The sequence below is a fragment of the Allobosea sp. 10L417 genome (assembly GCF_056395485.1).
This window is the reverse complement of record NZ_JBFTJP010000010.1, coordinates 55,158-111,242: the sequence shown is the minus strand read 5'-3', so window position 1 is coordinate 111,242 and position 56,085 is coordinate 55,158. Positions and strand designations below refer to the sequence as shown.

52 protein-coding genes, 1 pseudogene and 1 riboswitch (2 of these 54 running past the window's edge) are annotated in these 56,085 nt (G+C 66.5%); of the genes and pseudogenes, 20 read left to right on the top strand and 33 right to left on the bottom strand.

Going from position 1 to position 56,085, the window contains the following annotated elements:
* On the bottom strand, window positions 1–487 hold the 5' portion of the coding sequence (locus AC1DE3_RS22015; RefSeq protein WP_441510895.1) for a protein-disulfide reductase DsbD domain-containing protein. Its footprint begins 377 nt before the window's first position; 487 of the gene's 864 nt are visible here — the first part of the coding sequence; it begins with the start codon at window positions 485–487; its stop codon lies beyond the left edge, outside the window.
* 239 nt (window positions 488–726) lie between these two features.
* Between AC1DE3_RS22015 and AC1DE3_RS22010 the strand changes: the two genes are divergently transcribed.
* Complete coding sequence (locus tag AC1DE3_RS22010; protein WP_441510896.1) at window positions 727–1,338, top strand: YqgE/AlgH family protein; 612 nt, start codon at window positions 727–729, stop codon at window positions 1,336–1,338.
* A 262-nt stretch (window positions 1,339–1,600) separates the two neighbouring features.
* Here the strand turns inward: AC1DE3_RS22010 and AC1DE3_RS22005 are convergent, their stop codons facing one another.
* The 12 genes from AC1DE3_RS22005 to coxB form a co-directional block, all read right to left on the bottom strand.
* Window positions 1,601–4,543: an EAL domain-containing protein gene (locus AC1DE3_RS22005; RefSeq protein ID WP_441510897.1), complete on the bottom strand. Its 2,943-nt coding sequence runs from the start codon at window positions 4,541–4,543 to the stop codon at window positions 1,601–1,603.
* Between the two features lie 77 nt (window positions 4,544–4,620).
* Window positions 4,621–5,220 (bottom strand): GNAT family N-acetyltransferase, encoded by a 600-nt coding sequence (locus tag AC1DE3_RS22000; protein WP_441510898.1) that lies wholly within the window; start codon window positions 5,218–5,220, stop codon window positions 4,621–4,623.
* 6 nt (window positions 5,221–5,226) lie between these two features.
* Window positions 5,227–6,543, bottom strand: a complete 1,317-nt coding sequence (locus AC1DE3_RS21995; RefSeq protein WP_441511188.1) for a M16 family metallopeptidase — start codon at window positions 6,541–6,543, stop codon at window positions 5,227–5,229.
* A 20-nt stretch (window positions 6,544–6,563) separates the two neighbouring features.
* Window positions 6,564–7,979 (bottom strand): threonine synthase, encoded by a 1,416-nt coding sequence (thrC, locus tag AC1DE3_RS21990; protein WP_441510899.1) that lies wholly within the window; start codon window positions 7,977–7,979, stop codon window positions 6,564–6,566.
* 71 nt (window positions 7,980–8,050) lie between these two features.
* Window positions 8,051–8,815, bottom strand: a complete 765-nt coding sequence (locus AC1DE3_RS21985) for an SURF1 family protein (RefSeq protein WP_441510900.1) — start codon at window positions 8,813–8,815, stop codon at window positions 8,051–8,053.
* Window positions 8,812–9,186 (bottom strand): DUF983 domain-containing protein, encoded by a 375-nt coding sequence (locus AC1DE3_RS21980; RefSeq protein ID WP_441510901.1) that lies wholly within the window; start codon window positions 9,184–9,186, stop codon window positions 8,812–8,814. The genes AC1DE3_RS21985 and AC1DE3_RS21980 overlap by 4 nt, the downstream gene beginning before the upstream one ends.
* Window positions 9,187–9,267: 81 nt before the next feature.
* A complete protein-coding gene (locus AC1DE3_RS21975) occupies window positions 9,268–10,131 on the bottom strand; it encodes a cytochrome c oxidase subunit 3 (RefSeq protein WP_441510902.1) in 864 nt (287 codons plus the stop codon).
* A 53-nt stretch (window positions 10,132–10,184) separates the two neighbouring features.
* Complete coding sequence (locus AC1DE3_RS21970) at window positions 10,185–10,796, bottom strand: cytochrome c oxidase assembly protein (protein WP_441510903.1); 612 nt, start codon at window positions 10,794–10,796, stop codon at window positions 10,185–10,187.
* On the bottom strand, window positions 10,796–10,969 hold the full coding sequence (locus AC1DE3_RS21965) for a hypothetical protein (RefSeq protein ID WP_441510904.1): 174 nt from the start codon (window positions 10,967–10,969) through the stop codon (window positions 10,796–10,798). Before AC1DE3_RS21965 ends, AC1DE3_RS21970 begins: the two co-directional genes overlap by 1 nt.
* Window positions 10,966–11,910, bottom strand: coding sequence for a heme o synthase (locus tag AC1DE3_RS21960; protein ID WP_441510905.1), 945 nt, complete (start codon window positions 11,908–11,910; stop codon window positions 10,966–10,968). The genes AC1DE3_RS21965 and AC1DE3_RS21960 overlap by 4 nt, the downstream gene beginning before the upstream one ends.
* Window positions 11,911–12,057: 147 nt before the next feature.
* Window positions 12,058–13,683: a cytochrome c oxidase subunit I gene (gene ctaD, locus AC1DE3_RS21955; protein WP_441510906.1), complete on the bottom strand. Its 1,626-nt coding sequence runs from the start codon at window positions 13,681–13,683 to the stop codon at window positions 12,058–12,060.
* A 20-nt stretch (window positions 13,684–13,703) separates the two neighbouring features.
* On the bottom strand, window positions 13,704–14,582 hold the full coding sequence (gene coxB, locus AC1DE3_RS21950) for a cytochrome c oxidase subunit II (protein WP_441510907.1): 879 nt from the start codon (window positions 14,580–14,582) through the stop codon (window positions 13,704–13,706).
* A 339-nt stretch (window positions 14,583–14,921) separates the two neighbouring features.
* Here coxB and AC1DE3_RS21945 point away from each other — a divergent pair, with 339 nt between their 5' ends.
* From AC1DE3_RS21945 to AC1DE3_RS21915, 7 genes are all read left to right on the top strand, one after another.
* On the top strand, window positions 14,922–15,440 hold the full coding sequence (locus AC1DE3_RS21945; protein ID WP_441510908.1) for an invasion associated locus B family protein: 519 nt from the start codon (window positions 14,922–14,924) through the stop codon (window positions 15,438–15,440).
* Window positions 15,437–16,039, top strand: coding sequence for a hypothetical protein (locus tag AC1DE3_RS21940; RefSeq protein ID WP_441510909.1), 603 nt, complete (start codon window positions 15,437–15,439; stop codon window positions 16,037–16,039). The genes AC1DE3_RS21945 and AC1DE3_RS21940 overlap by 4 nt, the downstream gene beginning before the upstream one ends.
* A gap of 74 nt (window positions 16,040–16,113) precedes the next feature.
* A riboswitch (glycine riboswitch) is annotated at window positions 16,114–16,211 on the top strand.
* A gap of 160 nt (window positions 16,212–16,371) precedes the next feature.
* Window positions 16,372–17,535 carry a glycine cleavage system aminomethyltransferase GcvT gene (gcvT, locus tag AC1DE3_RS21935; protein ID WP_441510910.1) on the top strand — a complete coding sequence of 388 codons (1,164 nt, stop codon included), beginning with the start codon at window positions 16,372–16,374 and terminating at the stop codon, window positions 17,533–17,535.
* A gap of 32 nt (window positions 17,536–17,567) precedes the next feature.
* Window positions 17,568–17,942 (top strand): glycine cleavage system protein GcvH, encoded by a 375-nt coding sequence (gcvH, locus tag AC1DE3_RS21930; RefSeq protein WP_441510911.1) that lies wholly within the window; start codon window positions 17,568–17,570, stop codon window positions 17,940–17,942.
* 156 nt (window positions 17,943–18,098) lie between these two features.
* Window positions 18,099–19,439, top strand: a complete 1,341-nt coding sequence (gene gcvPA / locus AC1DE3_RS21925; protein ID WP_441510912.1) for an aminomethyl-transferring glycine dehydrogenase subunit GcvPA — start codon at window positions 18,099–18,101, stop codon at window positions 19,437–19,439.
* Window positions 19,439–21,013, top strand: coding sequence for an aminomethyl-transferring glycine dehydrogenase subunit GcvPB (gene gcvPB / locus AC1DE3_RS21920; protein ID WP_441510913.1), 1,575 nt, complete (start codon window positions 19,439–19,441; stop codon window positions 21,011–21,013). Before gcvPA ends, gcvPB begins: the two co-directional genes overlap by 1 nt.
* 123 nt (window positions 21,014–21,136) lie before the next feature.
* Entirely contained in the window at window positions 21,137–22,396 is a 1,260-nt protein-coding gene (locus tag AC1DE3_RS21915; RefSeq protein WP_441510914.1) for a L,D-transpeptidase family protein, read from the top strand.
* Window positions 22,397–22,597: 201 nt separating this feature from the next.
* Here AC1DE3_RS21915 and AC1DE3_RS21910 read toward each other — a convergent pair whose 3' ends face one another.
* The 8 genes from AC1DE3_RS21910 to AC1DE3_RS21875 all read right to left on the bottom strand — a co-directional run bounded on the left by AC1DE3_RS21910 (window position 22,598) and on the right by AC1DE3_RS21875 (window position 30,339).
* On the bottom strand, window positions 22,598–23,074 hold the full coding sequence (locus AC1DE3_RS21910) for a F0F1 ATP synthase subunit B family protein (RefSeq protein WP_441510915.1): 477 nt from the start codon (window positions 23,072–23,074) through the stop codon (window positions 22,598–22,600).
* Window positions 23,075–23,085: 11 nt separating this feature from the next.
* Window positions 23,086–23,661: a F0F1 ATP synthase subunit B family protein gene (locus tag AC1DE3_RS21905; RefSeq protein WP_441510916.1), complete on the bottom strand. Its 576-nt coding sequence runs from the start codon at window positions 23,659–23,661 to the stop codon at window positions 23,086–23,088.
* Window positions 23,662–23,795: 134 nt separating this feature from the next.
* The gene (locus AC1DE3_RS21900) at window positions 23,796–24,023 is read right to left on the bottom strand and encodes a F0F1 ATP synthase subunit C (protein ID WP_038360954.1); all 228 of its coding nucleotides are present in this window, start codon (window positions 24,021–24,023) and stop codon (window positions 23,796–23,798) included.
* A 61-nt stretch (window positions 24,024–24,084) separates the two neighbouring features.
* Window positions 24,085–24,849, bottom strand: coding sequence for a F0F1 ATP synthase subunit A (locus tag AC1DE3_RS21895; RefSeq protein ID WP_441510917.1), 765 nt, complete (start codon window positions 24,847–24,849; stop codon window positions 24,085–24,087).
* A gap of 43 nt (window positions 24,850–24,892) precedes the next feature.
* A complete protein-coding gene (locus AC1DE3_RS21890) occupies window positions 24,893–25,243 on the bottom strand; it encodes an AtpZ/AtpI family protein (protein WP_441510918.1) in 351 nt (116 codons plus the stop codon).
* A gap of 244 nt (window positions 25,244–25,487) precedes the next feature.
* Window positions 25,488–28,943 carry a chromosome segregation SMC family protein gene (locus AC1DE3_RS21885; protein WP_476852785.1) on the bottom strand — a complete coding sequence of 1,152 codons (3,456 nt, stop codon included), beginning with the start codon at window positions 28,941–28,943 and terminating at the stop codon, window positions 25,488–25,490.
* A 123-nt stretch (window positions 28,944–29,066) separates the two neighbouring features.
* A complete protein-coding gene (locus AC1DE3_RS21880; RefSeq protein WP_441510920.1) occupies window positions 29,067–29,687 on the bottom strand; it encodes a DsbA family protein in 621 nt (206 codons plus the stop codon).
* Between the two features lie 154 nt (window positions 29,688–29,841).
* Complete coding sequence (locus AC1DE3_RS21875) at window positions 29,842–30,339, bottom strand: DUF721 domain-containing protein (RefSeq protein WP_441510921.1); 498 nt, start codon at window positions 30,337–30,339, stop codon at window positions 29,842–29,844.
* Window positions 30,340–30,574: 235 nt separating this feature from the next.
* Between AC1DE3_RS21875 and AC1DE3_RS21870 the strand changes: the two genes are divergently transcribed.
* Together AC1DE3_RS21870 and mutY are read left to right on the top strand one after the other, a co-directional pair.
* Window positions 30,575–31,294, top strand: a complete 720-nt coding sequence (locus AC1DE3_RS21870) for a nucleoside deaminase (RefSeq protein ID WP_476852784.1) — start codon at window positions 30,575–30,577, stop codon at window positions 31,292–31,294.
* A gap of 171 nt (window positions 31,295–31,465) precedes the next feature.
* Window positions 31,466–32,512, top strand: a pseudogene (mutY, locus tag AC1DE3_RS21865) (A/G-specific adenine glycosylase); the annotation flags it as partial.
* 192 nt (window positions 32,513–32,704) lie between these two features.
* Here the strand turns inward: mutY and AC1DE3_RS21860 are convergent.
* The 3 genes from AC1DE3_RS21860 to AC1DE3_RS21850 form a co-directional block, all read right to left on the bottom strand.
* Window positions 32,705–33,907, bottom strand: coding sequence for a site-specific DNA-methyltransferase (locus AC1DE3_RS21860; protein ID WP_441510923.1), 1,203 nt, complete (start codon window positions 33,905–33,907; stop codon window positions 32,705–32,707).
* Window positions 33,908–34,213: 306 nt separating this feature from the next.
* Complete coding sequence (locus tag AC1DE3_RS21855) at window positions 34,214–34,825, bottom strand: ribonuclease HII (RefSeq protein WP_441510924.1); 612 nt, start codon at window positions 34,823–34,825, stop codon at window positions 34,214–34,216.
* A 207-nt stretch (window positions 34,826–35,032) separates the two neighbouring features.
* A complete protein-coding gene (locus tag AC1DE3_RS21850; RefSeq protein WP_441510925.1) occupies window positions 35,033–36,226 on the bottom strand; it encodes a PA0069 family radical SAM protein in 1,194 nt (397 codons plus the stop codon).
* 117 nt (window positions 36,227–36,343) lie between these two features.
* Here AC1DE3_RS21850 and AC1DE3_RS21845 point away from each other — a divergent pair, with 117 nt between their 5' ends.
* Complete coding sequence (locus tag AC1DE3_RS21845) at window positions 36,344–36,835, top strand: hypothetical protein (RefSeq protein ID WP_441510926.1); 492 nt, start codon at window positions 36,344–36,346, stop codon at window positions 36,833–36,835.
* A 67-nt stretch (window positions 36,836–36,902) separates the two neighbouring features.
* Window positions 36,903–37,715: a universal stress protein gene (locus AC1DE3_RS21840; protein WP_441510927.1), complete on the top strand. Its 813-nt coding sequence runs from the start codon at window positions 36,903–36,905 to the stop codon at window positions 37,713–37,715.
* Between the two features lie 53 nt (window positions 37,716–37,768).
* On the opposite strand, the gene ypfJ is transcribed toward AC1DE3_RS21840, so the two are convergent.
* The 5 genes from ypfJ to AC1DE3_RS21815 form a co-directional block, all read right to left on the bottom strand.
* Window positions 37,769–38,656, bottom strand: a complete 888-nt coding sequence (ypfJ, locus tag AC1DE3_RS21835; protein WP_441510928.1) for a KPN_02809 family neutral zinc metallopeptidase — start codon at window positions 38,654–38,656, stop codon at window positions 37,769–37,771.
* Window positions 38,657–38,762: 106 nt separating this feature from the next.
* Window positions 38,763–39,767, bottom strand: a complete 1,005-nt coding sequence (cydB, locus tag AC1DE3_RS21830; RefSeq protein WP_441510929.1) for a cytochrome d ubiquinol oxidase subunit II — start codon at window positions 39,765–39,767, stop codon at window positions 38,763–38,765.
* Window positions 39,768–39,779: 12 nt separating this feature from the next.
* A complete protein-coding gene (locus AC1DE3_RS21825) occupies window positions 39,780–41,210 on the bottom strand; it encodes a cytochrome ubiquinol oxidase subunit I (RefSeq protein ID WP_441510930.1) in 1,431 nt (476 codons plus the stop codon).
* 245 nt (window positions 41,211–41,455) lie between these two features.
* Window positions 41,456–42,781 carry an MFS transporter gene (locus tag AC1DE3_RS21820; RefSeq protein WP_441510931.1) on the bottom strand — a complete coding sequence of 442 codons (1,326 nt, stop codon included), beginning with the start codon at window positions 42,779–42,781 and terminating at the stop codon, window positions 41,456–41,458.
* Window positions 42,782–43,043: 262 nt separating this feature from the next.
* On the bottom strand, window positions 43,044–43,859 hold the full coding sequence (locus tag AC1DE3_RS21815; RefSeq protein ID WP_476852783.1) for a uracil-DNA glycosylase: 816 nt from the start codon (window positions 43,857–43,859) through the stop codon (window positions 43,044–43,046).
* A 173-nt stretch (window positions 43,860–44,032) separates the two neighbouring features.
* On the opposite strand from AC1DE3_RS21815, the gene AC1DE3_RS21810 reads away from it, so the two are divergent.
* The 3 genes from AC1DE3_RS21810 (at window position 44,033) to AC1DE3_RS21800 (ending at window position 48,837) form a co-directional block, all read left to right on the top strand.
* The gene (locus tag AC1DE3_RS21810; RefSeq protein WP_441510933.1) at window positions 44,033–45,712 is read left to right on the top strand and encodes an electron transfer flavoprotein-ubiquinone oxidoreductase; all 1,680 of its coding nucleotides are present in this window, start codon (window positions 44,033–44,035) and stop codon (window positions 45,710–45,712) included.
* A 452-nt stretch (window positions 45,713–46,164) separates the two neighbouring features.
* Window positions 46,165–47,931, top strand: coding sequence for a tetratricopeptide repeat protein (locus AC1DE3_RS21805; RefSeq protein WP_441510934.1), 1,767 nt, complete (start codon window positions 46,165–46,167; stop codon window positions 47,929–47,931).
* 36 nt (window positions 47,932–47,967) lie between these two features.
* The gene (locus tag AC1DE3_RS21800) at window positions 47,968–48,837 is read left to right on the top strand and encodes a 4-(cytidine 5'-diphospho)-2-C-methyl-D-erythritol kinase (protein ID WP_441510935.1); all 870 of its coding nucleotides are present in this window, start codon (window positions 47,968–47,970) and stop codon (window positions 48,835–48,837) included.
* Between the two features lie 94 nt (window positions 48,838–48,931).
* Here the strand turns inward: AC1DE3_RS21800 and AC1DE3_RS21795 are convergent, their stop codons facing one another.
* Window positions 48,932–49,948: a polyprenyl synthetase family protein gene (locus AC1DE3_RS21795; RefSeq protein WP_441510936.1), complete on the bottom strand. Its 1,017-nt coding sequence runs from the start codon at window positions 49,946–49,948 to the stop codon at window positions 48,932–48,934.
* A gap of 139 nt (window positions 49,949–50,087) precedes the next feature.
* On the opposite strand from AC1DE3_RS21795, the gene AC1DE3_RS21790 reads away from it, so the two are divergent.
* Window positions 50,088–50,312: a putative signal transducing protein gene (locus AC1DE3_RS21790; RefSeq protein ID WP_476780566.1), complete on the top strand. Its 225-nt coding sequence runs from the start codon at window positions 50,088–50,090 to the stop codon at window positions 50,310–50,312.
* 19 nt (window positions 50,313–50,331) lie between these two features.
* A complete protein-coding gene (locus AC1DE3_RS21785; protein WP_476852782.1) occupies window positions 50,332–51,087 on the top strand; it encodes a tRNA1(Val) (adenine(37)-N6)-methyltransferase in 756 nt (251 codons plus the stop codon).
* On the opposite strand, the gene AC1DE3_RS21780 is transcribed toward AC1DE3_RS21785, so the two are convergent.
* The 3 genes from AC1DE3_RS21780 to AC1DE3_RS21770 form a co-directional block, all read right to left on the bottom strand.
* The gene (locus AC1DE3_RS21780) at window positions 51,078–51,371 is read right to left on the bottom strand and encodes a hypothetical protein (RefSeq protein WP_441510939.1); all 294 of its coding nucleotides are present in this window, start codon (window positions 51,369–51,371) and stop codon (window positions 51,078–51,080) included. The two genes, AC1DE3_RS21785 and AC1DE3_RS21780, sit on opposite strands and share 10 nt — an antisense overlap.
* 155 nt (window positions 51,372–51,526) lie before the next feature.
* The gene (locus AC1DE3_RS21775; protein WP_441510940.1) at window positions 51,527–51,802 is read right to left on the bottom strand and encodes a hypothetical protein; all 276 of its coding nucleotides are present in this window, start codon (window positions 51,800–51,802) and stop codon (window positions 51,527–51,529) included.
* A 132-nt stretch (window positions 51,803–51,934) separates the two neighbouring features.
* Complete coding sequence (locus AC1DE3_RS21770) at window positions 51,935–52,204, bottom strand: hypothetical protein (protein WP_441510941.1); 270 nt, start codon at window positions 52,202–52,204, stop codon at window positions 51,935–51,937.
* A gap of 258 nt (window positions 52,205–52,462) precedes the next feature.
* On the opposite strand from AC1DE3_RS21770, the gene AC1DE3_RS21765 reads away from it, so the two are divergent.
* From AC1DE3_RS21765 to AC1DE3_RS21755, 3 genes are all read left to right on the top strand, one after another.
* Window positions 52,463–53,380, top strand: coding sequence for a glycine--tRNA ligase subunit alpha (locus tag AC1DE3_RS21765; protein WP_441510942.1), 918 nt, complete (start codon window positions 52,463–52,465; stop codon window positions 53,378–53,380).
* Window positions 53,380–55,704, top strand: a complete 2,325-nt coding sequence (gene glyS, locus AC1DE3_RS21760; RefSeq protein ID WP_476780567.1) for a glycine--tRNA ligase subunit beta — start codon at window positions 53,380–53,382, stop codon at window positions 55,702–55,704. Before AC1DE3_RS21765 ends, glyS begins: the two co-directional genes overlap by 1 nt.
* Before the next feature lie 302 nt (window positions 55,705–56,006).
* Window positions 56,007–56,085, top strand: the start of a protein-coding gene (locus AC1DE3_RS21755; RefSeq protein ID WP_091855869.1) for a Thivi_2564 family membrane protein. It continues 83 nt past the right edge of the window; 79 of the gene's 162 nt are visible here — the first part of the coding sequence; its start codon is at window positions 56,007–56,009; its stop codon lies beyond the right edge, outside the window.

Sequence of the window (56,085 nt, the reverse complement as noted above, 5' to 3'; positions counted from 1 at the left end):
TGACGCCCGGCTCGAGCCACAGGCTGGCCTCGCCTTTGGCCGGGATGCAGATCTTCTCGCAGACGGCATATTCGAGCTTGAGGACGACCAGGACGGGCCGGGACGGATCGACCGGCTGGACAGAGATCGGAATCACGACTTCCCCGACATAACCGATCGAGTAGCCGGCCGAATCCTGAAATCGCTCCGGAACGGGCCAGCGCACATCGAGCCCGCCGATATTGGTCGAGCCCGACCAGTCGAAGTTCGGCGGCACGCCGAACTCGCCGGGGCTGCGCCAATAGGTCTTGAAACCCGGAGACATGACGATCTCGACGCCGACGCGCTGCTTGCCCGTCGCAGTGGTCGGGCCGGCGATCAGGCGCAGCTTCGCATGCTCGCTCGCCGACCATGGCGACATCGCGGCCTCGGTCGGCGCCTCCTGCGCGTGCGCGGCGGCGCCGAGCGCGAGAGGCATCATGGCCAGCAGGGAAAAAATGCGGTTCACGACCCTGCATTATCCATTGCGAAACCGAAAAGCGAACAAAACCTGCGTCTCACGTCCTGAATTGGCTCCCGCAACCTTCATTCTTGCGCGCAAATGGGGCGCAATCGCGATGCCGCAACGAAGGACCGCCCCCGCGCATCGCTTGGACGCGGCGCGGATGTCGGGTTTGCGCGAAGCCGGAGGCGCCCGCTCACATCGAGCCTTGCCGAGCCTCCCCGACAGCGCCTAGCATACGGGGGATGAAGATCGGCTCACAACCCCGCCTCGGCGGCCGCAGCTATCTGGACGGGCAGTGCCTCATCGCGATGCCCGGGATGGCCGACACGCGCTTCAGCCGCAGCGTCGTCTATGTCTGCGCCCACTCCGAGGATGGCGCCATGGGCATCATCGTGAACAAGCCGGCCGGCGACACCAAGTTTCCGGATCTGCTCGTTCAGCTCGATGTCATTCCGTCCGAGGAGATCATCCGGCTGCCGAGCAGCGCCGAGCGCATGCAGGTCCTGCGCGGCGGCCCGGTCGAGACCAAGCGCGGCTTCGTGCTGCATACGGCGGATTTCTTCCTCGAATCGGCAACGCTGCCGATCGACGACGGCATCTGCCTGACGGCGACGCTCGATATCCTCAGAGCTATCGCCATCGGTAGCGGACCGGAAAATGCCGTCCTCGCTCTCGGCTATGCCGGCTGGGCCGCTGGACAGCTCGAGGCGGAGATCCAGTCGAATGGCTGGCTGCACTGCCCGGCCGATCCCGGCTTGCTGTTCGACGAGAGCATCGAGACGAAGTATCAGCGGGCGCTCAACAAGCTTGGGATCGAACCTGCATTCCTCTCCCGGGACGCCGGCCACGCCTGAGCTGCCAGCTCCGGTCATTCCGGGGCCTCGCGCCAGCCAGGGACCCGCAACCCAAGGACATGGGCCAAGGCCCCGCAACCCAAGGACACGGCGCTGATTCCGTTTCCGTTATGCTCGCCCTTGTGGCGAGCATCCGCGTTTTGAACATCGCACTCGAAGAATGAAGACGTGGCTGGTCGGGACAAGCCCGATCCTGACGGCGAGCGCCGCGTTCAGCCGTCTTTGGACCTCAGGCCTTCTGCCCGCTCGATGGCTCGGCCGCCTACGCCATCTCTGTCGCCGCCGCAGCCGTCGCCCCCATCAGGCGCCGCGCCTCGGCCGCGGTCATCGGCTGGCCGAAGATGTAGCCTTGCGCGTATTGGCAGCCGATCTGGTAGAGCTCGATGGCATCGGACTCGCTCTCCGCGCCCTCGGCCACGACATCCATGCCGAGATCGGAGGCGAGCTGCACGATCGAGCGCAGGATCACCGGCGGGCGGCCATTGCCCATCTGGCGCACGAAGCTCTGGTCGATCTTGATCGTGTCGAAGGGGAAGCGCTGCAGATAGGACAGCGAGGAATAGCCCGTCCCGAAATCATCGAGCGAGAGACCGGCGCCGAGGTCGCGGATGCGCTGCAGCATCTGCGCCGCATATTCCGGGTTTTCCATCACCAGGCTTTCGGTGATTTCGAGCTTGAGCGTGCCCGGCAGCACGCGCCGCCGCCCGAGAACGGTCTTCACATCGTGCAGCAGGTCGTGGCGCAGCAACTGCCGGCTGGAGACATTGACGCTGGCGAAGATCGGCGGGTCGACTTCGAGTGCCGCCTGCCAGGCTTCGAGCTCGCGGGCCGTCTTGTCCATCACATAGACGCCGAGATCGACGATCAGCCCGGTTTCCTCGGCGATGGCGAGGAAGTCCTGCGGCATCAACCGCCCCTCGCGCGGGTGGTCCCAGCGCACAAGCGCCTCGAACCCGGCGATGGTGCGGTCCTCCAGCCGGACGATCGGCTGGTACATGACCTGGATCTCGTTGCGCTCGATCGCCCGGCGCAGGTCGCTCTCCAGTGCGAGCCTGTCGTTGCGGTCGGTCCGCATCGCCGGAACGAAGATCTCGATCTTGTTGCCGCCCTGGCGCTTGGCATGGGCCATGGCGAGCTCGGCGTTCTTCAGCGCATCGTCCTTGCGGGCAGCAGGCGAGGGGTCGAACAGGGCGAGCCCGATCGAGGGGGTCAGCACGATCTCCCGCTCGGCATAGGTGATCGGCGTCGAGACGGCCCGGCGCACGAGTTCGGCCAGTGCGAGGACGCGCTCGGGATCGCGCTCCGAGACCAGGATCATCGCGAAGGTGTCGCCGCCGATGCGGGCGAGTGTGTCCTGCGCCCTGAGCAGCCGGCCAAGGCGCCGTGCCAGCGTCAGCAGGATCGAGTCGCCGGCTGAGAAACCAACCGATTCATTGACCTGCTTGAAGCGGTCTACATCGATGACGAGTACGGTCGGGCGGATATTGTCGTCGGCGCGGGTGAAGCCGAAGATCGCGCCCAGCCGGTCCTGGAACAGCTTGCGGTTGGGAAGCCCGGTCAGGTTGTCATGGACGGCGTCGTGCAGCAGCCGCTCCTGTGCCGTGCGCTGCTCGGTGACGTCGGAGAGCGTGCCGATGACGCGGATGACTTCGCCGTCCGAGCCGATGACGGGCCGCGCTTTGACGTTGAACCAGTGATAGGCGCCGTTGGCGGAGCGCAGGCGCAGGTCGAGGTTGAGCTTGCCGCGGCGTTGCTCCAGCACGGCGTCGAGCGTGACGCGGTAGCGGTCACGGTCGGCGACATGCATGTGCTCCAGCCAGCGTGCGGCCGAGCCTTCGAGCGAGCCCTTCGGCAGGCCGAGCAGCGTCTCGATCTGCGGCGAGACGAAGACCTTGTCGGAGCTGACGTCCCAGTCGAAGACGAGGTCGCCGGAGCCGGAAAGCGCCAGCGCCCGCCGCTCGGTGTCGGAGACGAGCCCCTGCGAGATCGCGCCGCCGGCGAAGGCGTGCTGGATCACGGTAAAGCCGATCAGCAGCACGATCAGCACGAGGCCGCCCAAGAGGGCAGGGGCCACGAGGTCGCGCTGGAACTGCCCGGTGACCGTGAAGCTCGCGGCGGTGACCCAGACAGCGAGCAGGAACCAGGTCGGGATCAGCATCACCGCCCGCTCGTAGCCATGCGTCGCCAGATGCACGACCAGGATGAAGCCGATCGCCGCGACAGCCGCGATCGAGATGCGCGCGATGCCGGATGCCATCGGCGCGTCGAAGACGGCAAGGCCGATCAGGCCGGCAAGGCCGATGATCCAGATCGCCGTGACATGGCCATAGCGCACATGCCAGCGCGACAGGTTGAGATAGGCGAACAGGAAAACGAGCAGCGTCGCGGCAAGCACGACTTCCGCGCCCGCCCGGTAGATGCGCTCGATCGCGGGCGTGAGTGGGAAAAGGCGCTGGAAGAACCCGAAATCGAGGCCGGCATAGGCAAGGACCGCCCAAGCGAGCGCCGCGGCAGCCGGAAAGATCACCGCGCCCTTGACCACGAAGATGATGGTCAGGAAGAGCGCGAGCAGGCCGGCGATGCCGATGATGATGCCCTTGTAGAGCGTCAGCCCGTTGGTCTTCTGGCGATAGGCTTCCGACTCGTAGAGATAGAGCTGCGGCAGGTTCGGAGACTTCAGCTCGGCTACGAAGGTCACGGTCGTGCCGGGGTCGAGCGTGATCAGGAAGACATCGGCGTCGGGGCTGGCTTCGCGGTCAGGCGAGAGGCCTTGGCTCGCCGTCACCGCCTCGATGCGCTTGTCGCCCAGATCGGGCCAGACCACGCCGGAGCCGATCAGCCGGTGAAAGGGCGCGACCAGCAGCCGGTCGATCTGCTCATCGGAATCGTTCGTCAGCGCGAAGACGATCCAGTCCGGCCGGGCGCCCGATTCGCGCGCCCTGACCGCGATGCGGCGGACGATGCCGTCCGGCCCCGGCGCGGTCGAGATCTGGATGACGTCGCCGTCCGACTTGTTGCGCTCGACGACATTGGTGAGATCAATCACCGGCACATCGACCGGGACGCGCACCGCATCGACGGCGCTGGCTGGCGTCACGGTCGCGAAACTGAACCACACGGCAAGGCCGGCGACGGCGAGGCCGATCCGGAGGATGCGCTCGGAAATGGACAAGCTGTGCTCGGCTATCAGGCGGGAGACAATCATTCGAACTTGAACGAAAATCCCTATTGGTCGCTCATGGCAAGGGCAAGGCAGAGCGTGGCTGTGGTCAACCGCTGCCTTCACGGCTTCGCTCCGGGCAACGCATCGCCCGAAAGCACCGCGTAGAGCAGATGGTCGGCCCAGACGCCGTTGATCTTGAGATAGGCCCGCGCCAGCCCCTCGTGCTGGAACCCGATCCGCTCCAGCAGCCGCCGCGACGGTTCGTTGTTCGGCAAGCAGGCGGCCTCGACCCGGTGCAGTGCAAGCTCGGAGAAGGCAAAGCGCACCGCGCCGCGCACGGCTTCGGCCATGTGCCCCTTGCCGGCATGGCGCTTGCCCATCCAGTAGCCGAGCGTGCAGGCCTGGGCGACGCCGCGGCGGATCAGGCCAAGGGTCAACCCGCCGAGCAGGATCTCGGTATGGGCTTCGAAGATGAACAGCGAATAGGCTTCGTCGCTGGCGATTTCGCGTGCCGCTCGCTTGGCGCGCAGCCGGAAGGAGGCCCGGGTCAGGTCGTCCTCGTTCCAGGTCGGCTCCCAGGGGGTCAGGAAGTCGCGGCTTTCGATCCGCAGCATGGCCCAGGCGGAGTAGTCGCTGGCCTGCGGCGCACGCAGATAGAGATTCGGCGTCCGTATCAACGGGCGGCTCGGCGGCTCGCTCGGGAAACGGAAGAGCGCCATCGCCGTTCAGTCCGCTGCCCGGGCAGCCTGACGCAGGCGCTTGGCCCCGGGAATACCGTGGATCGGGCCGATCGCCGCGATGGTCGGCTGGTGGCCGAGTAGCGAGCGGCCCGCAGCGCGCACATCCTCGAGCGTGACCGCGTCGAGACGGGCGGCAAGTTCCTCGCGCGGGATTGCCCGGCCGAAGATCAGCACCTGCCGCGCCATCTGCTCCAGCTTGCCGCCAGGACTTTCGAGCGAGGCGAGCAGCCCCACCTTCATCTGCGCGCGGGCTCGCGCCACCTCGACCTCGCTGACATCCTCCGCCGCCTGGCGCAGGCAGCCGAGCGCAACTTCGATCAGCTCGTTCGCATCCTCAGGCGCGGTGCCGGCGCCGATGCCGAAGACGCCGCAATCCGAGAAAGGCCAGTGGAAGGCATCGATCGCATAGGCCAGGCCGCGCTGCTCGCGCACCTCCTGGAACAGGCGCGATGACAGCCCGCCGCCCAGCACCGAGGCGAAGATCTGCAAAGCGTAATGCGCGCCGCCGGTAAAGGACTTGCCGGGCAGGCCGAGCACGAGATGGACCTGCTCCTCGTCGCTGCCGATCCTGGCTTCGCCGCCTCGATATGTACCGGCCTCGCGTTCGGGCACTTCCGCGGGCTGCGCCGGCAGATTCGATAGATGCTCACGAGCGAGCGCCACCAGTTCGTCATGACCGACGGCGCCGGACGCGGCGAGCACCATATTGCCGGCATGGTAGTTGCGGGCGAGATAGGCGCGGATCGCATCCGGCGTGAAGCTCTGCACTGTCGCGGCCGTGCCGAGGATCGGCCGGCCGATCGGCTGGTCGGGGAAGGCCGCCTGCAGGAAGCGGTCATAGACGAGGTCGTCCGGCGTGTCCTGAACGGCAGAAATCTCCTGCAGGATCACACCCTTCTCGCGTTTCAGCTCCTCCTCGGTGAGGGCCGGCGAAGTGACGATGTCGGCGAGGATGTCGACGGCGAGTGCGAGATCGGTGCCGAGGACGCGGGCGGTGTAGCAGGTGTATTCGACGGATGTCGCGGCGTTGAGATCGCCGCCGACGCCCTCGATCTCCTCGGCGATCTCGCGGGCATTGCGCCGCGCCGTGCCCTTGAACGCCATGTGCTCGAGCAGATGGGCGAGGCCGTGCTCATGCGGCAGCTCGTCGCGTGATCCAGCTCCGATCCAGATGCCGAGCGAGACGGTCGCGGCATGGTCCATGCGCTGCGAGACGATGCGCAGGCCCGAGGGCAGGGTGGTCAGCTGGACATCGGGGTCATGCGCGCCTTCTTTCCGCGCGGGCGCGGCGAGTTCGACGATCTCGACCGGGGGCGTCGCGCTCACGCTGCCGCTCCCCGAACGGCGCGCGCATGCTCGCGCACGAAGGTTTCGACCTTGCCGAGATCGTTCGGCAGCAGCGTCACCCGCTCCTTGCGCTCCATCAGATCGGAGAGATGGGCGGGCAGCTCCGGCTCGACGCCGCTCGCGGCCTTCACGGCGGCCGGGAACTTGGCGGGATGGGCAGTGCCGAGCACGATCATCGGCGTCGCCGGATCGCGCTTGAGCGCCAGACGCGCGGCGCCGACGCCGATCGCGGTGTGCGGATCGAGCAGATAGCCGGCCTCGGTCCAGCTCTTCCTGATCTCGGCGGCGACCTCCTCCTCGCTTTGGGAGGCGGCATCGAACTCGCTGCGGATGCGCTGGAGCGGTCCGTCCGCGATCTCGAAGCGGCCGGATTGCTGCAGCGACTGCATCAGCCGGCGCACGGCCGCGCCGTCGCGGTCATGCGCTTCGAACAGCAGCCGCTCGAAATTGGACGAGATCTGGATGTCCATCGAGGGCGAGGTCGTCGCCGCCACGCCGCGCATCTCGTAGACGCCCGTTTCCAGCGTCCGCGCCAGGATGTCGTTGCTGTTCGTCGCGATGGTCAGCCGCTCGATGGGCAGGCCCATCTGCTTGGCGACCCAGCCGGCGAGGATGTCGCCGAAATTGCCGGTCGGGACCGTGAAGGAGACCTTGCGCTCCGGCCCGCCCAGCGAGACGGCCGAGGTGAAGTAATAGACCACCTGAGCGGCGATGCGGGCCCAGTTGATCGAGTTGACGCCCGAGAGCCCGATCTCGTCGCGGAAGGCGTGATGGTTGAACATCGCCTTCACGAGGTTCTGGCAGTCGTCGAAGGTGCCTTCGACCGCGATGGCATGGACGTTCGGCGCGTCGACCGTCGTCATCTGCCGGCGCTGCACATCGGAGACGCGGCCCTGCGGATAGAGGATGAAGACATCGACGCTCTTCAACCCCTTGAAGGCGTCGATGGCCGCGCCGCCGGTGTCGCCGGACGTCGCGCCGACGATGGTGGCGCGCTGGCCGCGCTGGCCCAGCACATGATCCATCAGCCGGCCGAGCAATTGCATCGCGACGTCCTTGAAGGCGAGCGTCGGGCCGTGGAAGAGTTCCAGTACGAAGAGGTTGTCGCCGATCTGCGTCAGCGGGCAGACGGCCGGATGGCGGAAGCCGGCATAAGCCTGATGGATCATGCCGGAGAGCGCGCCGCTCTCGATGTCGCCGTCGGTCAGCGCGCCGAGCACGCGTTCGGCCACGGCCGTATAGGGCTTCCCGGCGAAGCCGGCGATCTCCGTTTTCGTGAGCGCCGGCCAGGCTTGCGGCAGATAGAGGCCGCCGTCGCGGGCGAGCCCGGTCAGCAGCGCGTCGGAAAAGCTCAGCGCCGGGGCTTCACCCCGGGTGGAAACATGCAGCACGATCTTGGCCTCGGTGATCTCAGCTTGATGCTATAGGCCGGTCCGGCGGTTTCGGCAAAACCTGAACGACATCAGGTCGGTGCGGACCCTTTCCGCGCCTGCCAGGCATAGGCGGCGAAGACGCCGAGCAATGTCAGCGCCAGGCCGAACCAGGTCAGGGCGTATTGCAGGTGATTGTCGGGGATGCGGTCGATGAGCTCGCGCACATCCACCCCTGCCGGCGGCCTCATTCCGTCGCCTTCGCGCTCGGCTTCCAGATAGAACGGCGCCGGCGGCAAGCCGAGGGACGCGGCGATCGCCGCGGGGTCGCGCGTGTAGAATTCGCGGATCGCCGGCAGGTCTTCCGGCGTGAAGCTGTTGCGGGTTTCGGGCGCCCGCAGGAAGCCCGTGACCGTGTCCGGCCCGCTCGCCGGGCCGATCTGGCCCATGCGGCTTTCCGGCACGAAGCCGCGATTGACCAGAATGATGCCGCCATCCGCGAGCCTGAAACCCTGGAACACCCAGCGGCCGAAGCCGGAGAGCTGCCGCGAGCCGGGCGGCCCGGCGGCGATCGTGGTGCGGACTCCGGCGATCGGCCCGTCGACATAGGTGCCCTTCGCGGCGACGCGGGAGAGATCGAGCGCCGCTGCATCGAGCTTGGCCCATTCGGCGCTCGGCGGAATCGCGCCGGGCGCTCCGGCGGCTTGTGCCTGCAGGCGCTCGATATAGGCGTGCTTCTCCTGCATGCGCTGGAGTTGCCAGGTTCCGAGCATGCAGAGGATCGCCGTTCCGATGATCGTTAGGACGGTCGGCAGGAGCAGCCCGGGTTTCCGGTCGCTTGCGGTTTGCGCGGTCACTTCGCCCGCCTGCCTTCCTCGGCTTTGTTGGCGTATTGCAGCGCGACTGCCAGCCCCTTCATCGGCCTGAGCAGGGCAAGGCAGATGACCAGTGCCAGCGGCAGCCACATCATGAGGTGCAGCCAGATCGGCGGTTCATAGGCGATCTCGACATAGAGCGCCGCTCCCAGAACAATGAAGCCGGCGATCAGCATGATGAAGACGGCAGGGCCGTCGGCCGAGTCGGCGAATTTATAGTCGAGGCCGCAGGCGCTGCAGCGCGGCTTCAACTTGAGGAAGCCGTCGAACAGCGCCCCCTCGCCGCAGCGTGGACAGCGGCCCGCCAGCCCCGTCGAGTAGGGCGAAGGAGGTGTGGGTTCAGAACCGGCCATCATAGCCTCCGAAGCGCGAAAGGCGGCCTCGCGGCCGCCTTTCGTCAGACGAGAACCGCGAGGGCGCGGTACGGCGCGTGATCAATGCGCGGCGGCTGCGTGCGCGCCGGCGCCCCAGACATAGATCGAGGCGAACAGGAACAGCCAGACCACGTCGACGAAGTGCCAGTACCAGGCGGCGAATTCGAAGCCGAGATGCTGCTGCGGCTTGAAGTGGCCGAGATAGGACCGGTAGAGGCACACGGCCAGGAAGATCGTGCCGATGATGACATGGGCGCCGTGGAAGCCGGTCGCCATGAAGAAGGTGGCGCCGTAGATGTTGCCCTTGAAGGCGAAAGTGGCGTGCGAATACTCGTAAGCCTGGCACAGCGTGAACAGGACGCCGAGGATCACGGTGAGCCACAGGCCCTGCTTCAGGCCGGCGCGATCATTGTTGATCAGCGCATAATGCGCCCAGGTCACCGTGGTGCCCGAGGTCAGCAGGATCAGGGTGTTGAGGAGCGGCAGGTGCCAGGGATCGAAGGTCTCGATGCCCTTCGGGGGCCAGACGCCGCCGGTGAAGTCGTAGCGGAGATAATTGATCGTCTCGCCCGAGAACAGGCTGGCGTCGAAATAGGCCCAGAACCACGCGACGAAGAACATCACCTCGGAGGCGATGAACATGATCATGCCGTAGCGGTGATGGAGCTGGACGACGCGGGTGTGGTGGCCTTCCTTCTCGGCCTCGCGGATCACGTCCATCCACCAGGCGAGCATGGTGTAGAGCACGCCGAGCAGGCCGGCGCCGAACACGAGCGGGCCGATATGCATGCCGCCGACCGGCAGCGCCTTCATCCACATCACGGCGCCGATCGCCATGATCGTCGCGCTCGCGGCGCCGACGAGCGGCCACGGGCTCGGATCGACGAGGTGGTAGTCGTGGTGCTTCGTATGGGCCCCGGCCATCGTATTCAGTCTCCGCGTACGACGTCTTGTCCGCGCATTTGCTCTAGCGCGTTCTACAGTTTCGAATTGCCCGCGTCACCCTTGACGGAGCCAGCCTTGTCCTCGGCGACGGGCTGGCCCGACTTCGAGGCGAAATAGGTATAGGACAATGTGATGGCGTGGACGCCGTCGAGTTCGCGATTCCCAGCGATTTCGGGGTCGATATAGAACACCACCGGTGCCTCGAAGCTCTCGCCGGGCTTCAGCGTATGCTCGGTAAAGCAGAAGCACTGGATTTTGACGAAATAGGCGGCCGCCTTGTCCGGCGCGATATTGTAGGTCGCGATGCCGGTCACAGTGCGGTCCGAGCGATTCGTCATCTTGTAGAACACGGTCTGGGTCGCGCCGACCTGGACTTTGATCTCCGGGCTCTCCGCTTCGAACTTCCAGCCGAGCCCCGGCGCGACATTGGCGTCGAAGCGCACCGACATCGTCCGGTCGAGGATCTTGCCGGCACCGGCCGTGCCGACCTTCGGCGTGCCGCCGAAGCCGGTGACCTTGCAGAACAGATCATAGAGCGGCACCGCCGCGAAGGACGCACCAAGCATGCCGAAAGCGACGCCGACGCAGACCAGTGCGGTGCGCGCCGGGTTGCCCTTGGGTTTCTGCGGGACGGGATTCGCCATCACAGCGGCCGGTTCAGGATGGCGGGGCCGGTCTTCACCAGCGTCACCACGAAGAAGAAGATCACGAGCCCGCCGAGCACCAGCGCGAGCGCGATCGAGCGGCGGCGGCGGCGCGCCATATCCTCGGGCGAGAACGGTGCCGGTGCCGGCTTCTGGGGGTGTTGCTCGCTCATCCGATCACCTTCGGCAGGGCCCACATCAGGCCAAAACCGTTCTCGACGAGCAGCACGGCGAAGAGCAGGAAGAGATAGACGATCGAAAAGCCGAACAGGGACCAGCAGGCCTTGATGGCAGCCTGACCTTCCGTACGGCGCCAGACCTGGATCGCGAGCCAGACCATCGCGAGCCCGGTGGTCACCGAGACGATCAGGTAGATCAGGCCGCCGAAGCCCATCAGCGCCGGCAGCACGGCGACAGGAGCCATGATCAGCGAATAGAGCACGATCTGCCGCCGGGTCGCGGCGGGGCCGGCGACATTCGGCATCATCGGGATGCCCGCCCGCGCGTAATCCTCGGACTTGACCAGCGCCAGCGCCCAGAAATGAGGCGGCGTCCACAGGAAGATGATCGCGAACAGCACCAGCGAGTGCCAGCCGAAATTGCCGGTCACCACGGCCTCGCCGATCATGGGCGGGAAAGCGCCGGCGGCGCCGCCGATGACGATGTTTTGCGGGGTCCAGCGCTTCAGCCACATCGAGTAGACGACGGCATAGAAGAAGATGGTGAAGGCCAGCATGCCGGCTGCGAGCGCATTCGCGATCAGGCCGAGCACCAGCACGGATCCGACCGACAGCGTCAGGCCGAAGGCGAGCGCTTCGGAGGGCTGAATCCGGCCCGCCGGAATCGGGCGCTTGGCCGTGCGGCTCATCAGCGCGTCGATGTCGGCGTCGTACCACATGTTGAGGCAACCCGACGCGCCCGCACCGACTGCAATCGCCAGCAGCGCGGCGAAGCCGAGGACGGGGTGCACGGAGCCCGGGGCTGTCGCCATACCGGTCAGCGCCGTCACCACGACGAGCGACATCACCCGCGGCTTCAGCAGCGCGAAGAAGTCGCGCGCCTCGCCGGTGGAGGTGGTCAGGCCGTCGGTGCGGGTTTCGAACGCAGCAGACATCAGTCGGATCGTCTTCGTACTCTTGTGAACGGCGCCCGTGGGCGCAGGGTGTTCGCGGCTGTTGTGATGCCGCCCGTCTCCGGAACGCCTCGCAAGGCGCTCGGGGGAGGGGCGGCGGCGGACCGTGGGGTCCGCCGCCATTTTGTCTCAGTGGTCCGAGCCGGTGATGCGCGGCAGCGTCTCGAACTGGTGGAAGGGCGGCGGCGAGGACAGCGTCCACTCCAGCGTCGTCGCGCCTTCGCCCCACGGATTGTCGCCGGCGAGCTGCTTGCGGCTGAAGGCGACGACGATGCCGTAGAGCCAGATCAGCAGGCCGAAGGCGAAGATGTAGGAGCCGATCGACGACCAGAAATGCCAGCCCGCGAAGGCATCGGGATAGTCGACATAGTGACGCGGCATGCCGGCGAGGCCGAGGAAGTGCTGCGGGAAGAACAGCAGGTTCGCGCCGATGAAGGCGACCCAGAAGTGCAGGCGGCCGATCCAGTCCGGCATCACATAGCCGCTCATCTTCGGGAACCAGTAGTAGAAGCCCGCGAAGATGCCGAACACGGCGCCGAGCGACAGCACGTAGTGGAAGTGGGCCACGACGTAATAGGTCGCGTGCAGCGAGCGGTCGACGCCGGCATTGGCCAGCACCACGCCGGTGACGCCGCCGACGGTGAACAGGAAGATGAAGCCCATCGCCCAGACCATCGGGGCGGTGAAGCGGATCGAGCCGCCCCACATCGTCGCGATCCAGGAGAAGATCTTGATGCCCGTCGGGACCGCGATGACCATCGTCGCGAATACGAAGTAGCGCTGCGTGTTGAGCGATAGGCCGGCGGTATACATGTGGTGAGCCCACACGATGAAGCCGACCACGCCGATCGCGACCATGGCGTAGGCCATGCCGAGATAGCCGAAGATCGGCTTCTTCGAGAAGGTCGAGATGATGTGGCTGACGATGCCGAAGGCCGGCAGGATCATGATGTAGACTTCGGGGTGACCGAAGAACCAGAACAGGTGCTGGTACAGGATCGGATCGCCGCCGCCGGCCGGATCATAGAAGGTCGTGCCGAAGTTGCGGTCCGTCAGCAGCATGGTGATCGCCCCGGCGAGGACCGGCAGCGAGAGCAGCAGCAGGAAGGCGGTGACCAGCACGCCCCAGGCGAACAGCGGCATCTTGTGCATGGTCATGCCAGGCGCGCGCATGTTCAGGATCGTGGTGATGAAGTTGATCGCGCCGAGGATCGAGGCGGCGCCTGCAAGGTGCAGCGACAGGATGCCGAAATCGACGGAGGGGCCGGGGTGGCCGGCGGTCGAGAACGGCGGATAGACCGTCCAGCCCGTGCCGACGCCATGCGCGCCCGGGGCGCCTTCCATGAACATCGAGATGATCATCAGCACGAAGGCTGCGACGGTGAGCCAGAACGAGATGTTGTTCATGCGCGGGAAGGCCATGTCCGGCGCGCCGATCATCAGCGGCACGAACCAGTTGCCGAAGCCGCCGATGACCGCGGGCATGACCATGAAGAAGATCATGATCAGGCCGTGGCCGGTGACGAACACGTTGTAGCTCTGGCCGTTCGCGAAGATCTGCACGCCGGGATACATCAGCTCGATACGCATCATGATCGAGAGGAAGCCGCCGACGAGGCCCGCGATGATCGAGAAGATCAGGTAGAGCGTGCCGATGTCTTTGTGGTTGGTCGACAGAAGCCACCGGCGCCACCCGGTCGGGTGGTCGTGATGGGCCTCGTCATGGCCGTGAGCGTGCTGAGCCGCTGTTGCCATCGTGTTGTCTCCTCGGCGAATTACTTGGACGCGGCGGCGAGCTTGCTGCCCGCATCCTCGGCATTGGCGAACTTCTGCTTCGCTTCGGCGAGCCAGGCGGCGTAGCGCTCCTGGCTGACGACGCGGAAGGCGATCGGCATGTAGGCGTGGTTCTGGCCGCAGATGAACGAGCACTGGCCGTAATAGATGCCTTCGCGCTCGGCCTTGAACCAGGTTTCGTTCAGGCGGCCGGGGATCGCGTCGATCTTGATGCCGAAGGACGGCACCGTGAACTTGTGGATGACGTCGGCGCCGGTGACCTGGACGCGGACGATTTTGCCGACCGGCACGATCGCTTCGTTGTCGACGGCGAGCAGGCGCGGGGCCTCGGCCTCGGCGATCTTCTTGCTGGCGATCGCCTCGGCGCGCTGCTTCTCGTCCAGCATCAGCGAGTCGAAGCCGAAGGCGCCGTTGTCCTGCGCGTATTCATAGGACCAGTACCACTGCTTGCCGGTGACCTTCAGGGTCAGGTCGGCCTGCGGCACCTCGAGCTGCAGCTTCAGCAGCCGGAAGGAGGGAATCGCGATGACGACGAGAATCAGGACCGGGATCACCGTCCAGCACACTTCGAGCAGGGCGTTGTGCGTGGTCTTGGAGGGGACCGGATTCGCCTTCTCGTTGAAGCGGAAGACGACATAGATCAGCAGCGCCAGCACGAAGAGCGTGACCACGCCGATGATGATGTTCAGCCAGTCATGAAACCAGTGGATGAACTCGGCGACGGGGGTCGCTGCGCCCTGCAGGTTCATCTGCCAGGGGGAAGGCATGCCGGTGCCGGCGACGGCCGGGACGGTCGCCAGCGCGGCGACGGCAAGGGCCGTGACGGCCGCGGTTGCAAAGGTCCTGCTCAGAAATCGCATCGATCCGACATGCTCCTCAATCGACCTGCATGGGAACCGACCGGCTTTGCCCCACGCACGAAGGGGCGACCGCGAAGGTCGCCTCGTTCTTCGGCATTGCGATAAATCAAAGATCACGCTTGCGCCAGTGGGGCAATGACACGGTCCATCATCATCTGTGCGGCATAATCGCGCGAGGCCTTGACGGAACCGCGCCCGCACCCGCGTGCACGCCTTGACAGGGCCGGGTCTGCATGGTCCCAACGCATTTTATGTGAGTAGCGGCGGGATTCTCTGGCGCGGTCGGCGTTTTGCCTGAATCTTGCGCTTCTTCTGCGGTTTCTGGACGGGTTTCGAAGGATGGCAGGGATGAAGAGGATCATCGGGGCGGCAGGCGCCTTGGCGCTGGCGCTCATGGGGACGAGCCTCTACGCCGGCTCCGCGCTCGCGCAGGGTGCGGTGCGTTCCACACATGGCGATTGGCAGATGCGCTGCGAGGTGCCGCCCGGCGCCAAGGCGGAGCAATGCGCGCTGGTCCAGAACGTCGCGGCCGAGGATCGGCCGAATCTGACGCTCCTCGTCATCGTGCTGAAGACCGCCGATCAGAAGAGCCGGCTCCTGCGTGTCGTCGCGCCGCTCGGCGTGCTGCTGCCGTCGGGCCTCGGCCTCAAGATCGACGACAAGGACATCGGGCGCGCCGGTTTCGTGCGCTGCCTGACGACTGGTTGCGTCGCCGAGGTCGTCATGGACGACAACCTGCTTGGCCAGCTCAAGGGCGGCAAGAGCGCGACATTCATTGTATTCCAGACGCCGGAGGAGGGGGTGGGCGTGCCCGTCTCGCTCAACGGCTTCGGCCCCGGCGTGGAGGCGCTGCCTTGATCGACCAGACTTTGACTGCGGGCCGCTGGCTCGCCCTGCCGCTGCTTTGCCTGGGCCTCGCCGGGTGCGGCTCCTCCTCATCGTCGTCAGGCGGCAGCACGGCGCTCAACATGCTGATGTTCCAGTCCACGAAGCCGCCGGTGCCTGACCAGCTGCCGAAGGAAGAGGACCGGAATGACACTGTCTGCCCGGAGGTGATCATCGCCGATGGCGGCGCCGCCATCCGCGCCCAGGCCGGCCAGGACAGCAGCGGTCTGCGCTACCAGGTTTCGATCACGAATGTCGCGCGCGAATGCACGCCGACTGGCAATGGCGGCTTCCGTCTCAAGGTCGGTGTCGAGGGCCGTGTGCTCCTTGGCCCGGCGGGGAGCCCGGGCAGCTACGGCGCGACCTTGGGCACGACGGTGACGCGCGGCACGACGACGGTTGCGCGCCGCAGCTCGCGCGTCGGCGGCACGATCCCGTCGGGCCAGAGCGGTGTCGATTTCTCCTTCGTCGAGGACGGCATCGTCGTGCCGGCCGGCAAGGGCGATGTCGAGATCATCGTCGGTCTGGGCCAGGGCGGCGCTGCCGCTCCGGCGCGCCATCGCCGCCGCTAAAGGCCGATTTGCCGTGAAAGAAGGCGCCGCCCGGATTGACTGGGCCGGTGCCTCCTGTATCTCTGCCCTAGCCGCATATCCCCGCGGAAGAGACCGGGCCTGATCCGTCAGGGCCGGCGCCGAAGGCGCAACCGCCCCGGAAACGCTCAGGCAAAAGGACCGCTGGGGACTTGGCGCTCTGGAAAGCGGTGGACAGCGATGTCCGCCCACCGACGGGTGTAACTCGTCCGGCCTGACGGCTGGCGGGGAAATCTCTCAGGTCCCAAGACAGAGGGGGCGCGTTCCGGACGATTCCGTCCGGAGCCTGCGCTCGATTCTGGGAGGGGCATGCCATGGCTGCCGAGGCTCTTGAGGCCACAACCGACACCGCCAGCGCGCCCGCGCCGCTGAAGACGCCGCTTCATTCCCGCCATGTCGCGCTCGGCGCCCGCATGGTGCCCTTCGCCGGCTACGACATGCCGGTGCAGTATCCGTCGGGCATCCTGACCGAGCACAACTGGACACGCGAGAAGGCCGGGCTCTTCGACGTCTCGCATATGGGCCAGGCTTTCCTGATCGGGCCTGACCACGAGACGACGGCGAAGGCGCTGGAAGCGCTGATTCCCGCCGATATCGTCAATCTCGCTCCCGGCAAGCAGCGCTATTCGCAGCTCCTCAACGATGACGGCGGCATCCTTGACGATCTGATGGTGACGCGCTCGATCGATCCCGATGAGGACGGCGCGCTTTATCTGGTCGTCAACGCCGCCTGCAAGGACGCTGACTACGCCCATATCGAGGCGCGCCTGCCGGCCAATGTGAAGCTGGTCCGCGCCGAACATCGCGGCCTGATCGCGCTTCAAGGCCCGGGCGCGGAAGCCGCGCTCGCGAAAATCGCGCCGGAAGCCGCCGAGATGGGCTTCATGACCTCGCGCACCATGAAGGTCGCCGGCATAAAGGCCAATGTCAGCCGCTCCGGCTATACCGGTGAGGATGGCTACGAGATCTCCGCCGCCGCGACCAAGATCGGCGAGATCTGGGACACGCTGCTGCTCGACGCCAGCGTCAAGCCGATCGGCTTGGGCGCCCGCGATTCGCTGCGGCTTGAAGCCGGCTTGTGCCTCTATGGCCACGACATCGACACCACGACGTCCCCGATCGAGGCCGCGCTGAACTGGTCGATCCAGAAGCGCCGTCGCGAGGAGGGCGGCTTCCCCGGCGCCGCGCGCATCCAGCGCGAGCTGGCTGAGGGCGTCTCGCGCATCCGCGTCGGCCTCAAGCCGGAAGGTCGTGCCCCGGCTCGCGAGGGCACGGAGATCGCGACGCCGGAAGGCGACGTGATTGGCACTGTGACCTCGGGCGGCTTCGGCCCGACGCTGAACGGCCCCTGCGCCATGGGCTACGTCGCCAAGGCCCATTCCGCGCCGGGCACCAAGCTCAATCTCATCGTGCGCGGCAAGCCGCTGCCGGCGGTGGTGGCACCGATGCCTTTCGTGCCGAACGGCTACAAGCGCTGACCTGATTTTCGATTTTTCGCCAGGAGGAAACCATGGCCGAGACCCGCTACAGCAAGGACCACGAATATATCCGCATCGACGGCGATGTCGGCACCGTCGGCATCTCCGACTACGCCCAGTCGCAGCTCGGCGACGTCGTCTTCGTCGAGCTCCCGGCCCTGGGCAAGGCGCTGGCCAAGGGCGGCGAGGCCGCGGTGGTCGAGAGCGTCAAGGCCGCTTCCGAGGTCTATGCCCCGGTTTCCGGTGAGGTTGTCGAGGTCAATGCCGAGCTCGAAGCGGCGCCGGGCGCTGTCAACGAGGACCCGGCCGGCAAGGGCTGGTTCCTCAAGATCAGGATCAAGGACGCGGCCGAGCTCGACGGGCTGATGAACGAGGCCGAGTACCAGAACTACGTCAAGACGCTCTGAGTACGAGCGCCACGTCATTCTCGGGCAGCGCGAAGCGGCGACCCGAGAACCTCGTGACGAGAATCTCGTGACGAGAAGATGCTGGTTGAAGAGATGCTCGGGTCAAGCCCGAGCATGACGTCGTTGAAAACCGCGCAGAGCACAATAGGAACCCCCATGCGCTATCTCCCGCTCACCGATACCGACCGCGAGGACATGCTCGCGCGGATCGGCGTCTCCAATATCGACGCGCTGTTCAGCGACGTGCCGGCCGGCAAGCTGCTGAAGGGCCCGGTCGATCTGCCCCGCGCCAAGGGTGAGCTCGAGGTCGAGCGCGTCCTCGGCAAGATGGCCGGCAAGAACACCGCCGCCTCGGCCGTGCCTTTCTTCGTCGGTGCCGGTGCCTATAAGCACCATGTGCCGGCGACGGTGGATCACCTGATCCAGCGCTCGGAATTCCTGACCAGCTACACGCCCTACCAGCCCGAGATCGCGCAGGGCACGCTGCAATATCTCTTCGAGTTCCAGACCCAGGTCGCTGCGCTGACCGGCATGGAGGTTGCCAACGCCTCGATGTATGACGGCTCGACCGGCACCGGCGAGGCCGTGCTGATGGCGCATCGCGTCACCAAGCGCCGCAAGGCCGTGCTCTCCGGCGGCCTGCACCCGCACTACACGGCGGTGGTCGAGACTCTCTCCGAGATGGCCAATGACGAGGTCGTGGTGCTCAAGCCCGACGTCTCGGCCAATGAGGACATACTCTCTCAGATCGACGACAGCGTCTCCTGCGTCGTCGTCCAGTCGCCGGACGTGTTCGGCAATCTGCGCGACCTCAAGCCGATCGCCGAGAAGGCCCATGCCCATGGCGCGCTGCTGATCGCGGTCTTCACCGAGGTCGTCTCGCTCGGCGCGGTCGTGCCCCCGGGCGCGCAGGATGCCGACATCGTCGTCGGTGAGGGCCAGTCGATCGGCAATGCGCTGAATTTCGGCGGTCCCTATGTCGGCCTCTTCGCTGCCAAGTCGAAATATATCCGCCAGATGCCGGGCCGGCTCTGCGGCGAGACGGTCGATTCGACCGGCCAGCGCGGTTTCGTGCTGACGCTCTCGACCCGCGAGCAGCATATCCGCAGGGACAAGGCGACCTCTAACATCTGCACCAATTCCGGCCTCTGCGTGCTGGCCTTCACCATCCACATGACGCTGCTGGGCCAGACCGGTCTCGCCCGTCTCGCCGAAGTCAACCACGCCAATGCGGTGAAGCTCGCCGACCTGCTGGCGGGTGTGGAGGGCGTCACCGTGCTCAACGAGAGCTTCTTCAACGAGTTCACGGTGAAGCTGAAGAAGCCGGCCGCCGAGGTCGTCGAGGTTCTGGCTGCCAAGGGCATCCTGGCTGGCGTCCCCGTCTCGCGCCTTCTGCCCGGAGCCGGGCTGGACGACCTGCTGATCATCGCCTCGACCGAGGTGAATACCGATGAAGACCGGGCGGCCCTCGTGGCGGCGCTCGTGGAGGTGCTGTGATGCTGAACCGTCAGGGACGTCCCACCCAGGCCGGCGAGGCCTCGCACCAAGAGCACCTTACCTTCACCGGCAACAAGGCTCTCCAGCAGATCGAGCCGCTGATCTTCGAGATCGGCCATCATGAGGCGACCGGCGTCGACATCGACAAGCCGGCCCCGTTCAAGTCGCGGCTCGGCAAGCATGCCCGCCAGGGCGAGATCGGCCTTCCCGGCCTCTCCGAGCCCGAGACGATGCGCCACTTTGTGCGTCTCAGCCAGAAGAACTACGGTATCGACACCGGGCTCTTCCCGCTCGGCTCCTGCACGATGAAGCACAATGCCCGCCTCAACGAGAAGGTGGCGCGGCTGCCGGGCTTCTCCGACGTGCATCCGCTGCAGCCGCTCTCGACCGTGCCCGGCGCACTCGAGCTGATGCTTGAACTTTCCCGCTACCTGATGACGCTGACCGGCATGCCGGCGGTGGCGCTCTCGCCCAAGGCGGGCGCCCATGGCGAGGCCTGCGGCATGATGGCGATCAAGGCCGCGATCGCGGCGAAGGGCGAGGGCGCGACCCGCAATGTCGTGCTCGTCCCCGAATCGGCCCATGGCACCAACCCGGCGACTGCGGCCCTGATCGGCTTCTCGGTGAAGGCGGTTCCGGCGCGTCCCGACGGCACCGTCGCGGTCGAGGATGTGAAAGCCCTGCTCGGGCCGGACATTGCCGCGATCATGCTGACCAACCCGAACACCTGCGGTATCTTCGAGCCTGAGATCGTCGAGATCGCTGCGGCGATGCATGAGGCCGGCGCCTATTTCTACTGCGACGGTGCCAACTTCAACGCGATCGTCGGCAAGGCCCGTCCCGGCGATCTCGGCGTCGACGCCATGCACATCAACCTGCACAAGACCTTCTCGACGCCTCATGGCGGCGGCGGTCCCGGCGCAGGCCCGGTCGTGCTCTCCGAGCGTCTGGCGCCCTTCGCGCCCGTGCCCTTCATCCATGTCGAGAACAACAAGCCGCATCTGATCGAGACGCGCGGGGAAGCGCCCGCCGGCAACAAGCCATTCGGCCGGATGACCGCGTTCCACGGCCAGATGGGCATGTATGTCCGCGCGCTCGCCTATATGCTCAGCCACGGCTCGGACGGCATGCGCCAGGCTTCCGAGGATGCGGTGCTGAACGCGAACTACATCCGCGCCGGCCTCGCCGATTTGATGTCGCTGCCCTTCCCGGACCACCCGTCGATGCATGAGGTGCTGTTCGACGATGAGTGGCTGAAGGGTTCGGGCGTTTCGACCCTCGATTTCGCCAAGGCGATGATCGACGAGGGCTACCACCCGATGACGGTCTATTTCCCGCTCGTCGTGCACGGCGCCATGCTGATCGAGCCGACCGAGTCGGAATCGAAGGCTGCGCTCGATCTCTTCATCGCCACACTGCGCGATCTCGCCATGGCGGCCAAGGGCAACGACAAGGAGCGCTTCACCAGCGCACCGCATCACGCTCCGATCCGCCGCCTCGACGAGACCCGCGCCGCCCGCCAGCCCGTGCTGAAATGGGAGAAGCCGGCGCCGGTCAAGGAAGCCGCCGAGTAGGCGCTTCATCCGTCCTGACGATATTCGTCAGCATGGTGAAGGGCGCTGCTCGCTTCTTAAGCCTTCCTTGACTATGTCGCGGAATGATCCCCCGGTGCCGCTCTGTGCGGCCCGGGGGTTTTCATGTCTATGCGTCCCTCCATCCTCGCTGCGGCGGCCGCGCTTCTGCTGGCCTCGACGGCGATCGTGCGTGCGAACGAGCCGAGCTACGGCCCGAACACCTATGACCGCACGCTCGAGGCGTTGATTGCCCATGAGGATGTCGCCAATCGCGGCGGCTGGCCCAAAGTGCCCGGCAGCGCCAGCACCCTGAAGCCGGATTCGCAAGGTGCCGATGTCGTCGCGCTGAAGCAGCGCCTGCTCGCCAGCGGCGATCTCGCGCCCGAGGCCGTGGCGGGCGACACCTACGATGCCAACGTGACCGAGGCCGTGAAGCGCTTCCAGCGCCGCCACGGCCTGTCGGATCTCGGGACGGTCGGGCGCCTCACGCTCAAGGCGATGAACACGCCTGTCGAGGCGCGCCTGAACCAACTCACCGCGACGCTGGAGCGGCTCAAGGGCAACGGCTTCAACTTCGCCAGCCGCTATGTCGTGGTGAACATCCCCGGCGCCAGCGTCGAGGCGGTCGAGAACGGTACGGTCGCCCAGCGCCATCTCGCCATCGTCGGCCGCCCGGACCGGCCTTCGCCGGTTATTCAGGCCAACATCACCTCGGTCAACCTGAACCCGTACTGGACGGTGCCGATGTCGATCGTGAAGGCCGACGTCATCCCGCATATGCGCAAGGATCCGGGCTTCATCGCCAAGTCGAACATGAAACTGCTCGGAGCCGAGAACAAGGAAATCGACCCGAAGAGCGTCAACTGGGCGGCCCTGACCAATCCCTATTTCTACGTGCGTCAGGAGCCCGGGCCGACCAATTCGCTCGGCCAGCTCAAGATAGACATGCCGAATGGCGACGCTGTCTACATGCATGACACGCCGAAGAAGACGCTGTTCCGCAACGACGTACGCTTCAACTCCTCCGGCTGCGCCCGCATCGAGGGTGTGCGCGATCTCGCCGCCTGGCTGCTGGAAGGCTCGGAATGGACCCGGCAGGGGATCGAGGACGAGATCGCCAAGGGCGAGCGCAAGAACATCCCGCTCAAGAAGTCGGTGCCGGTCGCCTGGGTCTATCTGACCGGCTGGCAGGGGGCGGACGGGCAGGTCCAGTTCCGCGACGACATCTATGGGCTCGACACGCCGCAGGGCATCGTCACCTCGACGATTCAGCCACGCAAGCCGAAGCCGAAGGTGGCGTCAGAGCCGCCGGCGCGGCCGGCGGTGGCGCCCGTGACGGCGGCGCGCAACGCCCCGGCTCCGGCGGCGACCGCGAGCAACTGAAAGGCGGCACCTGCCGTCATTCTTCGGCGAAGCGAAGGAGAAGACCCGAGAATCTCGGGCCGGAACAGGCGCGAGAGCCTCCTTCGGCATGAGATGCTCGGGGCAAGCGCGAGCACGACGCTCGATCTTCGTTGATCCCTGAACGAAAAACGCCGCGCTCCTCGGGAGCGCGGCGTCAGATCTTATCCAATCAACCGAAGCTCAGTTGAGCTTGGCCTTGACCTCGTTGAGTCCAGCAGCGAAGGCGGCGTCACTGGCCTTGCCGGCCATCTGGCCGCGCAGGATGGTCTCGGCCGCCTTGGTGGCAGCCTCCGCAGCCGCGGCGCGAACCTCGGCCTCGGCCTGGCTCTCGGCCTGTGCGATTTTCTCCTCCGCGGACTTCGTGCGGCGGGCGACGAAATCGGCGAGCTTGGCCTCGGCTTCCGCTGCGAGGCGCTTGGCCTCTTCATTGGCGGAAGAGACGATCTCGGCGGCCTCGGCCTCGGCGGCTTTGCGCTTCGCGTCGTACTCGGCGAGCAGCTTCTCGGCCTCCTGACGCAGGCGGCGGGCTTCCGCCAGCTCCTGCGCGACCTTCTCGCCGCGCGCGTCGAGTGCCTTCACGATCATGCCCGGCACGCCGAACTTGACGAGAATGGCGAGGAAGATGACGAGCGCGACGCCGACCCAGAAAGTATCCATCTGATCTCTCCTCAGCCGCGCGTCAGGGCCTGGTCGACAGCCGCCGACGCCTCGCTGGCGCTGGGAGCCTGACCGGTGAGCTTGGTGACGATGGCGACAGCGATGTCGCCGCCGAGATCGCGCACATTGCTCATGGCATTGACCTTGGTCTTGGCGATGGTTGCCTCGGCCTGGGCAAGCTTGGCAGCAAGCTCCGCCTCGGTAGCGTGGCGCTGGGCCTCGCTAGCCTTCGCGCCCGTCTCGCGCGCCGTCTGGGCGATGCCCTGGGCGTTCTTGCGAGCTTCGCCGAGAGCCTTTTCATAGGCCTGCGCCATGTCCTCGGCCTTGGCCTGCATCTGGGTGGCCTGGTCGAGATCGCGGCCGATCGTCTCGGCGCGCTCTTCCAGGATGGAGCCGAGGCGCGGCAGCGCGACCTTGGACATCAGCCAGTAGAGAGCCGCGAAGGTGATGGCGAGCCAGAACAGGTTGCTCGCGAAGTGAGCCGGGTCGAAGGGCGGGAAAGACGCCTTCTCGCCGCTCAGGCCGTGTTGCTGCTCGGCAGCCTGCGCCGCGCCAGCCAGCAGAGTGGCGAACGAGGCGACAGCCACCGGCCATCCTTGTCCGACGAACCCTGAAGATCGAACCGGCATGGGGTGCCTTTCAGCGCAGAGAAAAGGAAGCGCCGCGCACGTGGCCGAAGCAGGGCCGGCGCGCGCGACGGGAACGCGATCGACGTGAAGCGTCAGACCACGAAGAGCAGGACGAGCGCGACGACGAACGCGAAGATGCCCAGACCTTCGGCGAGCGCCGCGCCGATGAAGGCGCGCGGGAACTGGCCGTCAGCAGCCGACGGGTTGCGCAGGGCGCCCGAGAGGAAGTTGCCGAAGATGGTGCCGACGCCGATGGCGGCGAGGCCCATGCCGAGCGAAGCGAGACCAGCGCCGATGAACTTGGCTGCAACAGGATCCATGATGTTTCTCCAGTGTGGAAGGCTAAAGGGCGGGTTGAACTTTTGCGAGCGCGGCTTGGGCTCAGTGGCCGGGATGCAGCGCGTCGTTGAGATAGACGCAGGTCAGGATCGCGAAGACATAGGCCTGCAGGGCCGCGACCAGAACCTCGAGCGCGGTGAGGGCCACCGCCAGCAGCAGCGGCAGCGGCGCGATGGCGTAGTTCAGCGCGGCGCCAGAGCCCAGCAGCACGACGACGAAGCCGCCGAAGACCTTGAGCGCGATGTGGCCGGCGAGCATGTTGCCGAACAGACGAAGCGAGAGCGAAACCGGCCGCGACAGGAAGGAGACCGCCTCGATCAGCACCATGAAGGGCAGCAGCCAGCCGGGCACGCCCGACGGCACGAAGAGGCCGAAGAAATGCGTGCCATGCTTCACGACGCCGTAGATCACCACGATGCTGATGACGAGCAGCGCCAGGGCGGCGGTGACGATGATCTGGCTGGTGACGGTGAAGGAGCCGGGCAGCAGGCCGAGCAGGTTGCTCGCCAGCACGAAGGTGAACAGCGAGAACACGAAGGGGAAGAACTTCAGCCCCTCCTTGCCCATGACGCCGGTCATGGTCGAGGCGACGAACTCATACATCATCTCGGCGAGTGATTGCAGCCGGCCGGGAACGACCGCACGCTGGCTCGAGCCGTAGATCATGATCGCGGAGACGACGGCGAGCACGATCACCATCCACAGCGAGGTGTTGGTGAAGGACAGGTCGAGGCCAAACGGCTTCAGCTCCACGATCGGGTTGATGTGGAATTGGTGGATCGGATCGATTCCGCCGCCAGCCGCCATGGTTCTGTCCCTCGTCGCGCGGCTTTGCGGGCCGCCTCTTCGGTCAATCTTTCTTCGGATCGCCGTTCGACCGTGAGGTCGGGCGCGAACCGAGCCGATAGACGGATCTGAAGCCCGCGATGGTTCCGATCGCCATGAAGGCAATCAGCAGGAACGGGGACGTTCCAAGCCACCGGTCGCCGAGGTACCCGATCAGGGCGCCCGCGATGATGCCGCCTGCGAGATCCGTCGCGGCGCGAAAGCCTGAGGACATCGCGCCCGCGAGGGCCTTGTCCTCTCCAGCCGGGCTCGCGCCCGGCTTTTCGTTCTCTTCCGCCCGTTTGATCGCGGACTTCAGGGAACCCAGTCTTGCGCGCAACTCCGAGTCTGAGGCGTTTGGGTCGGGTTCGGACATGGTCTTGGCCTCCGTCTTGACCGCGTTTACGCCGCGATCCAGCGAAAAACCACTATAACCACGACCAAACCCGCGCATCGAGCCGTCGTCAGCACGGCCTCCTTTATTGACAGCCCCCGGCGCTGTCAAGGCACGTGGATAACACCTAACATATTGGAATATTTAGAAATTCGGGCTAAGTGCGACATTTTTGCCGCAATGCGGTGCCGATTGTGGCATTTTTTCAGCCGGGAGAACGGCGCCCTCAGCCGGCGTCGCGGATGCGCTCTGCGGTGGCCAGATCGACCGAAACCATCTGGCTGACGCCGCGCTCGGCCATGGTCACGCCGAAGAGCCGCTCCATCCGCGCCATGGTGATCGGGTTGTGGGTGATGAGGATGAAGCGCGTTTCAGTGTTTCGCGCCATGTCGGCGAGCAGATCGCAGTAGCGTTCGACATTGGCGTCATCGAGCGGTGCGTCGACCTCGTCGAGCACGCAGATCGGCGAGGGGTTGGTCAGGAACACCGCGAAGATCAGCGCGGTTGCCGTCAGCGCCTGCTCGCCGCCGGAGAGCAGCGTCATCACCTGCGGCTTCTTGCCGGGGGGGCGGGCGAAGATCTCGAGCCCGGCATCGAGCGGATCCTCCGAATCCACCAGCTTGAGCTCCGCCTCGCCGCCGCCGAACAGCACGCCGAAGAGCCGCTGGAAGTGGCTGTTGACGATCTCGAAGGCGGCAAGCAGCCGCTCGCGCCCCTCGCGGTTCAGCGCTCCGATCGCTTGCCTCAGCCGGCGGATCGCCTCGGTCAGGTCGTCGCGCTCTCCGGAAAGTCCCTCGCGCTTGGCCTTCACCTCGGTCAATTCATCCTCGGCCCGCAGATTGACGGCGCCAAGTCGCTCGCGTTCGCCCTTGAGGTTGGCGAGCCGTCGCTCGACCGTTTCCGGCTCCGGCAGCGCGTCGCCAGGCTTGATTCCGGCGATGGCCTGCAGGCCGTCGAGGCCGGTTTCCAGCCCGTCTTCGATCTGGCGGGTGATGTCGGCGACGCGCTGGCGGGCGGCTTCGAGCCTTGCTTCCGCCGAGGCGCGGCGCTCGCGCGCGCCGGACAGCCCTTCGAGGGCGATGCGCGCCTGCCGGTCGGCCTCCGCCAGCGCGGTTTCGCCGGAGGCAAGCCGGTCGGCTGCCTCGCGGCGAGCACCTTCCGCCTGCTCGATCTCGGCGAGGAGGCGGCGCCGCTCGGTCAGGAAGGTGTCGGGCGCTTCCAGCAACGTCCTCTGCTCGGTGCTGGCGACGTCGATCCGGTGCCGTGTCTCTTCGGCGCTCTGGAGGCTGGCTGCCGCGCGCTCCTTCCAGGCTTTGACGTCGGCGGCGATCGCGGCGCGGCGCCGCATCCGCAATTCGGCTTCCCGGGCCAGGGTCTGGACCCGGGCGCGGGCGTCGGAGGCGGCGGCGCGGGCCTCGCCCAGCACCACCCGCGCCTTGAGCAGCGTGTTTTCCAGCGCGGCGGAGGCGGGCAGGGCGGCAAGCCCTGCTTCTTGCACCGCCACTTGCTGAGAGGCCTCGGACACGGCCTGGCCGAGCCGCTTGATCGCTTCGGCCAGGGTTGAACGCTTGACCAGGGTCTCGGCCGCCTTGCGCTCGGCGACCGCAAGCTGCTCGCGCGCCTGATCGACGCTCCGGCGCGCCAGCCGCGAGACCTCGATCGCGGCGGTTTCCGCCTGCGCAGCCGCGCGCGCCTCGGCGCCGACGGCGTCCAGAACCCGGCGGGCGGTCTCCGCCGCCTCGCGCGCGGCCTTCGCCTCACGCTCAAGATCGACGAGGCGATTCTTCTCGGAAAGCCGTCTGGCGGCGGGGGAGGGAGCATCGGCTGCGCTGGCGAAGCCGTCCCAACGCCAGAGATCGCCTTCGCGCGAGACCAGGATCTGGCCCTGCTTCAGCTCTCGCCGGAGGGCGTCCCCCAATTGGCGCGCGACGACGCCGATCTGCGCGAGCCGCCGCCTCAGGGCGGCGGGGGCCTGGACATGAGCAAGCAGCGATTCGGCTCCTGTCGGCAGGTCAGGGTCGCCGCTTCCTGCTCCGGTATCGTCCCAATGTGCCGGGGCGGCCGCTTCGGTCGAGGCGTCGAGATCGTCGCCGAGCGCGGCACCCAGCGCGACCTCGTAGCCCTTGGCGACGCTGACGGCTTCGAGGATCGCCGGCCAGCGATAGCCCGCTGCCGGGGCAAGCAGCTTGCGCAGTGTGCCGATCTCGGTGTCGAGCCGCTGGGCTCTGCGGTCGGCCTCGGCAAGCGGACCGCGCAGCGCCGCTTCGCGCTCGCGTGCTGCCGCGACAGCTTCGCGTGCCGCCCCGACATCGGATTCCGCTCTCTTGGCCGCCTTCTCAGCCGTCGCAAGAGCTTCGCGCAGCCTGTCGAGCAACGTCTTCGCATCGGACGCATCGAGCGCTTCGAGGTCGCGGCGCAGCTTGTCGCGCTCGCCGCCGGCGCGGACCTGCCGCTCGCGCGCTTCGCGCAAGGAACGCTCCAGCGCATCGCGTCTGGCGGCGAGATCGGACAAAGCTGCCTGCGCGCTGGCCTGCTCGGCCTCAGCCGCTGCGAGGGCTGCTTCGGCCTCGCGCTGCGCTGCCGTCGCGGCCTCGGCGCCCGATCCGGCGCCATCGCCCTCGCGGGCGAGTGCGGCATCCTCCTCCGACAGCCGCGCGAGGCTCTCGGCGGCATCGCGGCCGATATTTTCCTGCCTTGCGAGATCGGCCTGCAGTTCCGCAAGACGGCGCCCGAGATCTTCGGTTCGCTGTCGCGATCGGCGATTCTCGGCTTCGAGTTCGTCGAGGCCGCGCTTCAGCCGAACCAGCGCCGCTGCGGCAGTCGCCTCGCCCTCGCGCAATGCCGGCATCGCATTGGCTGTGATGGCCTGCCGCTTGGCGGCCTCGGCCTGAATGCCGGTCTGGTCGGCGACGCCTCGCACCGCCTCTTCGAGCACATGCGATGCCTGCGCTTCCTGGGCGCGGGCATCGTGCAGCGCGATCAGCGCCAGGATCGCCTCGGCGCGTCGGATGTCGCCTGCAAGGCTGCGGTAGCGCCCGGCCTGCCGCGCCTGCCGCTGCAGGGCGTCGATCTGCCCGTCGATCTCGCCGAGCACGTCCTCCAGCCGGGTCAGGTTCTCTTCGGCGCCGCGCAGCCTGAGCTCGGCCTCATGGCGGCGACTGTGCAGGCCGGCGATGCCGGCGGCATCTTCCAGGATGCGCCGGCGCGATTGCGGCTTGGCGGAGATGATCTCGCTGATCTGCCCTTGCCGCACGAGGGCCGGGGAGCGCGCGCCGGTCGCGGCATCGGCGAAGAGGAGCTGCACGTCCTTGGCCCGCACCTCCTTGCCGTTGATGCGGTAGGTCGAGCCTTCCTCGCGCTCGATCCGGCGGGTGACTTCGAGGACTTCGGCCTCGTTGAAGGCGGCCGGAGCCTTGCGGTCACTGTTGTCGAGGGTGAGCGAAACTTCGGCCATGTTGCGGGCCGGGCGCTCGTTCGAGCCGCCGAAGATGACGTCGTCCATCCCCGAGCCGCGCATGTTCTTGAACGAGCTTTCGCCCATCACCCAGCGCAGGGCTTCGACGAGGTTGGACTTGCCGCAGCCATTCGGCCCGACGATGCCGGTCAGCCCCGGCTCGATCAGGAACTCGGTCGGCTCGACGAAAGTCTTGAAGCCGGCGAGCTTGAGGCGCGTCAGGTGCATGGTGCCACCGCGCCGGCCTGAAAAGCCTCAGCCCTCATCCTTCGAGACGCTGCTGCGCGGCTCCTCAGGAAGAGGGCTGAGATGACTGCCTCGCGCTGGGAGCGCAAGCGGATGGGAGGCCCCTCAGTTGGCGAGGAGCGGCTCCAGGATCTTGTCGAACTCGGCGATCGAGAGCGCACCGGAACGCTTCTGCCCGTTGATGAAAAAGGTCGGCGTCGAATCCACGCCAGCCTTGGCCCCGCCATCCTTCACGACTGTGACGGCGTCATAGATATCCTGCCGTTTCAAGCAGGCCTCGAAGGATTCCTGTGTGAAACCGGCCTGCTTGACCAGCGTGGCCAGCGCGTCCACCGGCTTCTCGGTGAAGGCCCAGTTGCGTTGCTGCGCGAAGAGCAGGTCCGTCATCGGGTAGAACTTGTCGTTCCCGTTGCAGCGCGCGAGCATGAAGCCGGCCGTCGCCAGCGGGTCGAGCGGGAACTCGCGCAGCGTGAAGCGCACCTTGCCGGTGTCGATGTATTTCTTCTTCAGCTCCGGCCAGGTCGTCTCGTGGAAATGCGCGCAGTGCGAGCAGGTCATCGAGGCGTATTCGACGATCGTGACCTTGGCGTCGGGGGAGCCCAGCCAGACATCGCCGAGCGGGCCGGCATCGGGAAGCTTGGTCTGTGCCCGCACGGCGTTAACGCCGGCGAGCGCGGCGGCCGCGATACCGGCTGCGCCGGTCAGGAGCTGTCGCCTGTTCGTCATCGTGAGCAATCCCCGAAAGGTCCAAAAGCGGTTGCGGAGCTTGAGTATTTTCAAGCGAAGCGGACACCCGTTCGCTTGAAGCAAATGCGATGAATCGCTCTATAGAGGCCAGCGCGATTGTGGCAAGAGCACATCGTGCCGCTGCGCGCATTGCTCACGAAGCCGTGTCATGGTCTCGCGTTTTCGCACTGAGTGCGACGGCCCGGCCGAGCCGCGCCAGCGCTTCGCGCAAGCCCTCGTCAGCGACGCAGGCGACCTGCTCGTCGATCCGCGCCGCTGCTTCCTCGTTGAGCTTCGGCGCCGGTTTGGGCGCCACGGGCCGGGCGACCGGCCCCTGCTTGAGCACGAGCTTGCCGACGGCGCGCCAGCCGAGATGGGTGTTGACCCGCTCGATCACCAAGGGGCCGAGCTGCTGCATCTCCAGCGCGAAAGCGCCTTCGACGCGCACGACCATCGTTGCCGGCTCGGTCGCCTCGCCAGGGGCGGGCCGGCGCCGCGGCCAGTCGATCTTGAGCGGGCGCGAGCGCGCCGCCAGCCTCTCGCCGACGATCTCAGGCCAGAGCGAAACGACGGCACGCCCCGCGAAGCCCTGCGCGGCGAGCGCGGGCGCGATGCAGTCGTCGATCAGCTCTGCGAGGTGCTTTGCGGCCATGGCTCAGTTTGCGCGAGCGGGCGGCGGCCTGGCAAGTCGATTGCGCGGCGCGGGGCATCATCATGTCCGAACGCGTGGCCATTTCTGCCTCACCGGGTTGAAACTGACAGTTGAAATTAACTCGCCTACAGCATTTCAGCGCTAAATGCCGCAATGGCAGGTCCGGCGGGAACTGTCGCCGAGGGCGGTGACGTACTCGGCTTGAGTTGGGCCTACGCCTGAAGGTTCGAATGCGATGCCGAATTGCTCCTGCGCCACTGTTCATACCCTCGGCTGCGATGCGCCCGATGATCCGAACCGCCGCCAGTTCTTCACGGCGGCCGTCGCATTGAGCGCTGCCGGTGCGATGGCGCTGCCTGCCGTCGAAGCTGTCGCCGCTACGCCTTCGCCGGAAAAGCGGAAATTCATGGAAGAGGCGACGCGGCTCGCGATCGAATCGGTTGAGAAGGGATGGGGCGGTCCCTTCGGCGCCGTTATCGTCAAAGACGGTGAAATCATCGGACGCGGCCAGAACCGCGTGCTCCTCACCGGCATTCCCGTCCTCCATGCCGAAGTCACCGCGATCATGGATGCTTCGGCCCGCCTCAATCCCAAGGCGCTGCTGGGCAGCGAATACGGTGCCGGCACGATCCTGGAAATGATCCCGCGCGAGGCAGGCTCTCCCGATCCGGTGCCAGAGCGCGCGCGCATGCTCAAGGGATGCGAGATCTACATCAACGGCGCGCCCTGCCCGATGTGCATGAGCGCGATCTACTGGTCTCGCATCGACCACGTCTATTTTGCCGCCAGCCTGAAGGACACCAGCGCAATCGGCTTCGACGACGCGTTCCAATACGAGGATTTCGCCAAGCCGTGGGGCGACAGGCGGATCAGGGTGACCGAGAACTTCGAGCGAGAGGTTGGTCTCAAAGCCTATGCGGCGTGGACCAACAAGAAGGATCGTCACCCCTACTGAGGCGCGTGGTCGAGACCGGCCGCTATGCGGCCGCGGAAAGTCAGAAGGCCGAGGACAGAAATGATCCGGCTCCGCGAAAGCGGGACCGGGGCGCAATGACTGACGCCCGTTTTCGATCCCAGCGACTGTTCGGCCTTTCGCGACGTCGGCTCCTCGCGCTAAACCCGGCGCATGGACGCCTCCGTTCCGATGGCCCGCGCGGTCGATCTGCTCGCCTGGTATGACCGCCATCGCCGCGCGCTGCCCTGGCGCGCCGTGGCGGGCGAGCGCCCTGATCCCTATCGCGTCTGGGCCTCCGAGATCATGCTGCAGCAGACCACGGTCGCGGCGGTCAAACCGTATTACGAGCGCTTCATGGCGCGCTTCCCGACCGTAAAGGCCCTTGCCGAAGCGCCTTCCGAGGATGTGATGCAGGCCTGGGCCGGCCTCGGCTACTATTCCCGTGCCCGCAATCTCCACGCCTGCGCCCGCGCGGTCACCGAGAATCACCGCGGTCGCTTCCCCGATACGGAGGAGGGGCTGCGGGCCTTGCCGGGCATCGGCGCCTACACGGCCGGAGCGGTCGCCGCCATCGCCTTCGACCGGCCGGCCGCGGCCGTCGACGGCAATGTCGAGCGCGTCATGACGCGGCTCTTCGCCATCGCCGATGAACTGCCGGGCGCGCGGCCGCTGATCCGGGAGAAGGTTCTGGCGATGCTGCCGATCGATCGGCCCGGCGATTTCGCGCAGGCTCTGATGGATCTCGGCGCGACCATCTGCATGCCGCGCAACCCGGCCTGCGGGCTCTGCCCCTGGCGCGATCCCTGCCGGGCGCGGGCGGACGGCATGCAGGAGAGCTTTCCGCGCAAGGCGGCGAAGAAGGCGGGCAAGATCCGCTACGGCGCTGCCTTCGTCCTGACCCGTGCCGATGGGGCCATCCTGCTGCGCACGCGCCCCGCCAAGGGGTTGCTTGGCGGCATGGCTGAGGTGCCGACCAGCGAATGGCGCGCCGATTACGAGCTTGACGGCGCCGCGCAGGATGCGCCGCTGCCCCTGCGCTGGACCCGGCTGGCCGAGCCGGTGCGCCACGTCTTCACGCATTTCCCTTTGGAACTGACGGTGTTCACCGGCAGCGTTCCGGAGCGGACTCTAGCTCCCGCTGGCATGCGCTTCACAAAGCTGGCGAATCTTGCCGGCGAGCCGCTGCCGAGCGTCATGCTGAAGGTCGTCGAGCGCGCGGGGCTCTACCGCTCGAAGACGCGATAGGTCATCGTCATCGTCCTGAAGCTTTTTGACCTCAGCGCCGCGGGAGCCGTTCTTCAGGATGGTGGCCATGACAGCCCCGCTACGATCTCACGAGCCAGAGTGGGCGCGCAGCCGGCGCGCGCATCCTCTGAACGAATGATGGCAGGAGTTTTGGCCGGCGGGCGGTCAGCCCGCCGCCATCTGCGCCCTGATCTCGCCGCGCAGCGCGTCGAGCACGGTCAGCCCGCCTTCGCGCTCGACATGCCAGAAGGTCCAGCCATTGCAGGCCGGTAGGCCCTGTGCCAGCGCGCCGACCTTGTGGATCGAGCCCACGGCAGGGCCGAGGATCAGCGTGCCGTCGGCGCGGATAACGGCCTTGTGGCGCCGCTTCTCGTCATGGACGGTCTCGCCGGCCTTCACCAGCCCGGCTTCGACCAGGCTGAGGAACGGCACGCGCGGCTCGCTGCGCTTGGAGGGCGCGGTGGAGAAGGCTTCCGGCGCCAGCGGCGTCACCGCGGCGATGCGCTCGCGCGCAGCCTTGGCATAGGTCGCATCGCGCTCGAGGCCGATAAAATGGCGGCCGAGCGCCTTGGCGACGGCGCCGGTCGTGCCGGTGCCGAAGAACGGATCAAGGATCACGTCGCCAGGATTGGAGGCCGAGAGCAGGACGCGGGCAAGCAGGGCTTCCGGCTTCTGCGTCGGGTGCACCTTGGCGCCGCCAGCGTCCTTCAGGCGCTCATCGCCTGTGCAAAGCGGCAGATACCAGTCGGAGCGCATCTGCAGGTCGTCATTGCCGCCCTTCAGCGCTTCGTAGTGGAAGGTGTATTTCGAAGCTTCGCCGCGCGCCGCCCAGATCAGCGTCTCATGGGCGTTGGTGAAGCGCCGGCCGCGGAAGTTCGGCATCGGATTGGCTTTTCGCCAGACGATGTCGTTCAGCATCCAGAAGCCGAGATCCTGCAGCGTCGCACCGACGCGGAAGATATTGTGGTAGCTGCCGATGACCCACAGCGCCCCGTCCGGCTTCAGCACGCGGCGCGCGGCGGCAAGCCAGGCGCGCGTGAAGGCGTCGTAATCGGCGAATGAGGCGAACTTGTCCCAGTCGTCGTCGACGGCATCGACGAGGCTGTCGTCGGGCCGGCGCAGATCGCCGCCGAGCTGGAGGTTATAGGGCGGATCGGCGAAGATCAGGTCGACGCTTGCCGGCGGCAAGGCGTTCATCGCCGCGACGCAGTCGCCGACGAGGATCTGATCGAGCGGCAGTTCCTGCGGAACGCCGATTTGTTCGGGAAGGCTCCTGGCCTTCATCCGAGCCCCCAGCGCTGGCCGTCCGGTACGCGAAACCTGAATCCGGACGGGAGCGCTGGCGGTCCCGGTACGCGAGATACCCATGACGCCAAGACCGTTACGCAACTTCAACGAGCGCGATATTGGCCGGACAGGGTAAAGGCCGGGTTTCCGCTTTGAAAAAAATGCGTCCCGTTTTGGGGCTGCAGATTTTGCCTAGCTCGTTGGCAAACAAGGGAAATTCGTAAACGGGCGTTAACCCGCGGATTGCCGCTAGGGCAATCTGGCAGGGTTCCCGTCATGCTCGGGTTTGACCCGGTATCTCCTGCCGAGGACGGCCCTGGGGCCTCCTTCTGTCTGAGATTCTCGGGTCCGGGCTTCGCTTCACCCGAGAATGACGCCAGGCAATCCTTACCGGAACCAGACGCCCTTCACCGGGGCGAAGGAATAGCGGTGCTCGGGGCAGGGGCCGTGCTCGGCGATGGCCTTGCGATGCTGCGGCGTCGCATAGCCGACATGGCCGGAGAAACCATAGGCCGGATAGCGCCGGCACAGCCGCGCCATCATTCGGTCGCGCGTCACCTTGGCGACGATCGATGCGGCCGCAATGGAGGCCACGGCACCGTCCCCCTGAATGATCGCCTCGCAGCTACAGCTCATCTGCGGCGGATCGTTGCCGTCGACCAGCACATGCAGCGGCGCCAGCGGCAGCGCGGCGATCGCCCGGCGCATCGCCAGCAGCGTCGCCTGTCGGATGTTGAGCGCGTCGATCTCGACCGCTGTGGCGCTGGCGACAGCCACTGCAAGCGCCCGCTCCATGATCTCGCCGAAGAGCTCCTCGCGGATCGGTGCCGGCAGCTTCTTCGAATCGTCGAGCCCATGCGGCACGCGGGCCGGATCGAGGATGACGGCCGCCGCCACGACCGGGCCGGCGAGCGGCCCGCGCCCAACCTCGTCAATGCCGGCCAGCGGCCAGAGGGCGTTAGCGATGGCGTGTGTCTCGCGGCTGAAATCAGCGGGCATGGCGGGCTTATGCAACAGAGTGCCGCCGCGAGCTAGACCGCTGTCGTCCTCCTCCACCATCATCCCGGACAATCTGCCATGGGCGGCGCCGATCCGGGATCCATGCCCAAGCCTTCAATCAGAGGCGCTCCGGCAATCAGAGGCGCTCCGGAATGGATCGCGGTTCTACGCTTCGTTGCGCCCGGTACGACCTCCGCGCGTGTCCATTCAAAACAGGCTCAGCTGCGCCTTTTCCTTCTCGGGCCTTACGAACAGGTCGGTGCGCAGCCTCCGGCGCGCCGTGTTGAAGCCGATACGCTCGGCCGCAAGCTCGAAACGCCGACCGATCATCCAGGCATAGGGACCTGAGCCGACCATGCGCTGTCCCCATTGCGAATCATAATCCTTGCCGCCGCGGGTCGAGCGGATCAGCGACATCACATGCCGAAGCTTGTCGGGATGATGCGTCAGCAACCACTCCTGCACGATGTCGCGCACCTCGAGCGGCAACCGCAGCAGCACATAGCCGGCCTCCTGCGCGCCCGCCGCCTTGGCGGCGTCCAGAATTCGCTCGATCTCATGCTCGTTGATCGCCGGTACGATGGGCGCAACCAGCACCGTCACCGGGATGCCGGCTTCCGACAGCTTGCGGATCGTCTCGAGCCGCTTCGGCGGCGAGGCGGCGCGCGGTTCCATGCCCCGCGCCGTCTTGGGATCGAGCGTCGTGACCGAGAGCGCGACCTTGACCAGGCCCTTCTCGGCCATCGGGGCGAGGATATCGATGTCGCGCTGGACCAGGGCCGATTTGGTGACGATGCCGACCGGGTGGTTGAACTTCGAGAGCACTTCCAGGATCTGGCGCATGATCCTCAGCTTCTTCTCGATCGGTTGATAGGCGTCGGTATTGGTGCCGATCGCGATGGTGCGCGGCTGATAGGAAGGAGAGGAGAGTTCCTTCTCCAGCAGTGCCGCGGCGTCGGGTTTCGCCGTCAGCTTGCTCTCGAAGTCGAGGCCGGGCGAGAGGCCGAGATAGGCGTGGGTCGGCCGCGCGAAGCAGTAGACGCAGCCATGCTCACAGCCGCGATAGGGATTGATCGAACGGTCGAAGGAGATGTCCGGCGAGTCGTTGCGCGTGATGATGTTGCGCGCCTTCTCATAGGCGATCTCGGTCTTGAACGGCGGCAACTCTTCCAGCGAGCCCCAGCCATCATCCTCGGTGACGCGCTGCTCCGCTTCGTAGCGCCCTCCCGGATTGACGGTGGCGCCCCGCCCGCGCCGTCGTTCCGGGTCGATGCGGTGGCCGGCATAGGCGAGCGGGTCGGCCGGCGCGACGACTGGCGCCGAGATGGTCGGCTCCCTGTCGTGCCGCCGCAGCGGCTGGGCCGATGGATAGGGCCTTTCGGTGGGTCTGGCCTGTGGCATGGCTTTCGAACCGGTTCACTGCCGGGAATCGGCATTTTGTGATCTCGGATAGAGTGAACATAACAAGAACAAAATGCAAGAGCCGGATTGCGGCGTGCTGCGCTGCGGCATAGAACCTTGCGTATGCTCACAGCCGTGATCCGCGCCGATGGTTCCCCACGAGCTCTCGCCGCCACGCTGGCCGTGCTGATCCCGGCGGTGGCGGAAGGGCTGCTCGGTCATGCGGTGATCGTGGATACGGTCGGCGCTCCCGATTTCGAGCGTGCCGCGGACACGACCGGCGCATGCTATCTGCGCACCGGCCCGGCCGCGGCCTGGCAGGGTGGGGCGGCCGCGGCGCGCGGCGATCGGCTCGTGCTGTTCGAGGCCGGCGACGTGCCGCAGGCGCACTGGGCGCTGGTGGTGGAGCGCTATCTGTTGCTCACGCCGGATCTGCCGGCCCTGATACCGCTTCACGCAGTCGGCGCTGCGCTGCGCGAGCGCGTCGCGCTGTCCTTCGCCGGGCGCAGGCTCCGGTCCGGGCTCGTGTTGCCGAAGGCGATGGTCCTGGAAGGGCGCCTCGACCAGGCGCCGCAGCGCCTGCCGGTGTGGCGCGAGCGCGCAGGGTAGGGCGGTGTCCGAGGCGGCATGACATCGGGCCGCGTGCCTCCTAAGCTGGAGGCGTCGGGAGGCTGATATGACGATACCGGGCGAGATTCTTCTGGCGAGCGATCTGTCCTCGCGCACCGACAGGGCTGCGGAACGCGCAGTGCTGCTGGCGCGCGGATGGCAGGCAAAGCTCGCGATCCTGCATGTCACGAATGCGACGGAGCAGGGGAGCGCCGGTCTTGCGGCCGAGGCCTGGCGCGAGGAGCTGCCCTCGGCGGCCGGCGAGGCGGAACTGCTGGTCCGTAACGGTTCGTTGCCGGACGTGCTGGCCAAGGTCGCCGCCGAGCGGGGCAGCGGACTGATCGTGACCGGCGTCGCGCGCTACAACGACGTCCGCGACTACGTTGTCGGGACGGCCGTTGACTATATCGTTCGCAGGGCGGCTGTTCCGGTCCTGATCGTCCGCCGGCGCGCCGATCGCCCTTACGGCACGATTGTCGTCGGCACGGATTTCTCGGAGGGCTCGCGCCGGGCTCTGCTGGCGGCTGCGGAACTGTTTCCGCAGGCGCGCCTCCTGCTGGTTCATGCCCATCCCGGCCCCGGCCCCAGGACCGATTTTCAAGGCAAGGGCGATTTCCTCCGCGCGGAGGCCGAGGCCGGGATGAAGGCCTTCCTCGACGCGGCAAAGCTTCCCGAGAGCCTCATCACGCGGCTCAGCACCCAGAGCGTCGAGGGCAATGCCGCCGCGGCCATCGAGCATTGCCGCGCCGCGGCCGGAGCAGAATTGGTCGTCGTCGGCCGCTACGGGCAGGGTGGCTTTGCCGAAGCGGTGATCGGCAGCACGGCCGAGACGATCTTGGGCACGGTCCGGGCCGATATCCTGATCGCGCCCGGCGCCTGATCGCCGGCGTCGGCTCACCGGCTCGGCTGTTCGAAGGATCCGTGTGCGAATGCCTATACGGGGTTCCGGAAGGTGTCGCAGCTCTGCAGCGAGCCCGACTGGAAGCCGGTGTTGAACCACTTCGTCCGCTGCGCCGACGAGCCGTGCGTGAAGGAATCCGGCACGACTACGCCCTGCGCCGCCCGCTGGAGCTTGTCGTCGCCGATCGCAGAGGCGGTGCGGATAGCTTCCTCGATATCGCCTTGGTCGATCCGGCCCATCGCCTGGATATTATGCGCCCAGACGCCGGCGAAGCAGTCGGCCTGCAATTCGATCCTGACCGAGATCGCGTTCGAATCGCGCTCGGAGGAACGCTCGCGGATCTGGTTGGCCTTGGGCAGGATGCCCAGCAGGTTCTGGACGTGGTGGCCGACCTCGTGCCCGATCACATAGGCATAGGCGAAGTCGCCGCCGCCGCCGAGCTTGCGCTGCATCTCCTGAAAGAAGGAGGTGTCGAGATAGACCTTCTTGTCCACGGGGCAGTAGAACGGCCCCATCGCCGATTGCGCCGTGCCGCAGCCCGAACGGTCGACGCCGGAGAACAGCACGAGCCGGGGCGGCTGGTAGCGGATATTGGCCTGCTGCGGCAGGATTTTCGACCAGACGTCCTCGTTCTGCGCCAGCACGGCCGAGACGAAGCGGCCCATCTGGTCCTGCGGCGGGCCGGAAGAGCGGCGGGTTTCCTGCGTCTGCTCGCGCCCGCCAATGCCGCCGATCATTTCGGCGCCGCCGATCAGCAGGCGGGGATCGATGCCGAGCGCCCAGCCGAGAAGGCCGAGCACAACCATGGTGCCGATGCCGATGCCGCCGCGCCCGCCAGGCATGCCGGCGAAACCGCCGCCACCGCCGCCGCCGCGCCGGTCCTCGAGATTCTCGGACTGGCGATAGTCTTCCCACTGCATGGACGGTTCCTCGACGAAACGCCCCGCAATCTCGCCGGGAGATGCGGGGAACTCAAGTCGTCTTTGCAGGCCCCGCCTGAACGAAGCCTGATCGTTATCCTCTCACTCAGTGATAGCCGCTGTCGACCCTGACCTTGCCGCGGAAGGTCCAGTACACGAAGGCCGTATAGAACAGGATCATCGGCAGGAGGAAAGCGACGCCGATCAGCACGAAGATATGGGAGGAGGGTGCGGCCGCCGCGTCCCAGATCGTGATGTCGGGCGGCACCAGATAGGGGAAGTTCGAGATCGACAACCCGACGAAGCAGAGCAGAAAGATCGCGACGGTCAACGCGAAGGGCGTGAACTCATGCGCGCCATGCAGCCGCCGCCAGGCGAGGTAGCCGCACAGCGCCGTCAGCAGCGGGAACGGCCAGAGCCAGACGAGATTGGCCGGGGTGAACCAGCGCTCGGCGATTCGCGGGTGGGCATAGGGCGTCCACAGCGAGACCAGCGCCGCGAAGGCCAGGAGGCCCAGCAACAGGATCTTCGCCTGCCGCCGGGCCCGTTCGGCGACGGGGCCGTCGGTCTTGTAGAGCAGCCAGGTCGCGCCGAGCAGGGCGTAGCCCACGATGACACCGGCTCCGCACATCACCGTGAACGGCGTCAGCCAGTCGAGCGGCCCGCCGGCGAACTGGCCGTTCTTGACGGTGACGCCCTGGATCAGCCCGCCGAGCACGAGCCCCTGCGAGAAGGCAGCGACGGCCGAACCCAGCCAGAAGGCGAAGTCCCAGCGTCGGTGATGCGGCTTGGCCACCCAGCGGAACTCGAAGGCGACGCCGCGGAAGATCAGTGCCAGCAGCATCAGCGTGATCGGGATGTAGAAGGCCGGCATGATGATGGCGTAGGCCTGCGGGAAGGCGACCCAGAGGCCGCCGCCGCCCAGCACCAGCCACGTCTCGTTGCCGTCCCAGAACGGGGCGACCGAGTTCATCATCTGGTCGCGCTCGCCCTCGTCCTTCGTCGTCGGGAACAGGATGGCGATGCCGAGGTCGAAACCGTCGAGCACGACGTAGAGCATCACGGCGGTGCCGATCAGCACGGCCCAGATGACCGGAAGATACCATTCCATCGTCGTGGCTCCTCAGATCGCCGGCTGGATCTTGTCGTCGCCGGGCTGGCCGTCGCCGAAGATGGTGGCGGCTTCGCCCTGCACGGCCTTGAGCGTGCGCTTCGAGGGTTGCTCGGGCGCGTCCGGGCCTGCGATCTCGTCCGGTCCCTTGTCGATCAGGCGGTTGATCAGGAGGATGCCCGCCGTGAACACCACCGAGTAGACGCAGACAAACAGGAAGAGCGAGATCGCGACCTGGGTGGTCGTCACCGGCGAGACGGCATCGGCCGAGCGGATGATGCCCGTCGCGAGCCAGGGCTGGCGGCCCACTTCCGTGACGAACCAGCCCGAGAGGATGGCAAGGAAGCCGACGGGCCAGGTGTATTGGGCGATCCAGAGCCAGCGCCGCGATTCGAACACTGTGCCCTTGCGCCAGAGCCAGGCGCCGATCCAGCCGAACAGGATCATCAGCACGCCGATCCCGACCATCGCCCGGAAGGCGAAGAACGGGATGAGAACCGGCGGCCGGTCCTGCACGGCAAAATCCTTCAGGCTCGGGAAGAGCGCATTCATGCTGCCATGGGTGACCAGGCTGGCGACGCCGGGAATCGAGACCTCGAAGCGATTGAGCTCGGCCTTCTCGTCGGGCCAGGCGAAGAGCACGAGGGCGCCGGGCTTGGACGAATCCCAATGCGCCTCGATCGCGGCCAGCTTGGCCGGCTGGTAGGTCGCGGTGTCGCGGCCGTGGAAATCGCCGATCACCGCCTGCAGCGGCGCCGTCAGCGCGATCATCAGGATCGCCATCCGCACCATCGTCTTGGCCGATTCTGTGCGGTGCCCGGCGAGCAGATGGCGCGCGCCGGTCGCCAGCACGACGAAGGCGGTCGTCAGATAGGCCGCGGTCATCATATGGGCGAAGCGCAGCGGGAATGTCGGATTGAAGACGATCTTCACCCAGTCGACGGGATAGGCGATGCCGTCGCGCACCTCGTGTCCAGCCGGATACTGCATCCAGCTATTGGCCGAGAGGATCCAGAAGCCCGAGAGCGCCGTGCCACCCGCGACGATCACCGCCGAGGTGAAGTGCAGCCAGGGCGGCACGCGCTTCCATCCGAACAGCATCACGCCGAGGAAGGAGGCCTCGAGGAAGAAGGCCGATAGCACCTCGTAGCCGATCAGCGGGCCGACCACGTTGCCGACGGCCGTCGAGAACCGGCTCCAGTTGGTACCGAACTGATAGGACAGCACGATGCCGGAGACGACGCCCATCGCGAAGGATACGGCGAAGATCTTGGTCCAGAAGCGTGCGAGCAGATGAAACTTCTGGTCGCCCGTCTTCAACCAGAGGCCGAGCAGTGTCGCGATATAGGCGGATAGCCCGATGGTGAAGGCTGGAAAGACGATGTGAAATGAAACGGTGAAAGCGAACTGGATGCGTGAAAGCTGAAAAGCGTCGATTTCCATCGCAAGACTCCGGCCAGCTACCGCCTCGGGGCGGCTTGAAACGATCCTGCCGAAGGCAGCATCGTCGCTCTCGGCCAGATTAGTCAAATCCGAGGCTGGGCGAGAGGCGCGGATGTCGCAGTCGCCGGTCGTGATGTCGCAGGGGAGGGGGCCTGCAACCTCGGCGTGCAACCGTCCCGGCGCGGAACTGCGCGCACTGTTGCACCCAAACGGAATGGTTCTCTGGGCGCGCGGAGACGTTGCCTCTACTCGTATTCGCCCTCGATATCCCTGCCGGTATAATCCTTCATCAAGGCTGTCGCGATCAGGCTCAGGATTGCGCAGGCGAGAATGTAGAAGGCGATCGCATAGGCCGTTCCATACTTGGCAAACAGCCAGGCGGCGATGAGCGGAGCCGGGCCGCCGGCGATCACAGAGGCGAGCTGATAGCCGAGCGAGGCGCCGCTATAGCGCAGGCGGCCGGTGAAGGATTCCGCGATCAGTGCCGCCTGCGGTCCATACATCATGTCATGCGGCACCAGCGAGATCACGATGGCCAGGAAGATCAACAGCGCCGAGCCGGTGTTGAGCATCCCGAAATAGATGAAACCGAAGGCGCCGGTCGCCGCAGCGCCGATCATATACATGCGCCTGCGTCCGATCAGATCGGAGATGTGGCCGAAGAGCGGGATCGAGACGAAGGACAGGACCGAGGCCGCCAGCACGGCGACGAGCAGAAAATCGCGCGAGACCTTCAGCGTCCCGACGCCGTAGGCGAAGATGAAGGCGGTGAAGATGTAGAAGGGCGCCTGCTCAGCCATGCGTAGCAACGCACAGAGCAGAATCTCCTTGGGGTGGCGCTGAACCACCTCCAGCATCGGCGCGCGCTCGACCTTGTTCTCGGCGACGAGCCTGCGGAATATCGGCGTCTCCATGATGCCGAGCCGGATCCAGAGGCCGATGGCGACGAGCACGAGGCTCAGCAGAAACGGAATGCGCCAGCCCCAGGTCAGGAACTGGTCGCCGGAGAGCCAGCTGAAGGCGAGGACAGCCAGATTGGCGAGGAACAGGCCGCAAGGCACCCCGAACTGCGGCCAGGATGCGATGAAGCCGCGATGATCGGCTGTCCGCGCCCATTCCATCGAGAGCAGCACGGAGCCGCCCCATTCACCGCCCACCCCGACGCCCTGAATGAAGCGCAGCACCGTCAGGATGATTGCGCCCCAGATGCCTATGCTCTCATAGGTCGGGACGAGCCCGACGAGAAATGTCGCGATTCCCATCAGCATGAGCGTGGCGATCAGCGTCGATTTGCGGCCGATGCGGTCGCCATAATGGCCGAAGATCGCCGCGCCGATCGGCCGGGCGACAAAACCGACCGCATAGATGGCGAAGGCCTCGAGCGTGCCGACGAGCGGCTCCGATCGCGGGAAGAACAGCCGCGCGAAGACAAGACCGGTCACCGTGCTGTACAGGAAGAAATCATACCATTCGATTGCGGTGCCGATTGTGCTTGCGACGATGGCACGCCGCAGTTGCCTATCATGCTCTTGCTCGGACAGTATGCCGGCGCCAAGATCGATGACAGCCATGGTCAGCCTCCACGCATTGGTTCACCGCGCAGGCCGCTGCAAAATCAAGTGATATTATATCGCAAATCGCCGGAAACGGCTATTTCTCATGCCTTGGCCGCGGGGCAATCGCTTCAAATTGATCGACCGCGCATGATTCCGGCCATTCGGGGCCTCGTGATGCGGAGCTGCTGCCGGAAACCGAGATTTCGAAGTGGGACTTTGGCGAGATTTCCGGTTCCTCCATCACCGCATTTGGCGGCCCGACTTCGGTTCCGGGAGCCTATGCGAGCGCAGCCTTGAGCGCGCGCAGGTCGCGCCAGGCGAGGCGCTTTTGCAGCGGCTGCCGCAAGAGATAGGCCGGGTGCAGCGTCGCAATGGCGCGAATGCGGCGCGAGCCGGTATCGTATTCCACCCATTGCCCGCGCGAGCGCAGGATGCCGGTGAAGCCGAGCAGCCCCTGCGCCGAGGGGCCGCCAACACAGACCAGGATGTCGGGGTCGGCGAGCTCGATCTGGCGCTGGATGAAGGGCAGGCAGATCGCGACCTCCTGCGGCGTCGGCGTGCGGTTGCCCGGCGGACGCCAGGGCAGGAGATTGGCGATGTAGACGTCGTTCTGGCGGCTGAGGCCGATCGAGGCCAGCATCCGATCGAGCAATTGGCCGGAGCGGCCGACGAAGGGGAAGCCTAGCCGGTCCTCATCGGCGCCCGGCGCCTCGCCTACCATCATCACCCGGCCTTCCGGGTTGCCATCGGCGAAGACGAGATTCTTGGCTGTCGCCTTCAAGGCGCAGCCTTCGAACTTCGCGAGCGCTTCCTTCAACTCGTCGAGCGTGCGCGCCTCGCGGGCCAGCGCGCGGGCGTTGAGGGTTGCGTCGTCGGGCGCCGTGGCGGCCGCCGCGATCGGCCGGGCGGGAGCGGCCGGACGGCCCGGCAACGAGCGCAGGCGAGGTTGGCCGGCGCCGGCGGAGGGGGGCGGCTCGGCGAAATGATTGCGCGGCGCCTCGTCGAGCGCCTCGGTCACGCCCATCTCGGCGTACCAGCTCAAAATCTCGTAAGGGTCTGGCGCGTCGGGGCCGGCTGTATCGGACAGGCTCATGGCCGCATCCTATACGCTGCAACGCCGCTTCGCGAGCCAACGCAGTTGCAAAATGGAACGGGCACTTGGATAGAGGGGTCCAGACTGGACGGAAGCCGAGCGTTGAACGAGTCGGCATAATAGTTCATATATAAACTAATCGCGCGACGCGGGTTGCCAAGGCGGAGGGCAGGATGGATCTCAAGGAAGCGCAGAGCGAACCGCGCGAGAGCATGGACTATGACGTCGTCATCGTCGGCGCCGGTCCTGCTGGTCTGGCGGCTGCGATCCGGCTGAAGCAGCTCGACGAGAACATCTCGGTCGTCGTGGTCGAGAAGGGGGCCGAGGTCGGCGCCCATATCCTCTCCGGCGCCGTCATCGATCCGATCGGCCTCGACCGTCTGGTGCCCGACTGGCGCGACGATCCCGAGCGCCCCCTGACCACAGAGGTCAAGGAAGACGTCTTCTATTTCCTGACCCAGCCGAGCGGTCTTCGCCTGCCGAATTTCGGCATGCCCTCGCTGATGAACAATCACGGCAATTTCGTCGGCTCGCTCGGGCTGGTCGCGAAGTTCCTGGGTGCGCGCGCAGAGGCGCTCGGCGTCGAGATCTATCCCGGTTTCGCCGCCGCCGAGCTGCTGTTCAACGAGGACGGTTCTGTCGCCGGCATCGCGACCGGCGACATGGGCATCGCCAAGGATGGCACCGTCTCGGACCGCTTCACCCGCGGCATGGAGCTGCGCGGCCGCTACACGCTGCTGGGCGAGGGCGCGCGTGGCTCGCTCTCCAAGATCGCGATCAGGAAATTCGGCCTGGACGCCGGCCGCGAGCCGCAGAAATACGGCATCGGCCTGAAGGAGCTCTGGCAGGTCAAGCCGGAGAAGTTCCACAAGGGCCGGGTCCAGCACTCCTTCGGCTGGCCGCTCGACAATGGCACCGGCGGCGGCTCCTTCCTCTATCATTTCGACGACAATCTGGTCTCGGTCGGTTTCGTCGTGCATCTGAACTACCAGAACCCGACTCTCTCGCCCTTCGACGAGTTCCAGCGCTTCAAGACCCATCCGCTGATCCGAGACACTTTCGAGGGCGGCAAGCGCATCGGCTATGGCTCGCGCGCCATCACCGAGGGCGGTTTCCAGTCGGTGCCGAAGCTGACCTTCCCGGGTGGCACGCTGATCGGCTGCGCCGCGGGCTTCGTCAACGTTCCCCGCATCAAGGGCAGCCACAACGCCATCCTGTCGGGCATGCTGGCGGCCGAGAAGCTGGTGCCGGCGCTCCAGGCGGGCCGCAGCCATGACGAGGTCGTCGAGATCGAGACGAGTTGGCGAGACAGCGCCATCGGCAAGGACCTGAAGCTCGTCCGCAACGTCAAGCCGCTCTGGTCGAAGTTCGGCACGCTCATCGGCATCGGGCTCGGCGGCGTCGACATGTGGCTGAACCAGCTCTTCGGCTGGTCGCCCTTCGGCACGCTGAAGCACGGAAAGCCCGACTACGCGACGCTGAAGCCGCTCGCCGAGGTGACGCCGATCACCTATCCGAAGCCGGACGGCAAGATCTCCTTCGACAAGCTGTCATCGGTCTTCCTCTCCTCGACCAATCACGAGGAAGACCAGCCGGCTCACCTGAAGCTGACCGATCCGTCGGTTCCGATCGCGAAGAACCTGCCTGTCTATGGCGAGCCGGCACGGCTCTACTGCCCGGCAGGCGTCTACGAGGTCGTCTACGAGAATGCCGAGACGAAGAGCAATCCGCGCTTCGTGATCAACGCGCAGAACTGCGTCCACTGCAAAACCTGCGACATCAAGGACCCCGCCCAGAACATCACCTGGACGGTGCCGGAAGGCGGCGGCGGGCCCGGCTACGCGAATATGTGATCGGCTCTCTCTGAGAGTCCTGCGAACAAGGGCGCGCTGCGAGGTGCGCCCTTTCATGCTTGGAAATGGTGGTTCGGCCTTTGCGCACGGCCGGAGCTGCCGGCTCCGGCTTGTCCGCGGCGAAGCCGAAGAGAAGAGCCGTTGCGGCAGAGTTCAGATCAGTCTTCATCCTCGGAACGGTCCCGACAATGATCGCTGCCTGAGCTGCAAGCAGGGGAGATAGAGAGTCGCTATCCTTGTGCCGGCGGACAATGTTTTCTCGCTGTACGCCTCCGGGAAAAACGGGTCTTCGGGGACTGTTGCGCCGCCGCTACGAAGCCGCCGCATTCGCGCAGGGCCCCGCTTGCCCGCCCGCCCGGAAACCGCCATCTTGGCGGCCTACGCGAGCCATCACGGTCCGCCGAAGGAGCGCCCGGAGCATTTGGGCGGCGGACCGAGGGAGAACAGCAGTCGTGACATTTCTGAAGAAGGTGCGTGCCTCCGGTACGGCTGCTGCCTTGTCGTTGTTGATGGTCTTGCCCGTGGCCGCTGCGGCCCAGGGAGCGACCGCGCCGCGTTCGTCTGATTCGCTGGAGCCAGCCGACAGCCTCGAAGGGAATTATCTCGCCGCCATCGTGGCGGGCGCCTCGCGCGATCTCGGCGCGGCCTCGGTCTATCTGCGCGAAGCCGTGCGGGAAGATCCGCGCAACAGCGAGTTGCTGGAGCGCGCCTTCGTCGCCTTTCTCGCCGATGGCGCCATGCCTGACGCCTTCCGCGCCGCCGACAAGCTGATCCAGCAGGATCCGAGCAATGGCCTGGCGCAGCTCGTCATCGGCATCCGCTCGATCAAGCAGAAGAGCTACCAGACCGCCCGCAATCACCTCCAGCGCGGCGGTCGCGGCCGGGCGGCCGACATCACGGCGACGCTGCTCTCCGCCTGGTCCTACCTTGGATCGGGTAACGCCAAGCGCGCCATCGAGACGCTGGAGCGTCTGAAGGGCGAGCCCTCCTACAACCTCTTCCGCGACTATCATGCCGGCCTGATTCTCGACGCAGCCGGGCGCAAGGCCGAGGCCGAAAAGCGGCTGAAGGCCGCCTACGACGCCGAGAAGACCACGTTGCGCCTCGTCGACCTCTGGGCGCGCTTCCAGGCCCGCAGCGGCGATTTTGCCGGCGCGGCAGTCACTTACGCCGAGTTCGACCGGCTGCTGCCGAATCATCCGATCATCCGCGAAGGCATGTCGCTGGTGTCGAAGAAGGAGGCACCGCCGCGTCAGATCCAGACCGCGCAGCAGGGCGCGGCCGAAGTTCTCTACGGGCTCGCCAGCGCGGGCAACCGGCAGGGCGACGAAGCCGCAGCGCTTCTCTATCTGCGCATGGCGATCTACCTGGATCCCGGCCATGACCTCGCCATCCTGACGCTGGGCGACATCCTCGAGCGGGCTCGCCAGCCCGAGGACGCGGTCGCGGTCTATGACAAGATGCCGGCCTCCTCGCCGCTGCGGTCCAACGCCGAGATCCAGGCGGGCCTCGCGCTGGAGAACCTAGGCAAGCCCGATGAGGCGGTGAAGCACCTGGAGAAGGTCATCGCCGAGCGGCCGGACGATGTCGATGCGCTCGCGGCGCTCGGCAACATCTATCGCTCGCGCAAGCAGTTCGCCGAGGCGGCCGCCGCCTACGACAAGGCCATCGACAAGCTCGCGTCCCCCGGCCGCGCCAACTGGGATCTGTACTATTTCCGCGGCATCGCCCGGGAACGCATCAACCGTTGGCCGGAGGCCGAGGCCGATCTGCGCAAGGCTCTTGAACTCCTGCCCGATCCGCTCGGCCGCGAGCGCGCGCTGGTGTTGAACTATCTCGGCTATTCGCTGGTCGACAAGCATCTGAAGCTCGACGAGGCACTGGGCATGCTGCGCCGCGCCGTGGAGCTGCGTCCGCGCGACGGCTACATCATCGACTCGCTCGGCTGGGCCTATTACCGGCTCGGGCGCTATGAGGATGCCGCGCGCGAGATCGAGCGCGCGGCTGAGCTGCGCCCCTCGGACCCGGTGATCAACGACCATCTCGGCGATGTTTATTGGCGCACCGGCCGCCAGCTCGAGGCGAAGTTCCAGTGGAATCACGCGCGCGATCTCAAGCCCGAGCCGGAGGATCTCGAGAAGATCCAACGCAAGATCGAGCACGGGCTGGAAGGCCCGTCCGCCAACGTGACCGACGACGCCAAGAAGGACGGCGGCTGACGCCGATCCCGTCGCCGGGCTGAACCGGGAGCGGCCGTGGCTCTACCGCTGACGACGCGTGCGCGCGCCAAGGTCAATCTCGACCTGCGGGTCCTGGGCCGGCGCGCGGACGGCTATCACGAGCTCGAAAGCCTGGTTGCCTTCGCCGGGGTTGGTGACGAGCTCACGTTGGAGCCGGATGCGCCGCTATCTCTGTCGATCACCGGCCCGCGCGCGGCGGGGCTGTCTGACGCGGACGACAACCTCGTCCTGCGTGCTGCGCGGACGCTCGCGACCGCCCGTCCAGGCCTGCGTCTGGGGCGCTTCCATCTCGTCAAGCGACTGCCTGTCGCTTCGGGGATCGGTGGCGGCTCGGCTGACGCGGCCGCGGCGTTGCGCCTCGTCGCGCGGCTGAACGGCATCGCTCAAACCGATCAGGTCCTGCTGGACATCGCGGCAAAGATCGGCGCCGACGTGCCGGTCTGCCTCGAATCGCGGGCGCGGCTGATGGCCGGCATCGGTGAGAGGCTTGGGCCGGTGCTCCGCCTGCCGCCACTCTTCGCTGTGCTGGTCAACCCGGGCGTTCCGGTCGAGACGGCCGCGGTGTTCCGCGCTCTGGGCCTGACACCGGGGCAAAAGATCGCGGTCTCGCGCACCGCGCCTGATTCTGTGTCGACAGGGGCGTTCCACCACGCGCTCGCAGCTTCCGATAACGATCTGGCGGCTCCGGCGAGGCATGTCGCACCCGTGATCGACCTCGTTCTCGAGCGGCTAGCGGAATTGCCGGGCTGCCGAGTGGCGCGCATGTCCGGCTCCGGCGCGACTTGCTTCGCCCTGTTCGACGATTGCAGGGCTAGCGCCGATGCGTCACGAGCGTTGGCAAAGACACAGCCGGGCTGGTGGGCGAAGCCGACTCTGCTGCGCTGACGTCGTCCGTCATGCTCGGGCTTGCCCCGAGCAACTCTCCCAGAAAAAGGCTGGTTTCTGAGAGGGACGGGTCAAGGCCCGGACCTATGCCGCCTCAGTGCGCCCGCGCCACGCAGAAATCGACAGCGGCGTTGAGCGCCTGCTTCATCGGCGAGGCTGGGAACAGGCCAAGCGCATCCTTGGCCATGCGGGCATAATGCTCGGCGCGCGCGATGGTGTCGTCGAGTGCTTTGTGCCGGCGCATGATCGCCCGTGCTTCTTCCAGGTCGCCCTCGCGGATCTCGCCGTCCTGAAGCGTGCGCTTCCAGAAGGCGCGCTCTGTCTCGTCGCCGCGGCGGAAGGAGAGCACGACGGGCAGGGTGATCTTGCCCTCGCGGAAATCATCGCCGGTGTTCTTGCCGAGCTTCGCCGCGACGCCGCCATAGTCGAGCGCGTCGTCGATGAGCTGGAAGGCAATGCCGAGATTGAGCCCGTAGCTGCGGCAGGCGGCGGCGTCCGCCTTCGAGGAATTGGCGATCACCGGGCCGACTTCGCAGGCGGCGGCGAAGAGCTCGGCCGTCTTGCCGCGGATCACCGAGAGATACTCGTCCTCGGTCGTCTCGGTGTTCTTGGCGACGGAGAGTTGCAGAACCTCGCCCTCGGCGATGACCGCCGCGGCCGTGGAGAGAATATCGAGCGCCCGCAGTGAGCCGACCTCGACCATCATCTTGAAGGCCTGGCCCAGCAGGAAATCGCCGACCAGCACGCTGGCTTCGTTGCCCCAGAGCATGCGGGCGGCGAGCTTGCCGCGCCGCATGTCGCTCTCGTCGACGACATCGTCGTGCAGCAGCGTCGCGGTGTGCATGAACTCGACGGAAGCCGCGAGCTTGACATGGCCTTCGCCCCGATAGCCACAGAGATCGGCCATGGCGAGCGTCAGCATCGGCCGCAGGCGCTTGCCGCCGGAGGAGATCAGGTGGTTCGCGACCTCCGGGATCATCGTGACCTCGGAGCCGGTGCGCGACAGGATCATCGCATTGACCCGCTCCACATCGGCACGCGTCAACGCGACCAGCGGCTCGATGCTCGCCTGATTCGATTCCCGTTCCTCAAGGGAGACGACGACACCCACAGAAGCACTCCGAGTCCGATCCCTGCGCCGGCACGACGCGCGCCAGCCATGCCACAACCGTTGCATGGGACGCCAGCCCCTGCAAACCGTCGCGACGCCGCAGCTTGCGCGAAGGGGGCGGGTTGGGCTCCATGGGGCGATGCACGAACTCATGCGCACCAACGACCTCATCCTGCTCGGCGCCGTCGAGGCCCTGCTGGAATCGGCCGGGCTCGATTGCCTGATCGCAGACCAGCATATCAGCGCCCTCGAGGGCATGACCGGCGCCTTTCCACGCCGGCTCCTTGTGCGCGAGGCGGATAAGCGCCGGGCGCGGGCCCTTCTGGTCGAAGCCGGCTACGGAGCCGAGCTGCGCAATGAGTGAGGTGGAGACGCCGTTTGCGTTGGGTGAAATCGTCGAGGATCGGCTGCTCGACGGCCGGCTTCGCCTGCGCCAGCCGCGCAAGGGCCACCGCGCCGGCACCGACGCCATCCTGCTCGCGGCTGCGCTGCCCGTGCTCGATGGCGGAACGCTCCTCGATATCGGCGCGGGCGTCGGGACGGTGGCGCTCGCGGCTGCGCTGCTGCGGCCGGCATTGCGGATCGCATTGCTGGAGCGCGACCCGGAACTGGCGGCTCTGGCGACGCAGAACTTGGCATTGAATGGCATGGCAGATCGCGGGATTGTCATCGCGGCAGACGTCACAGCGCCGGCGGCCGAACTGCAAGTGGCGGGACTGAAGCCGGCTTCCTGCGACGCGGTCGCGATGAACCCGCCTTTCTATCCGCAGGGCGGGACGCGTGCCTCGCCGACTGCCAACCGCCGGGCGGCCCATGTGGCGGAGAGCGATCTTGGGCCCTGGCTACGTGCCGCGCGGCGGGCTCTGAAGCCGGGCGGCCTGCTCGCGATCATCCATCGGGCCGAGGCGCTGCCCGATCTGCTCGCCGGCCTCGCCTCCGGCTTCGGTGCCGTCGCGATCCGGCCGGTCTACGGCGTCGCCGACAAGCCAGCGATTCGCGTTATCGTCACGGCGGTGCTGAACAGCAGAAAGCCGGCAGAGCTGCTGCCGGCTTTCGTGATCAATGAACCTGATGGCCGGTTCACGGCCGAGAGCGAGGCCGTGCATCGTGGGCGGGCGCGCCTCGACTCTTACCAGTAGTAGCGCGGCGGCGGCGCGAAGATCGGCGGCGGAGGCGGCGGCGCGTAATAGCGCGGACCGTAATAGCGGCGCGGGCCGTAGTAGCGCGGCGGGCCGTAATAGGGGCGCGGCGGGCCATAATAGCGGCGCGGGCCGTAATAGTACTGCGCCTGTTGCACCATGCCGCCTGCGAGATCGACCTTCGGCGCAGCCGCGACCGGCGCCGCGGAAGCCGGGGCGGCGGTGAGGGCTGCAATGCCCAGCGCGCCGGCCGTCACGGCGGAGAAAAGCATCGTCTTGAACATGATATCCTCCGTGCGATGGCGTCGACGGTCTCGCCTTGCGCTGACCAACGCCGTCCATGGGAGGGGAAACTATCCCCCTTAACCTGAACGGCGCGAAACCGCGCCGTTCAGCGAGCCTTCATTGAGCCGCGAATCATGGCTGCAATGCGTCAACCTCAGCGGCAGACCCGCACCGGGCGGACCACCCAGCGCCAGCCGTTCCACACCCGCCGTTCCGACCAGAAGCAGCGCGGACGATAATAGGGGCGCGGGCCATAATTCCGGCGCGGGCCGCGATAGTAATATTGAGCCTGCTCGATCAGGCCCTGGCCGGCCTGCGCCGTCTGGCCGGCGGGAGCGGCGACCGGTGCTGCCGAGGCCGGGGCGGCCATCATGGCGAAGCCGCCGAGCGCGCCTGTCACGGCAGCGGCGAGAAGCGTTGTCCGGAACATCGTGTTCTCCATCGATTGCCGCCGGCCGTGCCGATGGCTGACTTGTCGTCCCTTGTGCGAAGCTAGGCCGTCACACCTGAACGGCGCGAAACCGCGCCGTTCAGCTTGCCTTCATCGAGGCGGTTGGCCGTCTTAGCGGCAGATGCGCTGCTGGCGCACGATCCAGCGGCGGCCATTCCAGACGCGGCGGGATTCGGTCCAGCAGCGACGGACATGCGGTCGGCCCGGGCCGTAATGCGGGCGGCCTTGGTGCCAGGCCTGCTGGACGAGACCGGTCTCGGCGCCTGAGCCCAACGCCGTGCCAGCCGAAATCGGAACAGCGGAAGCGGGGGCGCTGCTCATGGCGGCACCGAGCAAGGTTGCCGCGCCAAAGGCGGCGGCAATGATGCGGGTTGTCAACATGGGCTATAACTCCTTCATTATTCAGCCGCTGCTCATCGATCCAATGCTCGCCCCCGAACATTGCTGATCATGCGGCGTCTCGTGGTTAGCAGACGGGTTATGAACGAAATCTGTCCGGCTGCGGTTCCGGCCTGCGCTTGACCCTGATCGGTCCGAACCCTAATCACCCCGCAATTCCCTTGTTATCGGAAGGTTGCAGGCATCTTGTCCGCCCCCGCGCCACATTCGCTTTCCAGCATCCCGGCTTCTTCCCCGGCGATGGACCCGACCCGCTCCTTCCAGGGGCTGCTGCTGACCTTGCAGCGCTTCTGGGCCGAGCGAGGTTGCGTGGTGCTGCAGCCGTACGACATGGAGGTCGGCGCCGGCACCTTCCACCCGGCGACGACTTTGCGCGCGCTCGGGCCGAAGCCGTGGAAGGCGGCCTATGTCCAGCCCTCGCGCCGCCCAAAGGACGGCCGCTACGGCGAGAACCCCAACCGGCTGCAGCATTACTACCAGTTCCAGGTCATCCTGAAGCCGTCGCCGCCGGATCTGCAGCAGCTCTATCTCGACTCGCTTAGGGCGATCGGCGTCGATCTCGGCCTGCATGACGTGCGCTTTGTCGAGGACGACTGGGAGAGCCCGACATTGGGCGCCTGGGGGCTCGGCTGGGAGTGCTGGTGCGACGGCATGGAAGTCAGCCAGTTCACCTATTTCCAGCAGGTCGCGGGCGTGGAATGCGCGCCGGTCGCGGGCGAGTTGACCTATGGTCTCGAACGCCTGGCGATGTTTGTCCAGGGCGTCGAGAACGTCTACGACCTCAACTTCAACGGCCTCGATGGCGAGGACCGCATCTCCTATGGCGACGTTTTCCTGCAAGCCGAGCAGGAATATTCGCGGCATAATTTCGAGCACGCCAACACCGCGATGCTGTTCCAGCATTTCACGGACGCCGAAACCGAGTGCAAGGCGCTGCTCGCTGCCGGTGAGCCGGCGTCTGGCGACAACCAGCCTCGCCACCAACTTGCCCTGCCGGCCTATGATCAGTGCATCAAGGCCAGCCACATCTTCAACCTGCTCGATGCGCGCGGCGTGATCTCGGTCACCGAGCGGCAGAGCTACATCCTGCGCGTGCGCGAGCTCGCCAAGGCCTGCGGCGCGGCCTGGCTGAAGACCGCCGGCGGGGGAGCAATCTGATGCCCGATCTCCTGCTCGAACTCTTCTCCGAGGAAATCCCGGCGCGCATGCAGCGCAAGGCCGGTGAGGACCTCAAGAAGCTCGTCACCGATGCGCTGGTCGAGCGCGGCCTCGTCTATGAGGGCGCCAAGGCCTTCGTCACGCCGCGCCGTCTCGCGCTGCATATCGCCGGATTGCCGGTGCGCGGCCGCGACGTGCGCGAGGAGCGCAAGGGCCCGCGCGTCGGCGCGCCCGATGCCGCCGTGCAGGGCTTCCTCAAGGCTGCCGGCCTTGCCTCGCTCGACCAAGCGACCATCGTCAGCGATCCGAAGAAGGGCGACAGCTACGTCGCGATCATCGAGAAGCCCGGCCAGGAAACGGTTCAGGCCATCGCCGAGATCGTCCCCGCCGTGATCCGCGCCTTCCCCTGGCCGAAATCGATGCGCTGGGGCAAGGCTTCGGCGGCCGGCGCCAGCCTGCGCTGGGTGCGCCCGCTGCACTCCATCCTCTGCACCTTCGGCGCCGAGACCGAGGACCCGGAGGTGGTGCCCTTCGAGGTCGACGGCATCGTCTCCGGCAACACGACCTACGGCCACCGCTTCCATGCGCCCGGCCCGATCACGGTGAAGCGTCTCGACGATTACGTGACCTCGCTGGAGAAGGCGAAGGTCGTGCTCGATGCCGACCGGCGCAAGGAGATCATCCTTACCGACGCCCGCAACCTCGCCTTCGCGCAGGGGCTCGATCTCGTCGAGGACGAGGGGCTGTTGGAGGAGGTCGCCGGCCTCGTCGAATGGCCGGTCGTGCTGATGGGCTCCTTCGAGGAGCGCTTCCTCGACATCCCCGGCGAAGCGATCCGCGCCACCATCCGCGCCAACCAGAAATGCTTCGTGCTGCGCGACCCGGCGACAGGCGATCTCGCCAATCGCTTCATCCTGGTCTCGAACCTCCTCGCCAGCGACGGCGGCGCGGCGATCACCGCGGGCAATGGCCGCGTCGTCCGCGCGCGCCTCTCGGACGCCGCCTATTTCTGGCAGACCGATCGCGGCTCGCTGCCCGACCTCGACACCTTCAAGGAGAGCGCCGAAAAGCTCGGGCTCGATCTCGCAAAACCGCTCGACCAGCGCATGGCCAAGCTCGACAAGCTCGGCGTCGTCTTCCACGCCAAGCTCGGCACGCAGGGCGAGCGCGTCCAGCGCATCGCCGCGCTGGCGAAGGAGTTGGCGCCGATCGTCGGCGCCGACCCGGGGAAGGCCGAGCGCGCCGCCAAGCTCGCCAAGGCCGATTTACCGACCGAGATGGTCGGCGAGTTCCCGGAATTGCAGGGCCTGATGGGCCGGAAATATGCCGAGCTGCAGGGCGAGGACGCTTCGGTCGCCGCTGCGGTCGAGGAGCACTACAAGCCGCTCGGCCCGTCCGACCGTGTGCCGAGCGATCCGGTTTCGGTTGCGGTGGCGCTGGCCGACAAGCTCGACACGCTGGTGGGCTTCTGGGCCATCGACGAGAAGCCGACCGGCAGCAAGGACCCCTATGCGCTGCGTCGCGCGGCGCTGGGCGTGATCCGGCTGGTGGTTGAGAACGGGGTGCGGCTGGGGCTTATGCCAGTCCTCAATCCGCTTCGCACCAGCAAGATGGTTGCTGGTGTTTCGGAGAAGACTGCCGAACTAGAAGCTCTCGCTGCAAAGCTGGTAGAGCTGGACGCGGAAGAAGCTTTGCACTCTTTTAAAAGTGCTCGAGCCCGTGCGGTGGGCATCGAGACCTACATCAAATGGGCAGGATCTCGTTGGTATTGGAGTGAAACCTATGATCTCCTCTCCTTCTTCCACGACCGTTTGAAAATCATGCTCCGCGACCGCGGCGCGCGGCATGACCTTGTCGATGCGGTGATCGGCGACGGCCCGTCAGACAACGACGACCTGCTCCTCATCACCCGCCGCGTCGCCGCGCTCGGCCGCTTCCTCGACACCGAGGACGGGAAGAACCTCCTCGCGGGCTACAAGCGCGCCGCCAACATCCTCAAGGCCGAGGAGAAGAAGGACGGGGAGGGCGCTTTTTCCGCGGCGCCCGAATTGCAGTTGATTGCAGAAGCCGGCCTGATCGAGGAGAAGGCGCTCGCCGTCGCGCTGGCGCAGGCGACGCCGAAGGCCGAGGCTGCCGTCGCCGCCGAAGACTATGAGGGCGCGATGGCCGCGCTGGCGGAACTGCGCCCGGCGGTCGATGCCTTCTTCGACAAGGTCACGGTCAACGATCCCGATCCGGCCCAGCGTGCCAACCGCCTGAAGCTGCTCAACCAACTCCGTCAGGCGACACGAGCCGTGGCGGATTTCGACCGCATCGCAGGATAAGGCGCGGTAGGGGTGAGGGCCTGCCGTCGGTCGCCCTTGCCCTCTCCGCAGCTGCGGTTGGTTCCGTGCCGGACTGGTTTTCCGTCCTTCCCTCACCCCTACCCCTCTCCCATCCGGGAGAGGGGTCTTCGTTTGCGGCCCCGCGTTCATTCGGAAACCGCCCCGTCTCCTTCGCCGGCAAACCCCGCACCGGAACCTATTCCCACCCTGCAACGTTCTCTCGGCGGGGCTGACAGGTCGCGAATCCGTCGCGGCAGGGCTCCCGGGGGGCCGGCCACCGGCCGAGATAAAGGGCTGAAAGCATGTCCATTCTGATTTCGCTGCTGATCACCGTTCTCGTGATCGGCCTTGTGCTCTATCTCGTGCGGATGCTGCCGCTCG

Coding starts and splice junctions, on each gene's coding strand:
- AC1DE3_RS22010 (WP_441510896.1), top strand. CDS start 727: ATGAAGATCGGCTCACAACCCCGCCTCGGCGGCCGCAGCTATCTGGAC.
- AC1DE3_RS22005 (WP_441510897.1), bottom strand. CDS start 4,543: ATGATTGTCTCCCGCCTGATAGCCGAGCACAGCTTGTCCATTTCCGAG.
- AC1DE3_RS22000 (WP_441510898.1), bottom strand. CDS start 5,220: ATGGCGCTCTTCCGTTTCCCGAGCGAGCCGCCGAGCCGCCCGTTGATA.
- AC1DE3_RS21980 (WP_441510901.1), bottom strand. CDS start 9,186: ATGGCCGGTTCTGAACCCACACCTCCTTCGCCCTACTCGACGGGGCTG.
- AC1DE3_RS21975 (WP_441510902.1), bottom strand. CDS start 10,131: ATGGCCGGGGCCCATACGAAGCACCACGACTACCACCTCGTCGATCCG.
- AC1DE3_RS21970 (WP_441510903.1), bottom strand. CDS start 10,796: ATGGCGAATCCCGTCCCGCAGAAACCCAAGGGCAACCCGGCGCGCACC.
- AC1DE3_RS21965 (WP_441510904.1), bottom strand. CDS start 10,969: ATGAGCGAGCAACACCCCCAGAAGCCGGCACCGGCACCGTTCTCGCCC.
- AC1DE3_RS21960 (WP_441510905.1), bottom strand. CDS start 11,910: ATGTCTGCTGCGTTCGAAACCCGCACCGACGGCCTGACCACCTCCACC.
- ctaD (WP_441510906.1), bottom strand. CDS start 13,683: ATGGCAACAGCGGCTCAGCACGCTCACGGCCATGACGAGGCCCATCAC.
- coxB (WP_441510907.1), bottom strand. CDS start 14,582: ATGCGATTTCTGAGCAGGACCTTTGCAACCGCGGCCGTCACGGCCCTT.
- AC1DE3_RS21945 (WP_441510908.1), top strand. CDS start 14,922: ATGGCAGGGATGAAGAGGATCATCGGGGCGGCAGGCGCCTTGGCGCTG.
- gcvT (WP_441510910.1), top strand. CDS start 16,372: ATGGCTGCCGAGGCTCTTGAGGCCACAACCGACACCGCCAGCGCGCCC.
- gcvH (WP_441510911.1), top strand. CDS start 17,568: ATGGCCGAGACCCGCTACAGCAAGGACCACGAATATATCCGCATCGAC.
- gcvPA (WP_441510912.1), top strand. CDS start 18,099: ATGCGCTATCTCCCGCTCACCGATACCGACCGCGAGGACATGCTCGCG.
- gcvPB (WP_441510913.1), top strand. CDS start 19,439: ATGCTGAACCGTCAGGGACGTCCCACCCAGGCCGGCGAGGCCTCGCAC.
- AC1DE3_RS21915 (WP_441510914.1), top strand. CDS start 21,137: ATGTCTATGCGTCCCTCCATCCTCGCTGCGGCGGCCGCGCTTCTGCTG.
- AC1DE3_RS21910 (WP_441510915.1), bottom strand. CDS start 23,074: ATGGATACTTTCTGGGTCGGCGTCGCGCTCGTCATCTTCCTCGCCATT.
- AC1DE3_RS21900 (WP_038360954.1), bottom strand. CDS start 24,023: ATGGATCCTGTTGCAGCCAAGTTCATCGGCGCTGGTCTCGCTTCGCTC.
- AC1DE3_RS21895 (WP_441510917.1), bottom strand. CDS start 24,849: ATGGCGGCTGGCGGCGGAATCGATCCGATCCACCAATTCCACATCAAC.
- AC1DE3_RS21890 (WP_441510918.1), bottom strand. CDS start 25,243: ATGTCCGAACCCGACCCAAACGCCTCAGACTCGGAGTTGCGCGCAAGA.
- AC1DE3_RS21885 (WP_476852785.1), bottom strand. CDS start 28,943: ATGCACCTGACGCGCCTCAAGCTCGCCGGCTTCAAGACTTTCGTCGAG.
- AC1DE3_RS21880 (WP_441510920.1), bottom strand. CDS start 29,687: ATGACGAACAGGCGACAGCTCCTGACCGGCGCAGCCGGTATCGCGGCC.
- AC1DE3_RS21875 (WP_441510921.1), bottom strand. CDS start 30,339: ATGGCCGCAAAGCACCTCGCAGAGCTGATCGACGACTGCATCGCGCCC.
- AC1DE3_RS21870 (WP_476852784.1), top strand. CDS start 30,575: ATGCCGAATTGCTCCTGCGCCACTGTTCATACCCTCGGCTGCGATGCG.
- AC1DE3_RS21860 (WP_441510923.1), bottom strand. CDS start 33,907: ATGGGTATCTCGCGTACCGGGACCGCCAGCGCTCCCGTCCGGATTCAG.
- AC1DE3_RS21855 (WP_441510924.1), bottom strand. CDS start 34,825: ATGCCCGCTGATTTCAGCCGCGAGACACACGCCATCGCTAACGCCCTC.
- AC1DE3_RS21850 (WP_441510925.1), bottom strand. CDS start 36,226: ATGCCACAGGCCAGACCCACCGAAAGGCCCTATCCATCGGCCCAGCCG.
- AC1DE3_RS21840 (WP_441510927.1), top strand. CDS start 36,903: ATGACGATACCGGGCGAGATTCTTCTGGCGAGCGATCTGTCCTCGCGC.
- ypfJ (WP_441510928.1), bottom strand. CDS start 38,656: ATGCAGTGGGAAGACTATCGCCAGTCCGAGAATCTCGAGGACCGGCGC.
- cydB (WP_441510929.1), bottom strand. CDS start 39,767: ATGGAATGGTATCTTCCGGTCATCTGGGCCGTGCTGATCGGCACCGCC.
- AC1DE3_RS21825 (WP_441510930.1), bottom strand. CDS start 41,210: ATGGAAATCGACGCTTTTCAGCTTTCACGCATCCAGTTCGCTTTCACC.
- AC1DE3_RS21820 (WP_441510931.1), bottom strand. CDS start 42,781: ATGGCTGTCATCGATCTTGGCGCCGGCATACTGTCCGAGCAAGAGCAT.
- AC1DE3_RS21815 (WP_476852783.1), bottom strand. CDS start 43,859: ATGAGCCTGTCCGATACAGCCGGCCCCGACGCGCCAGACCCTTACGAG.
- AC1DE3_RS21810 (WP_441510933.1), top strand. CDS start 44,033: ATGGATCTCAAGGAAGCGCAGAGCGAACCGCGCGAGAGCATGGACTAT.
- AC1DE3_RS21790 (WP_476780566.1), top strand. CDS start 50,088: ATGCACGAACTCATGCGCACCAACGACCTCATCCTGCTCGGCGCCGTC.
- AC1DE3_RS21780 (WP_441510939.1), bottom strand. CDS start 51,371: ATGTTCAAGACGATGCTTTTCTCCGCCGTGACGGCCGGCGCGCTGGGC.
- AC1DE3_RS21775 (WP_441510940.1), bottom strand. CDS start 51,802: ATGTTCCGGACAACGCTTCTCGCCGCTGCCGTGACAGGCGCGCTCGGC.
- AC1DE3_RS21770 (WP_441510941.1), bottom strand. CDS start 52,204: ATGTTGACAACCCGCATCATTGCCGCCGCCTTTGGCGCGGCAACCTTG.
- AC1DE3_RS21765 (WP_441510942.1), top strand. CDS start 52,463: ATGGACCCGACCCGCTCCTTCCAGGGGCTGCTGCTGACCTTGCAGCGC.
- glyS (WP_476780567.1), top strand. CDS start 53,380: ATGCCCGATCTCCTGCTCGAACTCTTCTCCGAGGAAATCCCGGCGCGC.